Below are 55818 nucleotides of genomic sequence, written 5' to 3'. Positions count from 1 at the left end.
CGTGCGGATGAGGGAGTCGCCCGTCTGACGGTCGATTCTAGCGGTTGCTGTCGTTGCAGGCACGACCTGAGCGACAAACAGGTGCAGCTTGCGGGTACCGAAACATGTCCGACTGAACGTGTTCGGCCATGCTTCCTGCGGCCTGTCTTGGTAAACCAGGCGTGTCGCGTTAGGCTCGCGACTCCATTGCTGTTGCGAGTGCGATCCATGCCGGTGTCTGTGAACTTCAAGAACAAGATTTCCCGCCAGCGGCCCTATGGTCGAGTGGAAGGGGGGCTCAAGGCATCGGAATGCGATCTGTCGTTGATCGTCGATCAGCTTGAAAGCGATCGGGGACGCATCATCAATTCTGCTGGCGTACGCCGTCTGCAGCAGAAGACCCAGGTCTTCCCGCTGGAGCGCAATGCTGCGGTGCGCAGCCGTCTGACGCATTCGCTGGAAGTACAGCAGACGGGGCGCTTTATCGTCCGCACGCTGTTCCGGCAGCTGGGTGACAAGGCCGGGCTGTACGGTCTCGACGGGCTTGAAGGGACGCTGGAAAGCCTGGTGGAAATGACCTGCCTGATGCACGACATCGGCAACCCGCCCTTCGGTCATTTTGGTGAATTCGCCATTGGTGAGTGGTTCGCGCGCCACCTGGAGACACTATTTGATGCTGCTGTGCCGGTCGGGGTGGGCGATGAGACCTTGCGTGCGCAGATGTTGGCCGACCTGCGAGCGTTCGAGGGTAATGCCCAGGCGCTTCGCCTGGTGGTCAGCCTGCAGCGACTGAACCTGACGTATACCCAGACCGCCGGGCTGCTCAAATACGTGCGTGTCGCTTATGCGCCAAAACCCGAGAAGGGCTCGTTGGGCGCGTATCTGCACAAAAAACCGGGCTTTTACCTGTCCGAGGAGCCTTTCGTCTGCGCGTTGCAGGCTGCGCTTGGGCTTGCCCCCGGCACCCGTCATCCGGTCGCCTACATCATGGAAGCGGCGGACGATATCGCCTATTGCCTGGCCGATATCGAGGACTCGGTGGAGAAGGGCATCTTCAGTATCGAGCAGCTGGCCCGGTTGCTGGTGGAGAAGTTCGCCGAGCATGGCTCGCCGGACGAGCCGGTTGCGGCAACCGGACGCAGCTTTCGCAGCATGGTCGCCTATGCCGAATCACGGGCGCAGAAGGAGACGATCAACAAGGTCGGCGAGTTTTTCATCTGGCTGCGGGTGAATATGGTGCATCCGCTGGTGCAGCACGCAGCCCGGCAGTTCATCGAGCATATCGAGCCGGTGTACCACGGTACCCTGGACCGCGCCCTGCTGGAGGATGCCAGCCTGGAGAACGCCATCGTACAGACCTTCAAGGACGTTGCGATGGAGCACGTCTTCTGCCACCGCGAAGTGGAGACGCTGCAATTGCAGGGCTACCGGATTCTGCAGGGGTTGCTGGATGCCTACGCGCCACTGCTGAGCGTGCCTGTGCCGGTGTTCCATGCGCTGACCGATGGTGTCTGCCGCAGCGAGCCACACCTGCAGATGCTGGCCAGGCGCTTGCCCAGCCAGTTGGTCAAGGCCTATCACGAGGCGCTGAAGAGTCATCCTGACGGCTCGCCCAATCAACCGTTGTGGGCGTTCTACTATCGCTGCCGGATGCTGCAGGATTTCGTCAGCGGCATGACCGATCAGCTTGCCCAGGACGAGTTTCGCACCCTCTCGGCGCTGTAAGCGCGGTTAGTTTTCAGCGGCGTAAGCGCGCAGGAACAGCGTGACGACATCCTCCACATGCCGCTCCGCTTCGACCGTATCCGGTGCGTTGTCATAGCCAATCAGCAGACGGAAATGCGTGCCTCCCTTGAGCATCGAGCAGAAATGCTCCGCGCCGCGCATGGGCTCAGGTACACCCAGTAGGCCGCATGCGTGGGCCTGGCCAAGCAGCTGTTCGAGATCCTGTAGCAGTCGCTGCGGTCCGGCGTCGTAGAACATCCGTGACAGCCCCGGATTCTGCGTCGCCATCGCCACCATCACGCGGTGCAGGCCGATGGACTCGGGGCTGTTGGCCAGCTCCTGCAGCGCATGGCCGAGATCCAGCAAAACCTGGCGAATCGAGCAATCCTCTTCCAGGACGAACAGTTTGCGCGGCAGGCGCGTCTCGCAGGTGGTCTTCACCGCAGTAGCGAACAGCGCTTCCTTGTCCTTGAAATGACTATAGAGCGTGAGCTTGGAAACACCGGCTTCGGCGGCGATGGCATCCATGCTGCTGCCTTCGTAGCCGTTGCCGAGAAAAAGCGTCTGCGCGGCGGCAAGTATCGCCTCGCGCTTTGCGGGGTCCTTCGGACGACCGGGGCCTGATGATGCGGGCAAGTCTTCAATCATGGGATACGTTTAATACTGGACTGGCTGGTTTGGTTATTTTTACTATACCCGGCAGTATAAGTATTCACGTTCGTTTTGTGAGAGAGAATCCGCGTGCTCAAACCTGCCCTGCCTCTTATCGGTGCCCTTGGTTTTGCCTTGCTGGCTGGCTGCGGCAATGGCGAGTCCGAACCCGTCACGGTACGACCCGTGATGGTGGTTCAGCCGCAACCGGCGAGCGAAGCCTTCGAGAGCTATCCGGGCGAGATTCATGCCCGTTACGAACCCGAGTTGGCGTTTCGTATCGGCGGCAAGGTGGTCGAACGTTTGGTCGAAGCCGGTGAGCGCGTGCGCAAGGATCAGCCACTGGCCAGCCTCGATCCGCAGGACGTTCGCCTGCAACTCGAAGGCATCCGCGCTCAGGTGACGGCTGCCGAGGCAAATTTGCGGGTCGCGCGTGCCGAACATGAGCGCTACAAAACCCTGATGCAGCGGCAGCTGGTCAGCCGTTCGCAGTTCGATGCCTCGGAAAATACCTACCGCGCAGCCCAGGCGCGCTTGCAGCAGACGCGTGCCGAGTTTGACGTGGCCAGCAACCAGGTCGACTACGCGGTATTGCGTGCCAGCCGTGACGGGGTAATCGCCCAGCGCCGCGTCGAAGTTGGTCAGGTGATTGCTGCTGGCCAGACAGCCTTTGTCCTGGCTGCAGATGGCGAGCGCGAGGTGGCGATCAACCTGCCCGAGCAGGCGCTGGAGCGTTATTCGGTGGGGCAGGAGGTGGTAGTGGAGCTCTGGTCTCAGCCGGACAAGCGCTATCCGGGGCAAATCCGCGAGCTGTCGCCAGCCGCCGATGAGCAGTCGCGGACCTATTCGGCGCGTGTGGCCTTTACCCAGGCCGATGTGCAGGTTGAGCTGGGCCAGAGCGCACTGGTGTCGATTCGCAGCGCCGACGAAGTATCGCTTGCCGTGCCGCTGTCGGCCGTCACCGCCGAGCAGGGCCAAGCCTATGTCTGGCGAGTAAAGGAAGACGCCACTCTGGAGCGTGTCACTGTGCGGATCGGTGCCTTCGGTGAAACCCAGGTGCCGGTGCTGGACGGTCTGCAGGCCGAGGACTGGGTTGTCATGGCCGGGGTCCAGCTGCTGCATGAAGGCCAGGCGGTCAGACCCATCGACCGCGACAATCGTCCGGTTGCGCTGGCTGGCCAGGAGTAATCCCGATGCGCTTCAACCTTTCTGCCTGGGCGCTGGGCAATCGACAGATTGTGGTCTTTCTCATGCTGCTGATAGCCGCCGTGGGCGTGCTCTCCTATGGCAAGCTTGGCCAGAGCGAAGACCCGCCGTTCACCTTCAAGGCCATGGTGATCCAGACCAACTGGCCCGGCGCCACCGCCGAGGAAGTCTCCCGTCAGGTCACCGAGCGCATCGAAAAGAAGCTGATGGAGACTGGTGCGTACGAACGTATCGTCTCCTTCTCGCGGCCGGGTGAGTCCAATGTGACCTTCATCGCCCTCGATTCGCTGCGTTCCCGGCAGATCCCGGATCTCTGGTACGAGATACGGAAGAAAATCGGCGATATCCGGCATACCTTGCCGTCTGGCGTTCAGGGGCCGTTCTTCAATGATGAATTCGGCACCACCTTCGGCAATATCTATGCGCTGACCGGCAAGGGTTTCGATTACGCCGTGCTCAAGGATTACGCCGACCGCATCCAGCTGCAGCTGCAGCGGGTCAGGAGTGTCGGCAAGGTCGAACTGATCGGCCTGCAGGACGAGAAGATCTGGATCGAGCTGTCCAACGTCAAGCTGGCCACCCTTGGCGTGCCGCTCGAAGCAGTGAAGCAGGCACTGGAAGCACAGAATACGGTGATGTCGGCGGGCTTCGTCGAGACGCCAAGCGAGCGCGTCCAGCTGCGTGTGACGGGCAGCTTCAAGACGGTCGAGCAGATTCGTGATTTCCCCATTCGGGTGGCGGGCCGGACTTTTCGCATAGGTGACGTGGCCCAGGTCTATCGTGGCTTCAACGATCCGCCGGCACCGCGCATGCGCTTCATGGGGGAGCCGGCAATCGGCCTGGCGGTATCCATGAAGGACGGGGGCGATATCCTCCTGCTCGGTGAAGCGCTGCAGAGCGAGTTCGCCCGCCTGCAGCAGGAGCTGCCGGCCGGCATGGAGCTGCGCAAGGTGTCCGACCAGCCGGCTGCGGTTAAAACCGGGGTCGGCGAGTTCGTCAAGGTGCTGATCGAGGCGCTGGTCATCGTGCTGCTGGTGAGCTTCTTTTCCCTCGGCGTGCGCACCGGTCTGGTGGTTGCGTTGTCGATCCCGCTGGTGCTGGCGATGACCTTCGCCTCCATGCACTACTTCGATATCGGCCTGCACAAGATTTCCCTCGGCGCCCTGGTGCTGGCGCTGGGGCTGATGGTGGACGACGCCATCATCGCTGTAGAGATGATGGCGATCAAAATGGAGCAGGGCTTCGATCGGCTCAAGGCTGCCAGCTTTGCCTGGACCAGCACAGCCTTTCCGATGCTCACCGGCACCCTGATCACTGCGGCCGGATTCCTGCCGATTGCCACCGCGCAGTCCAGTACGGGTGAATACACGCGCTCGATCTTTCAGGTGGTAACCATTGCGCTGGTCGCCTCCTGGATCGCGGCGGTGATGTTCGTGCCGCTGCTGGGCGAGAAGCTGCTGCCGGATCTGGCCCGGCGTCACGCGCAGAAGCATGGCGGCAGCGCTCAGGGTCACGATCCGTACTCCACGCCGTTCTACCAGCGGGTAAGGCGGCTGATCCATTTCTGCGTGCGCTGGCGCAAGACAGTGATCGTGCTGACGCTACTGCTCTTCGTCGCCTCGATTGGCCTGTTCCGCATCGTCCCGCAACAGTTCTTCCCGGCCTCGGGGCGTCTGGAGTTGATGGTCGATCTGAAGCTGGCCGAAGGCGCCTCGCTCAAGGCCACCGAAGCCGAGGTGCGGCGTCTGGAGGAGATGCTCAAGGCGCGTGCCGGGATCGACAATTACGTTGCCTATGTCGGCAACGGCTCGCCGCGTTTCTATTTGCCCCTCGACCAGCAACTGCCGGCGACCAGCTTTGCCCAGTTCGTGGTGCTGGCGGACAGCATCGAGCAGCGCGAAGCCCTGCGCAGCTGGCTGATCGAGCGACTGGAGCATGACTTTCCCAGCCTGCGGGGGCGTGTCAGTCGCTTGGAAAATGGGCCGCCGGTGGGTTACCCGGTGCAGTTCCGGGTGACCGGCGAGCATATCGATGTGGTGCGCGATCTGGCGCGTCAGGTGGCCGCAAAAGTGCGGGAGAACCCTCATGTGGTCAACGTCCACCTTGACTGGCAGGAGCCGAGCAAGGTGGTCTGGCTGAATATCGACCAGGACCGTGCCCGCGCCCTCGGTGTGAGTACGCTGGAACTGTCTGGCTTTCTCCAACGCACCTTCACTGGCGCCACGGCGAGCCGCTTTCGCGAAGACAACGAGCTGATCGAAATCCTCCTGCGCGGTACCGCGCGCGAGCGTGAAACCCTGTCGATGCTGCCCAGTCTGGCGATTCCGACGGCCAGCGGACGCAGTGTGCCGCTGGCGCAGGTTGCAACACTGGAGTACGGCTTCGAGGAAGGGGTGATCTGGCACCGCAACCGCCTGCCAACGGTCACAGTGCGTGCCGATATCTATGGCGAGCAGCAGCCGGCCACGCTGGTCAAACAGATCGAGCCGACGTTGCGCGAGGTGCGTGAGGCGTTGCCTGGCGGCTACCTGCTGGAAGTCGGCGGTTCGGTTGAAGACTCCAGCCGTGGCCAGGCTTCGGTGAATGCCGGCATACCGCTGTTTATCATCGTCGTGCTGAGCCTGTTGATGATTCAGCTCAGGAGCTTCTCGCGCACGGCCATGGTCTTTCTCACCGCGCCCCTGGGGCTCATCGGCGTGACGCTGTTCCTGCTGCTGTTCGGCCAGCCATTTGGTTTCGTCGCCATGCTCGGCACCATTGCACTGTCGGGGATGATCATGCGCAACTCGGTGATTCTGGTCGATCAGATCGAGCAGGACATCAGTGCCGGCCATGATCGTTTCAGCGCCATCATCGATGCCACCGTGCGCCGTTTTCGCCCCATCGTGCTGACTGCTCTGGCAGCAGTGCTGGCCATGATCCCGTTGTCGCGCAGCGTATTCTTCGGTCCCATGGCGGTGGCCATCATGGGCGGGTTGATCGTCGCTACCGTGCTGACGCTGCTGTTTCTGCCGGCGCTCTACGCCGCATGGTTCAGGGTGCGGGAAGAGGCTGACTGAGGAAGGGGAATGATCTAAGCTCAGGCCATGAATCCCCCAGGAAGCCAGGCCGAAAACAATGGGCGCAGTATGGCGGTCCGATAGATCCCGTGCGGGTAATGGCAAGCGTGCGCCAGTACCAGGCAAGGCGGGAAAGAAAACCAGCAGCGGTCGCCGACTGGCGCGCCGTATGGGCTGGTTGCTGGTTGTTTCCCTACTGGCTGGTGGCGGCTATGCAGCCTGGCATGAAATGCACAGTTCCAAGCTGCAGGCACTATGGCTGAGCCGTTACGCCGACAATCTCGATTACCAGCTCAAGCCCGGCGCCAGTCCCAGCATTCTTTTCCCCGATGCCGGCCCTTTTGATCGCCGTCTGGGCTATGCGCAACTGCCGGGATTTTTGGAACGGCTTACGGCCAGCGGCTTTGCCATCGAACAACAGGTGCGATTTTCGCCGGCATTGCAGCGATACGTCAGCCGGGGCTTCTTCGTGCCCTATCCGGAGAAGTTCCAGGCCGGACTGAGCATTGACGACTGCCGTGGGGAGCCGCTGTACGCCAACCGTTACCCGCATCAGTACTACGAAACCTTCGACGATGTGCCGCCTGTGGTGGCCATGAGCTTGTTGTTTATCGAGGATCGCGGGTTACTTGATGCCGGACGCCCGCGTGCCAATCCGGCCGTGGACTGGCCGCGCTTCACCCGGGCGGCCATCACCCAGGTGGAACGGCAGCTTGGTCTGCCGGTGCAAGCGGCTGGCGGCAGTACGCTGGCGACTCAGGTGGAGAAATACCGGCACTCGCCTGAAGGCCGTACGGGCAGTGCTGAAGAAAAGCTCCGGCAGATGGTTTCCGCCAGTGTGCGGGCTTATAGCCGGGGCCAGCTGACGATGGATGCACGTCAGCACATCGTGCGCGATTACCTCAACAGCGTGCCATTGTCTGCCGCCTTCGGTCACGGCGAAGTGCATGGTATCGCCGATGGGCTGCGGCTCTGGTTCGGCGCCGACTTCGCCGAGATCAACCGGCTACTCGATTCACGCCGCAATGCCGGGACATCTCTCGACGCCCAGGGCCTGGCGCTGCGCCAGGTGCTCTCCCTGCTGATCGCCCAGCGCCGTCCGTCCTACTATCTCCTCTCGGGGCGCGACGCGCTGGCCGAACTCACCGACAGCCATCTTCGTGTGCTGGCCAGCGGTGGTGTGATCGATACCCGGCTGCGTGATGCGGCTCTGCAACAGCAGGTCGTGTTCCGTGATCTGCGACGTGAACCGGGTATCCGCGAGGTGGCCGCGAACAAGGGCATCAGCGCCGCACGAATGCGCCTGAGCAATCTGCTGGGCGTATCGCTGTATGAGCTCGATCGCCTCGATCTGACGGCAACCACGCCGTTGCATGGTGAGCTGCAAAGTCAGGTCAGCACCTATCTTGAGCGCCTGGCCGAGCCCGAATTCGCCGGTGAGGCCGGGCTGTTCGGGGAGCGGATGCTGTCGCCGGAGCGCACCGCCTATGTCCGCTACAGTTTCACCCTGTTCGAGCGTGGCGGGCAGGGTTTTCGCGTACGGGTGCAAACCGATAACACCAACCAGCCCTTTGATATCAACGAGGGCAGCAAGCTGGAGCTGGGTTCTACGGCCAAGCTGCGCGTGCTGACTACCTACCTGGAAGTCATCGCCGAGCTGTATGAGCGTCATGCCCAGCTGAGCCGCGACGAGTTGCTCAAGGTACGAGCCCATGACCCGCTGACGCGCTGGGCTCTGGGTTATCTGAGCCGGACGCGCGAACCCAGTCTGCCGTCGATGCTCGAGGCGGCGCTTGAGCGACGCTATTCGGCCAGCCCCGGCGAGCGCTTCTTTACCGGTGCCGGCATGCACAACTTCAGCAACTTCCGGCGCGAGGACGACAGCCGTCTGCCCACCATGCGCGAAGCCCTGCAGGAGTCGATCAACCTGCCGTTCGTACGCCTGATGCGCGATCTGGTGGGCTACAGCACTTACCAGACGGCCAACGGCGTCGAGTTGTTGAAGAGTGATGACAACCCGCAGCGCAGTGAATATCTGCAGCGTTTCGCCGATCGCGAGGGCTCCGTGTTCCTGCTGCGGTTCTGGAAAAAATACCGGGGCAAGAGTGCCGATGAGCGCATCGAAGTATTCCTCGATGGCATGCGGCCTACCGCATCTCGCCTGGCTGCCGTCCATCGCTATCTAATGCCGGATGCCGACCGGGCTACCTTCGACCGTTTCCTCACGGCGCGCCTGCCGGATGCCGCGCTGGGCGATACGGCGCTCGCACTGCTGTATGACCGCTATGGCCCCGGCGCTTACAGCCTGCCGGATCAGGGCTATATCGCCCGCGTCCATCCGCTGGATCTGTGGCTGCTCGGTTATCTGATCAGGTATCCCGAGGCTGGCATCAGCGAGGCCATCGCGGCCAGTGCCAGCGAGCGGCAGGAGGTTTATGGCTGGTTGTTCCGCAGCCGTCACAAGAGTGCCCGCGACAGCCGCATCCGGATCATGCTTGAAGTGGAAGCCTTCACCGACATCCATCGTCGCTGGCAGCGCCTGGGCTATCCCTTCGAGCATCTGGTACCTTCGCTGGCCACGGCGCTGGGCAGCTCCGGTGATCGCCCGGCTGCACTGGCGGAGCTGATGGGCATCATCGTCAACGACGGGGTGCGGCTGCCGAGTGTACGGATCGACAGCCTGCATTTCGCCGGCGATACCCCCTACGAGACGCGCCTGGGTATCAGCTCGGAAGCTGGCGAGCGGGTGCTGCCGAGCGAAGTGGCGGCGGCCTTGCGTGCGGCGCTGCACAGTGTGGTCGAGGAGGGCACTGGCCGTCGCCTGCGTGGCAGTTTCCTGCAGGCCGATGGCGAGCCTCTGCGCGTGGGCGGCAAGACCGGTACGGGCGACAACCGCATTCAGACCGTCGCCAGTGATGGCCGCCTGATCAGCTCTTTGGCGCTGAATCGCACCGCCACCTTCGTGTTCTTTCTCGGGCCGAACCACTTCGGCACCCTGACGGCCTATGTGCCAGGGCGTCGCGCGGACAGCTTTCGCTTCACCTCGGCCCTGCCGGTGCAAGTGCTCAAGGGCATGGTACCCATCCTGCAGCCTTACCTGCAGAGCGCAACCCGGGTATGTCAGCCGCCGGCGGAGCCCGTTGCCCCCACCCTGACCGCCGGCACTGTGCTGACCAAACCTTGAATGCAGGGCCGAATGCGTTCGGCCCTGTGGTTTCGTTCAGAACGCCTTGAGCATCCGCCCGAGCAGCTCCATGGCCTTTTCGCTGCGCGCGTCCCAGGGATGGCCGTGGTTCAGTCGTGCGCAATTGCGAAAGCGCTGCGTCGCAGAGAAGATCGGACCGGGAGCCAGGCTGATGCCCTGGGCAAGGGCCAGCTGCAGCAGTTGCAGCGAGTCCACCTGCTCAGGGAACTCGAACCAGAGAAAGTAGCCACCGCTGGGTCGTGTGACCCGCGTACTGGCCGGAAAGTGGCGCGCTGCAGAGGCCAGCATGGCGCCCTGCTGCATCTCCAGGGCATGGCGTAGCTTGCGCAAATGGCGGTCGTAGCCGCCATGTTGCAGATAGTCGGCAATGGCCGCCTGCGCCGGGATCGAAGGGGAAATGGTGGTCATCAGCTTGAGTCGACTGATTTGCTCGGCATAGCGCCCACCCGCGACCCAGCCGACCCGATAGCCCGGCGCCAGGCTCTTGGAAAAGGACCCGCAGTGCATCACCAGCCCGTCGCGATCCTGGCTCTTGACGGGTTTTGGCGGTTCGCGGGTGAAATACAGCTCGGCATAGACATCATCCTCGATCAGCGGCACCTGATGGAGGTGCAGCAGATCGTAGAGTTGTCGCTTTTTCTCTTCGCCCATGCTGGCGCCCAGCGGGTTCTGCAGGCTGCTCATGAACCAGCAGGCCTTGATTGGCAAGCTTGAGAGGCTACCGGCGAGCACCTCCAGATCAATGCCTTCCCGTGGATGGACCGGGATCTCCACCGCTTTGAGCTTGAGGCGCTCCAGCACCTGTAGCGTCGCATAGAAGGCCGGCGCCTCGATGGCGACGAGGTCGCCCGGCTCGGTGACTACCTGCAGACAGAGGTTCAGCGCCTCCATGGCGCCAGTGGTAATCACCAGCTCTTCCATCGGCAGCTTCACGCCACCGACCATGTAGCGCAGGGCAATCTGTCGCAGCAGGTCCGGATTGCCGGTGGTCATCTCGCTGATCACTTCACGCGTCGGCATGTCGCGCACGCTTTGCGCCATCGAACGGGCAAGGCGCTGCAGTGGAAACAGGTCGGCGCTGGGAAAGGCTGAACCGAAGGGCACGGTATCGGGGTTACGTAACGAGCCGAGTACCGAGAACACCAGTTCGCTGACGCCAACTTCGGTGGTTTCGGCAGGGCGCAGACTGATATCCGGCTCATGCAACGGACGCTTGGCATGCTCGCGGACAAAATACCCCGAGCGTGCCCGTGCCTGGATCAGTCCGCGGTCTTCCAGCAGGTAATACGCCTGGAAGACGGTGGACGGACTGACGCCGTAGGTGCGGCTGGCGTGGCGGACCGAGGGTACCTTTTCCCCCGGCACCAGCACGCCGGTGCGAATCAGTTCGGCAATTTCATCAGCAAATTTCTCGTAGCGTTTCATCGTGTCCGGACTCGATGCGGCATTGCCGGAGGACGATACTTCAGCAGGCTGGATTGGCCCATGCTTATCAGCGGTTGGTCGGCGCGATAAACGTACTGCCGGCGCGCACCATGCTGACCGGATCGTCCAGATCGCGCACCTCGAACTGCAGGGCGTGACTCAGCCCCCGGGACTTTTCGCTATCGATCAGCGCTACGCTCAGCGGCAGGTTGATGATTTCTCCCGGCGCCAGGCTGACTTCACGTCGGCCATGCAGCATGAACGGGCCTTCGCCAAGCGACACGCCATACTCACGATGCTGCTGGGTCTTGTTGATGATCTTGAGGCTGTACATGTTCTCGATCTGGCCCTGACTGTTCTCGCGGTACAGGGTGCGGTCCTTGGTGACATCCAGCGAGAGCAGGGGCCGTTCGTCCAATGCCCAGCCGAAGGCGCCGAACATCAGCAGCAGCGCCGCCGCGTAACCGATCAGGCGTGGGCGCAGCAGGCGGGTTCTGCCGCCTTGCAGGGCGCGTTCGGAGGTATAGCGCAGCAGACCCCGCGGATAGTTCATCTTGTCCATGACGTCATTGCAGGCATCGATGCAGGCGCCGCAGCTAATGCAGTCGAGCTGCAGGCCGTCACGGATGTCGATGCCGGTGGGGCAGACCTGCACGCACAACGTGCAATCGATGCAGTCACCCAGACCTTGCGCCTGCCGATCGCTGTCCTTGCGGCGTGCGCCGCGCTGTTCGCCCCGGGCTGTGTCGTAGGAAACCACCAGCGTATCGGCATCGAACATCACGCTCTGAAAGCGCGAATAGGGGCACATGTGCAGGCAGACCTGTTCACGTAGCCAGCCGGCGTTGAGGTAGGTGGCGGCGGTGAAGAAAAACAGCCAGAAGCCGGCCGTCAGACCCAACTCCAGCGTGAGCATGTCCTGCACCAGCTCCCGGACGGGTGTGAAGTAGCCGACAAAGGTCAGGGCAGTGGCCAGGCTTACCGCGAGCCAGAGCACGTGCTTGGCTGCGCGGCGTGCAGTCTTTTCGACCGACCAGGATGCGGCGTCCAGCTTGATCCGCTGGCTACGATCACCTTCGGTAACCTTTTCGGCCCACATGAAAATCCAGGTCCAGGTGCTTTGTGGACAGGCATAGCCACACCAGACGCGACCTGCCAGTACGGTGATGAAGAACAGGCCGAAGGCAGCGATGATCAGCAGCGCCGAGAGCAACATGAAATCCTGTGGCCAGAATGTCGCGCCGAAAATATGGAACTGCTGTTTTCCAATGTCCCAGAGCACCGCTTGCCGTCCGTTCCAGTCCAGCCAGACCGTACCGAAATAGAGCAGAAACAAAAGACCTGTGCCAAACAGTCGCAGATTGCGAAACAGCCCGTTGAAGCTGCGGGTATGAATCGGCCCGCCAGCCTGGGCAGGTGTCAGCCGTATGGGCTTGGCCGGATCAACACTGTCGATGATCCTGGCAGTAATTCGTTCGCTCATTGCGTCACCCCATCAGACTTTCAGACGGGGTGAATGATCAATGGAGTGATGCTTGTGTAACAGGCTCAGCTGTTTATGAAAAATGCGGATCAGATGGATTCTGAAAGCGCTTTCAGAAACCTGTGTTATCTATCCTGATCTGCGTCAACGGCTTGTGTGGAAGTTGCAACTGATCCGTATTTTTAGACTGCATCTGCACCTGTTTAACCAGGGCGCGTCGGGCGATAGTCCGGCGTTTCGCTATGCGAAGATGTCGCGCTGTGCGATTCGCAGCCGCCTTTTCGGCAAAGGTTGCCGACTCTTCTCCGTTCTGCCTGACGTCCAAGGAACATCGACATGATTCTCAAAGGCCTGACCTGGCTGATCCTGCTGCAGTTGCTTGGCAGTGTCATAAACCTTCTGCTGTTACCGGCGCTGCCCGGTCCCATCATCGGCATGGTGCTGCTGTTTGTTGCCCTGCTGGTGCGTCGGAGCATTCCCGAGTCGCTGGAGAAGACCACTGCGTTGCTGTTGCAATACCTGCCGCTGCTACTGATTGTTCCTGCGGCGGGCATCATCACCAGCAGTGACGCGCTGCTGGCCGATTTGCCGGCCATTGCTGTTGGCCTGGTGCTGTCGCTGGTCATCACCGTGCCGTTCTGCGGCTGGCTGATGCAGGCGCTGATCCGTCGCATGGAGCGTAAGCAGGAGGATCAGGCATGAGCACCTTCGACCTGGCTACGGTCTGGCGGCTGACGCTGGAGCATCCGCTGTTCTCGGCGGGCCTGACGCTGGTTGCCTTCCAGCTGGCGCTGGCGCTGTACCGGCGCAGTGGCTGGTTGGTGCTGCAACCGGTGATGATCGGGATGCTGCTGGTGGTGTCGGTGCTGTATCTGAGCGGCCTGGACTACCAGACCTATCGCGAGGGCGCTTCGATGATCGCCATCCTGGTCGGCCCTGCCACTGTGGCACTGGCGATTCCCTTGTACCGCCATCTGCGTCGTATCCGGCAACTGTTCTGGCCGATCGTGATCACCCTGTGCGTCGGCGGCGTGCTCTGCGTGGGGCTGACGTTGCTAATTTCCGGTTTCATGGGTGCCGATATGGCGGTGCTGATGAGCCTGGCGCCCAAGGCGGCAACCATGCCGATAGCCATGCTGGCAGCCGAGCAGATTGGCGGTGTTGCCTCGCTGGCGGCGGTTTTCGTGATGCTCACCGGTGTCATTGGAACGGCGCTGGGGCCACTGATGCTGGGCTGGGCGGGCGTCAATCATCCAGCTGCGCGCGGCCTGAGCTACGGCATCAACGCCCATGCCATCGGTACGGCGCGCGCACTGGAGGAGGGCGACGAGTGCGGTGCGTTCGCGGCGCTGGGCATGAGCCTGCTGGGCATTCTGATTGCCTTGTTCCTGCCGCTGACGCTTGGGTGATGCCGGGCGTCGCCTTCAATACATCGGGTTAATCGATATATTGCTGCAATAAAATGCATCCATAGTGCCTCTCGTTCGATAGAAGATGGTTTCCATCACAGGTCAGGCCCCTTTTGAAAAAAGGGCCTGCATCACGCGAACGAGGCTGCAATCGATGATCGACTTACGTCCCCGTGCCGAGCTGGGCCATTCAAATCACGGCTGGCTCGATACCCGTTACCATTTTTCCTTCGCCGACTACCACGATCCGCTGCGCATGCACTGGGGCCGGTTGCGCGTGTGGAATGACGACTGCATCGCACCCCATTCGGGTTTTCCTGCCCACCCGCATCGCGACATGGAAATCATCACCTATGTGCGCAAGGGTGCCATCAGCCATGAGGACAGTCTCGGCAACCGTGGCCGTACTGTGGCAGGCGACGTGCAAGTGATGAGCGCCGGCACCGGCATTGCCCACAGTGAGTTCAATCAGGAAGACGAAACCTGCGAACTCTTCCAGATATGGATCTACCCTGATCGAAGCGGGTTGCCGCCGAGTTGGGGTACCCGGCCCTTCCCGCGTGGCGAGCGCTCCGGCGCCTTTGTCACCCTGGCCAGTGGCATCGAAGGTGACGCCGATGTCTTGCCGATCCGTGCAGATGCGCGTTTGGTGGCTGCGACACTTTCCGCGGGTCAGGTTGCCGAATATGCGATTGCTGCTGGCAGAAAGGTCTATCTGGTAGCTGCCAGTGGGCGGATTGAAGTCGGCGATGTCATTGCTGCCAGAGGTGACGGCGTGGCGGTGCGTGATGAGGCACTGCTGAGCGTCAAAGCGCTGGAAGACAGCGAAGTGGTGCTGGTGGATGCGCGATGAGCGGACCGACAATTGAACCTGAACTGATCAAAGAGGAAGAAAAAATGGCGAAGATTCTCGTGCTCTACCATTCCATGTATGGCCATATCGAAACCATGGCCAACGCCATTGCCGAAGGCGCGCGCAGTGTCCAGGGTGCCGAAGTGACCATCAAGCGGGTGCCGGAAACCATGCCCGACGAGGCCTTCAAGAATGCCGGCGGCAAGACCGATCAGGCCGCGCCGGTTGCCAGGCCGAGTGAACTGCCTGAATACGACGCCATTATCTTCGGTACGCCTACGCGCTTCGGCAACATGTCCGGGCAGATGCGCAACTTCCTTGACCAGACCGGCGGGCTCTGGGCCAAAGGGTCGCTGCACGGTAAGGTTGCCAGCGTGTTCACCTCGACCGGTACCGGTGGCGGCCAGGAGATGACCATTACCTCAACCTGGACCACTTTGGCTCACCACGGGATGATCATCGTGCCGACCGGCTACGGTATTGGGGAGTTCTTCGATATTTCCGAAACCAACGGAGGCACGCCCTATGGCGCCTCGACCATCGCCGGTGGCGATGGTACGCGTCAGCCCTCTGCCAAGGAGCTGACCATCGCGCGCTATCAGGGCGAACTGGTAGCCAAGACTGCGCTCAAGCTCATGGGGTGATCTACACCTTCGGCTAATCCAGGCGGCGGTCTCTGGCTATCCGGTGTGTTAATCGATTTGTCGGCTGATGCGGCGTATGCGTTCCAGCACCGCGTTCATGCCGTTGCTGCGTGAAGGCGACAGGTGTCTGGACAGGCCGAGTTGCTCGAACCAGTGTGCGACTTCGAGCTGCTGCAACTGGTTACTGTCGATCCCGTTGACGCGCGCGAGCAGAACGGCAAGCAGCCCGCGCAGCAGGCGTGCTTCGCTGGTGGCGCGGAAATGCCAATGGTTATTCTGCCTGTCACCGATCAGCCATACCCGGCTTTCGCAGCCGCTTACCAGAGTGGTTTCGTTGCGCTCGCTTATATCGACCGGCTCCAGCCGGTCGCCCCATTGCATCAGCAGGCGTGCGCGTTGCTCCCAGCTGTCGGCCTGCTGGAATTCCTCCAGGGCGTCGTGCGCGGCAGCCGGCAGGTTGTTCACAGCAGCAGCTCCAGAGCACGATCCAGTGCGGTAAAGAAGCGCTGCAAGTCGTCACCGTCGTTGTACAGGCCGAGCGATACGCGAATGGCCCCCTCGATACCCAGGGTCTTCATCAGCGGCTGTGCACAGTGGCTTCCGCTACGCACGGCGATGCCCTGTTCGGTCAGCAGATGCGCCAGATCGCCATGATGAATGCCGTTGACGGTAAAGCTGGCCAGCGCCGTCTGGGGTTGGCCCAGAAGCTGTACGCCGGGACGGGCAACCAAGCCGGTCAGCAGCTGTTCGTGAAGTTTATGCTCATGAGCGGCTACGCTTGTGGCGTCCAGCCTCGACAGGTAATCCAGGGTCGCGCCAAGGCCGATCACGGCGCCGATGGGTGGGGTCCCGGCCTCGAAACCCAGTGGCGCGGCGTGGAATTCGGCGCTCTGGAAGTCCGCTACCCGGACCATTTCGCCGCCGTACTGCCAGTGGTCGAGCTTGAGCAGGGATTCGCCGCGGCCATACAGTGCGCCGACCCCCTCGGGTCCATAAAGCTTGTGGCTGGAGAATACATAGAAGTCACAGGCCAGTGCCTGCATGTCATGGCGACCGTGCACCACGCCCTGGGCGCCGTCGACGATAGTCAGTGCGCCCTGGGTCTTGGCCAGCGGCAACAGCTGCGCCAGGGGTTGCCAGGCGCCCAGGACGTTGGACAGCTGGCTGACGGCGAGCAGGCGTGTGCGCGGGCCGATCAATTCTGTAGCGCTGTGCAGATCGATCAGGCCATCCGCGTCCAGTGGCAATACCACCAGTCTGGCGCCACGCCGCCTGGCCAGCTGTTGCCAGGGCAGCAGGTTGGCGTGGTGTTCGAGTGCGCTGACGACTATTTCATCATCCGGCTGCAGCAGGTGTTCCAGTCCGTAGGCCAGCAGGTTCAGCGCCTCGGTCGCGCCGTGCGTAAAGACGATTTCGGTGGGGCTGCGGGCGTTCAGCCAGTGCGCCACCTTGACCCGCGCCTTCTCGAAGGCCCGCGTCGTCCGCTCGGCGGCCTGGTGCTGGGCGCGATGCACGTTGGCGGTGCCGCTGGTGTAGTAGCCGGTCAGCGCGTCAATCAGTGCTTGGGGTTTCTGCGAGGTGGCAGCGCTATCAAGATAAGTTTGTCCCTGGGCTTCGAGAATGGCCAGGGCGGGGAAGTCGGAACGCCAGGGGGAAATCAGAGCCATAAGCTGCAAGCTTCCAGCTGCAAGTGAACTGCAGGCCGTCCTTTCCAGGCCGCCTGCAGCATGGCGCTCGCAGCTTGGCTACTCCTCTGTCAGTTGTGCGCGTGCAGCGCTTCGTTCAACTCGATGGCGGATTTGTGGGTTTTGCATTCCACGGCGCCGCTCAGGGAGTTGCGACGGAACAGCAGGTCGTTCTGGCCGGCCAGTTCGCGTGCCTTGATCACCTTGACCAGCTCGCCCTGTTCATCGAGCAGGTTCACCTTGGTGCCGGCGGTGATGTACAGGCCCGACTCCACAGTATTGCGGTCACCGAGGGGAATACCGATCCCGGCATTGGCGCCGATCAGGCAGCCTTCGCCCACGGAGATGACGATGTTGCCGCCACCGGACAGGGTGCCCATGGTGGAACAGCCGCCACCGAGGTCCGAGCCCTTGCCGACGAAGACGCCTGCCGAAACGCGTCCTTCGATCATGCCGGGACCTTCGGTGCCGGCATTGAAATTGACGAAACCTTCATGCATGACCGTGGTGCCTTCACCGATGTAGGCGCCCAGACGGATGCGTGCGCTATCGGCGATGCGAACCCCGGTTGGAACCACGTAATCGGTCATCTTGGGGAATTTGTCGACGGAGGTCACTTCCAGCAGGTAGCCCTTGAGGCGTGCTTCGAGCTGGCGCTCGGCCAGTTCACCTAGGTCCACGGCTCCCTGGTTGGTCCAGGCGACATTGGGCAGCAGGGCAAAGATGCCAGACAGATTCAGCTGATGCGGTCTGGCCAGGCGGTGAGACAGCAGCTGAAGCTTAAGGTAGGCCTCGGGTGTGGTTGTCGGCGCGGCATCGCTTTCCAGCAGCGTGACCACCAGCGGGCGCTGGCTCTCGGCAAGGCGAGTCAGCAGCGCATGCTGGGCGGCATCCTGCGGCTTGATTGCATCGGCCAGTTCGGCAGCCTGAGAGATGCTGATGGCAATGGCCTGGTTGCCGCCCTCGTAACCCAGTACAGGCGCGATGGCCGCGATCAGTTCCGGGGCGGGTTGCAGCAGCGGCTGCGCATAGAAAACTTCGAGCCAACTGCCCTGGCGGTTTTGAGTGCCGACGCCGAAGGCGAGGCTGAAAAGCGTGTTGTTCATGAGAAATCCTTTTTTGTCGGGTCGCTTGCGTCGCGCGCTCAGTTGTTTCCGGCCAGCGCGGCAGCGTAGAGATCGGGCTTGAAGCCAACCAGCGTTCTGTCGCCGATATCGAGCACCGGACGCTTGATCATCGAAGGCTGCGCGAGCATCAGTTCAATGGCCTTGGCCTGGTCGAGGCCGTTCTTCTGCTCATCGTCAAGCTTGCGAAACGTGGTGCCGGCACGATTGAGAAGGGTTTGCCAGCCGTGCTCCTCGCACCACGCCTGCAGATGCGCGAGATCGATGCCGGCGCTCTTGTAATCATGGAAGTGGTAATCCAGACCCTGCTGGTCGAGCCAGGTGCGGGCCTTCTTCATCGTGTCGCACGCCTTGATGCCGTACAGGCGTAGGCCTTGGTTTTCGTGAGGCATAAATGGATTTCGGTTGGTCATACAGGGGGCTGATTATGCCATGTCATCGCTGTCGCTGCTGGATGCAAGACGGAGTGCTTCGCGGATGGCCTGCGCATTTGTCGGGCGAACCAGCCGTGCCAGCTCTTCGCCCTGGTGCAGCAAAATCAGTGTCGGCCAGAGTTTGACCCGGAACGAGCGACCCAGTGGGCGGCCTGGACCATCCTCAATCTTCAGGTGGCGGATCTCCTGTTCGTTCATCGCAGCGGCAAGGTGGGGTTGCACTGCCTGGCAATGACCGCACCAGGCTGTTCCGAATTCCACTAGCGTGAAACCCGCCAGTGCATCCACTTCGGTGCGTGTGGGGGTATCGATGGCGTAGGTCGCGTTGAAGGGCATGGCAGGACCCTCTCAGGGTATTTGTGGCGGAGTGGGGAAGGGTTGCGCTGAGGGTGCTGCAAGCTGTAACTGGCCGGGTTTGCTGTGTAGCGCCGACCCTCAGTTGCCTATTTGGCAGGATGCGCTTGTCGCCAGTCAAAAATTGAAAGTACTTGGGTGGCCAGTTAAGGCTGGCGACCCTTATAATCGGGCGGATTTCTACATTCCGCGACATAGCGTCGCGCCAGTGATCCTATTGGCGCGTGTTCAGCAATTGGACTTTTCGCTAGTCGTCGGGGTTCCCAAGTTCTGAAAATCAGTGGTTAGGCGGGCCGATGATCAATATAAAACGTGGGCTTGATTTGCCCATTACAGGTGCGCCGGCGCAGCGTATCGAGGCCGCAAGGCCCGTGCGAAGCGTCGCCGTAATAGGGTTTGATTACCCAGGCATGAAACCGACCATGGAGGTTCAGGTCGGTGATCGCGTGAAGCTGGGGCAGATCCTCTTTTCCGACAAGAAATCTCCGGGGGTTCATTTCACGGCACCGGGTGCGGGTGTGGTCAGCGCCATCCACCGCGGTGAAAAGCGTGTGTTGCAGTCGGTGGTCATCGACCTTGACGGCGCGGATGAGTTGACGTTCAGCCAGTATGCCGATGCGGAGCTGGAGACACTGAGCGACGCCCAGGTGCGTGAAAACCTGCAGCAGTCCGGTCTCTGGACAGCCCTGCGCACCCGCCCGTACAGCAAGGTGCCGGCGGTAGACGCAACACCCAACTCGATTTTCGTTACCGCTATCGATACCCATCCACTGGCAGCCGATCCGGCTGTGATCATCGGTGAGCAGGCGAGTGATTTCGAGGCGGGACTCAAGGTGCTCGGCAATCTGGCCAGGGTATTCCTGTGCAAGGCGCCGGAAAGCACGCTGCCTGGAGAGAGCCTGGCCAAGGTACAGGCTGAAGCCTTCGCCGGTCCGCACCCTGCAGGCCTGACTGGTACCCACATCCATTTCCTCGATCCGGTGAGTGCCAGCAAGAGTGTCTGGAGCATCGGTTATCAGGACGTGATCGCCATCGGCAAGCTGTTCACGACCGGGCGTATCTCGGTTGAACGCGTCGTATCGCTGGCCGGTCCGGTGGTTGAGAGTCCGCGTCTGTTGCGCACTCGACTGGGAGCCAACCTGGACGAGCTGAGTGCCGGTGAGCTGCAGCCTGGCGCCAATCGCGTGATCTCCGGCTCGGTGCTGGGAGGCCGTACCGCGCATGGTGCTTTTGCCTATCTCGGTCGTTACCACGTTCAGGTGTCCTGCCTGCGCGAGGGCAAGGAGCGCGAAATGCTCCATTACATGCGCCCGGGCGTCGAGAAGCATTCGATCCTCAATATCTATATCTCCAAGCTGATGGCGGGCAAGAAGTTCGCGTTTTCCACCTCTACCAATGGCAGCCCGCGCGCCATGGTTCCGGTGGGCAACTACGAAGAGATCATGCCGCTGGACGTTTTGCCGACCCAGTTGCTGCGTGCGCTGATTGTTGGCGACACCGAAGTGGCGCAGAAGCTCGGTTGCCTGGAGCTCGATGAGGAAGATCTGGCACTGTGCAGCTATGTCTGTGCCGGCAAATATGAATACGGCCCGATCCTGCGGGACAATTTGACTCGCATCGAGAAGGAGGGGTAAGGCATGGGCATTCGCGCATTCCTCGACAAGATCGAGCATCATTTTGAAAAGGGCGGCAAGTACGAGAAGTGGTATGCACTGTACGAAGCCGCAGACACGTTCCTCTATCGTCCCGGTAGCGTCACCAAGACCACCGCTCACGTGCGCGACGGCATCGACCTCAAGCGCATGATGATCACCGTCTGGCTGTGTACCTTTCCGGCGATGTTCTTCGGTATGTGGAACACCGGCTACCAGGCCAACCTGATCTTCGCGCAGAGCCCCGAGCTACTGGCGGCGCAGGATGGCTGGCGCTTCGGTCTGATCGGCATGCTGGCCGGATTCGATCCGAACAGCCTCTGGGACAACTTCATCCAGGGTGCAGCCTACTTCCTGCCGATCTACGCGGTGGCCTTCATTGCCGGCGGTTTCTGGGAAGTATTGTTCGCTTCGATCCGCAAGCATGAGGTCAACGAGGGCTTCTTCGTCACCTCCGTGCTGTTTGCACTGATCCTGCCGCCCACCATCCCGCTGTGGCAGGTTGCGTTGGGTATCAGCTTCGGTGTGGTAATCGGCAAGGAAATCTTCGGTGGTACCGGCAAGAACTTCCTCAACCCGGCGCTCACCGCGCGTGCCTTCCTGTTCTTCGCCTATCCGGCGCAGATGTCCGGCGATGCAGTGTGGACAGCCGTGGATGGTTTCTCCGGTGCGACCGCGCTGAGCCTTGGTTTCGTGGGCGGCATCGAAAACGTGATCGGCAACGGCATCACCTGGATGGACGCTTTCATCGGCACCGTGCACGGCTCCATTGGTGAAACCAGCACGCTGGCAATCTTCATCGGCGGCGCAATCCTGATCGGTAGCAAGATCGCATCCTGGCGCATCGTTTCCGGTGTGATGCTCGGCATGATCGGTCTGAGCTTCCTGTTCAACCTGATCGGCTCCGACACCAATCCTCTGTTTGCCATGCCCTGGTACTGGCATCTGGTGGTGGGCGGATTTGCCTTCGGTCTGATCTTCATGGCGACCGACCCGGTGTCCGCCTCCATGACCAATACCGGCAAGTGGGTGTTCGGCATCCTGATCGGTGTAATGGTTGTGCTGATTCGTGTGGTCAACCCGGCCTTTCCGGAAGGCATGATGCTGGCGATCCTGTTCGCCAACCTGTGTGCGCCGCTGATCGATCACTTCGTCATTCAGGCCAATATCAAGCGGAGGCTGGCACGTAATGTCTAGTCAGAAAGAATCCACCGTTCGCACGCTGACGGTAGCCCTGTTGGTCTGCCTGGTGTGCTCAATCTTCGTAGCCGGCGCCGCCGTGGCGCTGCGTCCTGTGCAGGATGAGAATCGCCTGCTGGACAAGCAGCGCAACATCCTGGCCATCGCCGGGCTGGGCCAGCCGGGCATGTCCGGCAATCAGGTCAAGGCGCTGTTCGATGAGCGTATTGTGGCCCGCCTGGTCGATCTGGAAACCGGCAAGTTCAGCGACAAGTTCGATGCCAAGACCTTCGATCCGCTGGCAGCGGCGAAGGACCCGGCCTTGTCTCAGGCGTTGCCTGGCGAGCAGGACATTGCCTCGATCAAGCGCCGTGAGCGTTACAGCACCGTTTATATCGTTGAAGGTCAGAGCGAGGGTGAAATCGACAGGCTGATCCTGCCGGTTCGCGGCTACGGTTTGTGGTCCACGCTTCATGGCTTCATGGCGGTGCAGGGTGATCTGGATACCGTTGCCGGCTTCGGCTTCTACCAGCACGCAGAGACTCCCGGTCTCGGTGGTGAAGTCGACAATCCGAAGTGGCGCGGTCTGTGGCCAGGCAAGGAGCTGTTCGATGACAGCAACAAGCTGGCGATACAGATCGTCAAGGGTAACGTCGACCCGCAAAGCCCGAGGGCTCAACATCAGGTCGACGGTCTGGCTGGTGCAACCCTCACGACCAACGGTGTAAGCAACCTGCTGCAATTCTGGTTGGGTGAAAACGGCTTCGGCACCTTTATCGCCAATCTGCGCACAGGGGAGGCATGAGCATGTCGCAACCCACTATCAAGCAAGTTCTGTTCGATCCGATCTTCAACAACAACCCCATCGGCCTGCAAATTCTCGGAATCTGCTCGGCCCTGGCGGTTACCTCCAACCTGAACACGGCATTGGTGATGTCGGTGGCGCTGACGCTGGTCTGCGCCTTCTCCAACCTGTTCATTTCGATGATCCGCAGCCAGATACCCAGTTCGATCCGCATGATCGTGCAGATGGTGATCATCGCCTCGCTGGTGATTCTCGTTGACCAGGTGCTCAAGGCGTTCGCCTACTCGCTGTCCAAGCAGCTGTCGGTATTCGTCGGGCTGATCATTACCAACTGTATCGTCATGGGTCGCGCCGAAGCCTTCGCCATGCAGAACCCGCCCGTTCTGTCGTTCTTTGACGGGATCGGCAACGGGCTGGGTTACAGCGCCATGCTGGTTGCGCTTGGCTTCATTCGCGAGCTGTTCGGTGCCGGCAAGCTGATGGGCTATACCATCTTCCCGGCAGTCAATGATGGTGGCTGGTACCTGCCTAACGGCATGATGCTGCTGCCGCCTTCGGCGTTCTTCCTCATCGGTCTGTTCATCTGGGGCATTCGCGCCTGGAAGAAGGATCAGGTTGAGAAGCCGTCCTTCAAGATGGCGCCTCAGGTCTCGAACAAGGAGGCTTATTAATGGAGCATTACATCAGCCTGTTCGTCCGCGCCGTGTTCATCGAGAACATGGCCCTGGCGTTCTTTCTCGGCATGTGTACCTTCATCGCAATCTCGAAGAAGGTGGAGACGGCGATCGGCCTGGGTATCGCGGTTATCGTGGTGCAGACCATTACCGTCCCCGCCAACAATCTGATCTACACCTATCTGCTCAAAGCCGGTGCGCTGTCCTGGGCTGGTCTGCCTGAAGTGGATCTGAGCTTCCTCGGGTTGCTCAGCTACATCGGCGTGATTGCGGCCATCGTGCAGATTCTCGAGATGACGCTCGATAAGTATGTACCGAGCCTCTATAACGCTCTGGGTGTGTTCCTGCCGCTGATCACTGTTAACTGCGCCATCATGGGCGGCACGTTGTTCATGGTGGAGCGTGATTACAACCTGGCGGAAAGTACTGTCTATGGCGTCGGTTCGGGCTTGTCCTGGGCGCTGGCCATTGCGTTGCTGGCGGGTATTCGCGAGAAGCTGAAGTACAGCGATGTACCAGACGGACTGCAGGGGCTGGGCATCACCTTCATCACCATCGGCCTGATGTCGCTGGGCTTCATGTCATTCTCCGGCGTACAGCTATAAGGACGGGATGAACAGATGAGTTACGAAATCTTTCTTGCCATCGGCATGTTCACCGCCATCGTGCTTGCACTGGTCGTGATCATCCTGGCAGCACGCGCCAAGCTGGTATCCAGTGGTGATGTCAGCATCGAGATCAACGGCGAACGCACCATCACCGTACCCGCTGGCGGTAAGCTGCTGCAGACACTTGCTTCCAGCAATATCTTCCTTTCATCCGCCTGCGGTGGCGGCGGCACCTGCGCGCAGTGCAAGTGCATCGTCGAATCGGGCGGCGGCGAGATGCTGCCTACCGAAGAGGCATCGTTCACCCGCCGCGAGGCGGCTGAAGGCTGGCGCCTGTCCTGCCAGACACCGGTCAAGGCGGACATGAAGATCGAGGTTCCGGAAGAAGTTTTCGGCGTGAAGAAGTGGGAGTGCACCGTGCTCTCCAACCCCAACGTCGCGACCTTCATCAAGGAGCTCACGCTTAAGTTGCCGGAAGGCGAGAACGTCGACTTCCGCGCGGGCGGCTATGTGCAGCTGGAATGCCCACCCCACGAGGTGCGCTACAAGGACTTCGACATCCAGGAGGAGTACCGCGGTGACTGGGACAAGTTCGACCAGTGGAAGTACGTGTCGAAGGTCGACGAGACCGTGATTCGTGCCTACTCCATGGCTAACTACCCGGAAGAGCGCGGTCTGGTGAAGTTCAACATCCGTATCGCCTCGCCGCCGCCGGGTCGCGACGATCTGCCCCCAGGTCAGATGTCATCCTACGTGTTCAGCCTCAAGCCGGGCGACAAGATCGCCGTTTACGGACCCTTCGGCGAGTTCTTCGCCAAGGATACCGACAACGAGATGGTCTTCATCGGCGGTGGTGCCGGCATGGCACCGATGCGCTCGCACATCTTCGACCAGCTCAAGCGCCTGAAGTCCACACGCAAGATGAGCTTCTGGTACGGCGCGCGCTCCATGCGCGAGGCGTTCTACGTCGAGGAGTACGATCAACTGCAGGCCGAGAATCCGAACTTCAAGTGGCACCTTGCACTGTCCGATCCGCTGCCTGAAGACAATTGGGACGGCCCGACCGGGTTCATCCATAACGTGCTGTACGAGAACTATCTGAAGGACCATCCGGCCCCGGAAGATTGCGAGTTCTACATGTGCGGCCCGCCGATGATGAACGCCTCGGTGATCAAGCTGCTTACCGACCTGGGCGTCGAGCCGGAGAACATCCTGCTCGACGACTTCGGCGGCTAGCATGGCCCAGGCGTTACTTCAGCCCGTCATCGTTGTCGCCTTGCTGAAGCCTGTCATGGCTGTCGCTCTGGCGGCAGCCCTGACGGGCTGTCTGTTTCAGGATCGGGTGGAGGAGTTTGGCGGTCCGACCATGGGCAGCACCTATTCGGTGAAGTACGTGGCCAGCAGTGGCGTGGCTGCAAAAGAGCAGCTGCGAGGCGAAACCGAATCGATTCTTGCACAGCTCGATCAGCAGCTGTCGACCTACCGCGCCGATTCGGATATCGCAACCTTCAATGCTTTGCCTGCCGGGCAATGCATGGATATGCCACTGTCCGCACGAGAGCTTGTTCTTGCCGGGCAGCAATTGTCGTCGGAAAGCGATGGCGCACTGGACCTGACCATCCAGCCACTGCTCAATCTCTGGGGCTTTGGCCCGCAAGGGCGCCAGGAACAGGTACCCAGCCAGGAGGACATCGCCAGGGTTCGGCAGGATGTCGGTCATCAGCATTTACGAGTCGAGAACGAGCAGCTGTGCAAGGATGCAGCCGTTCAGCTCGATTTCAACAGCATTGCTGCCGGTTATGCGGTGGATCTGGTCGCGCAGCGACTTGAGGCATTGGGTGTCGAAAGCTATCTGGTGGAGATCACCGGTGAACTCAAGGCACGGGGTCGCAAGCCGGGTGACGCGCCCTGGCGCATAGCCATCGAGGCACCGCAGACCAATGAGCGCATAGCGCAGCAGGTGCTAGAGCTGGATGGTTACGGTGTTTCCACTTCAGGCGACTATCGCAACTATTTCGAGCGCGACGGCAAGCGCTACTCGCATACACTGGACCCGCAAACAGGCGCACCCATTGAACATCCTCTGGCAGCCGTGACGGTGGTCGATCCATCGACATTGCGCGCAGATGGGTTGTCTACCGTTTTGATGGTGCTGGGCCCGGAGCGTGGCTTGGCGTTTGCCGCCGAGCACAGGATCGCAGCGCTCTTTGTGGTTCATAAAGAGCGGGAATTCGTCAGTACAAGCACTGCAGCCTTCGATGAGCTGTTCGGTGCGGGAGTAGAGCAATGATCTGGTTGACTGTTTTTCTTGTCATGTTGCTGGTTGTTTTCGGCATGTCCATCGGTGTCATCATGGGTCGCAAGCCCATTGCCGGTTCCTGCGGCGGTATCGCCAACCTCGGCATCGAGAAGGAGTGCTCGATTTGCGGCGGCAGTCGCGAGAAGTGTGAAGAGGTCAATGCCGAAACGGATGAGCGGAGCGATCTCGCATACGATGCGAGCAAAGGCTGAGGCTGTCGCGTGATTGGGGCCAGCCGGCCATAGACCGGTATACGCCTTTTAGCCCGTGACGGCTCTGAGTTGCCGTTGGCGCCAGGAAGCAGGCGATGAGGCGCCAGTCTGTGGCCCCGTCATTTCATCAAGCGAATCTCGTTTAAAGCGGCAGGGCTGCCTGCTGCGTGTCCAGGGGGGAATATGGCTGTCTACAATTACGATGTGGTGGTTCTGGGTTCAGGTCCCGCCGGTGAAGGCGCCGCAATGAATGCGGTCAAGGCCGGGCGCAAGGTGGCCGTGGTGGATTGCCGACCGAAAGTAGGCGGAAATTCGACACACCTGGGAACCATCCCGTCCAAGGCGCTGCGCCACTCGGTACGGCAGATCATGCAGTACAACAACAACCCGCTGTTCCGCCAGATTGGCGAACCGCGCTGGTTCTCCTTCCCGGATGTGCTGAAAAGCGCCGAAGATGTCATCGAAAAGCAGGTCACCTCACGTACCGGTTATTACGCACGCAACCGCATCGATATCTTTTTTGGTGTTGCCAGTTTTTCCGATGAACAATCGGTCGAAGTGGTCAGCGCCAACGGCATGGTCGAGCGGTTGGTTGCATCACAGTTCATCATCGCCACGGGCTCGCGCCCCTATCGTCCGGCCGATATCGATTTCTCGCACTCCAGAGTGTATGACAGCGACACCATCCTGACCCTGAGCCACACGCCACGTCGCCTGATCATTTACGGCGCAGGGGTGATCGGTTGCGAATACGCATCCATCTTCAGTGGCTTGGGTGTATTGGTCGACCTGATTGATAACCGCGACCAGTTGCTCAGCTTCCTGGATGACGAGATTTCCGACGCCCTCAGCTATCACTTGCGCAACAACAATGTGCTGGTGCGCCACAACGAGGAATACGAGCGCGTAGAGGGGCTGGAAAACGGCGTGATCCTGCACCTGAAGTCGGGCAAGAAGATCAAGGCCGACGCGTTCCTCTGGTGCAACGGGCGTACGGGCAACACCGACAGGTTGGGCCTGGAGAATATTGGCCTGAAGGTCAACAGCCGTGGTCAGATTCATGTTGATGAGTATTACCGCACCGATATCGGCAACATCTACGCTGCCGGTGACGTGATCGGCTGGCCCTCGCTGGCCAGTGCTGCCTACGACCAGGGTCGCTCTGCTGCCGGCAGTATCGTCAACAATGACAGCTGGCGTTTCGTCGATGATGTGCCGACCGGCATCTACACGATTCCCGAGATCAGTTCCATCGGCAAGACCGAGCGCGAACTGACCCAGGCCAAGGTGCCCTACGAAGTGGGCAAGGCGTTCTTCAAGGGTATGGCGCGCGCTCAGATCTCATCTGAAAAGACCGGCATGCTGAAGATACTGTTCCATCGCGAGACGATGCAGGTACTGGGTGTTCACTGCTTCGGCTATCAGGCTTCGGAAATCGTGCACATCGGTCAGGCGATCATGAACCAGCCGGGCGAAGCCAACACCATCAAGTACTTCATCAACACTACCTTCAATTATCCGACCATGGCCGAGGCCTATCGCGTCGCTGCATTCGACGGGCTCAACCGGCTTTTTTGAGCGGCTCCGACCGGTGGCCTGAGACGGTCGGAGAAGATACCCGGAACTGGCGCTGGCCAAATCGGGAGGGATTTTGATCAGGTAAAACTGCTGCAGGTCGGGTCAGGCTTCATTGACCCGACGAAGGGGCAGGGCGGATGTACAAGCGACAGCTGCCTGTTGCCCGCCTTATCTTTTCGTCAGTGTTTCAACCGCCAAGCCGGGAAAGTCGGTTATCAGGCTGTCGACCCCGCAGTCAGCAAGGCGGCGCATCAGTGCCGGGTCGTTCACCGTCCAGACCGATACGTGCAGGCCCTGCGCCCGCGCTTTGGCGATGCGCTCGGGGGTACACAATGTCCATTTAAGTGCCAGCAACTGGCAATCGTATTGCCTGGCCACTTTCAACGGATCAAGCCAGGCGTATTCGGCGACCAGACCGCAGGCGATTTCCGGTGTCAGGCGTTTAAGCGCGCGCAGCACTTCCCGTGAACCGGAGGTGATGGTGATGCGCTCAAGCAGGTCGTAACGCTCGGCCAATGCCCTGATCGCCAGTACCGTGCGCGCGGCACGCACCCGCGAAGCACTTTTAACTTCCAGCTGCCAGTGCTCGAAATCGCATTTCTCGAATAGCTCCGACAGCCGTGGAATGGGGCTGGGTTGCTTCCAGCCCGGCCCGCCGTGGCGGGCGTCATAGCGCACCAGATCGGCGGCATCGTGTTCCACCACCTTGCCGCGCCGCCCGGTGGTGCGTTTGAGGGTGGGGTCGTGGATGACCATCAGTTCACCGTCTTTCGACAAATGCAGGTCAAGTTCGCAGCGGCGCACGCCATGAGCGAGGCATTGCTGGAAGCTGACCAGCGTATTTTCCGGGGCTTCACCCTTTGCGCCGCGATGGCCGTAGATCAGGGTCACGGTTGCACTTCTCTTTCCAGGGGGCTGACACGCTGATGGTGCGGAACACTATTGATCACGCGGTTGCCTTCGAAATAGACGGAAAACGTCCGGTAATCCCAGCGCGTGATCGGCGGCTTGCCGACGGCGGGGTGCTCTTCGTCGGCAAGGCCGAAGCGGTCGAGCACCTGCACCTTCGATTCCCCGCGGTCAGGCATGGCGATATCGCTCGCGCCTTGCTGGCCAACAGGGATGCGGATGATTTCCGCATGGACCGGGAGGCTGAGGGCGAACAGCAGAAAAGGGAAAAGCAGAGGATGCATGTCAGGTTCCTTGCAGGCTTTCACGGGCCAGGCGTCGTTCCGTCGCCTGTTTCTGCAGGATATGCCGGGCGAGCAGTTGCCGTTGTGCATCAGTCAACGCTTCGAAGGAGGTGCCGATTGCAAACTGCCCGTCATCGCGCGCCTGGCAGCTCACCACGCATGCCGTCAGCAGCATGCCGAGTCCCTGGGGCATCAGCACCATCTTGAGCCTCCAGCTGGAGCCTTCTGCAAGCGGCTGATCATGAAGGAAGTTGATTCCGCCTTCGGAAAGGCCCACTTCCCGTACCGGACCGAGATCCTTCAGCAAGCCCTGGGCCAGCGCCTGGCCCAGCAGGTCGATGCGCCGGTTCTGCACCTTCAGGTAGTTGGCCAGCGTGCGATTCTGCTCGCTGATCTGGCGCAGCAGATATTGTGCTTCGAAGTCCATTTGATGCAGTTCGCCAAGCAGGTCGAACAGGCGGGCCGCATCCTCACCGGCGATTGTGGCGGGCCCTTCGGGCGGGAGGATTTCAAGTGCGATCATGTCCTCGATACGATAGTATTCGCGGCGATCTTCAGTATCTTCTATGGACATGTCGGTCCCTGAGCTGCAGTAATGGTTTGAGTGTATCAGGCCGCCTGAGAACGTCATTCAGCTTGTTATTTTCCCGCCAGCGAAAGCGAACCCATCGATTTATGTTCAGACCGCTGCCCGTTTATATCGGAGCGCGCTATACCAGCGCCAGGCGTCGTGGCCTCTTTGTCTCCTTCATTTCCTTCACCTCGATGATCGGGCTTGCACTCGGTGTGCTGGTGATGATCGTTGTGCTGTCAGTGATGAACGGTTTTGATCACGAAATGCGCACCCGCGTGCTGGGCATGGTGCCGCACGCGACAGTCGAAAGCCCGCTGCCCATCGACGATTGGCAAACGCTGGGGCAGCAGCTGAGTGAGCATCCGCAGGTCGTGGCTGCCGCCCCGTTTATCCAGATGCAGGGGTTGCTGACGCATCGTGGTCAGGTCACCAAGATCCTGATCAACGCCGTGGAGCCACGGGTTGAACCGCAGGTATCAATCATCGACCAGTTTTTCCGTGAAGGATCGCTGGCGAGCCTTGCGCCTGGCGAGTTCGGCATCGTCATCGGTGACCGGGCGGCGACCAAGCTTGGCGTCGGTATCGGTGACAAGATCACCTTTGTCGCGCCTGAAGTGACGGTGACGCCGGCCGGTGTGTTTCCGCGCATGAAGCGCTTTACGGTGCAGGGCATATTCCACGTCGGCGCCGGTGAGATTGATGGCTATGTGGCGATGGCCCACATCACCGACATGGCACGCCTGCATCGCTGGAGGCCCGATCAGGTGCAGGGCGTGCGGCTGCGCTTCGATGATCTGTTCCAAGCACCGGCCATCGCAGCTTCGCTGGCCAGGCAACTGGGCGATGATTTCTATTCCCGAGACTGGACGCGAACCCACGGCAACCTCTACCAGGCGATCCGGATGGAGAAGGCCATGATCGGGCTGTTGCTACTGCTGATCGTTGCAGTGGCGGCCTTCAATATCATCTCGACGCTGGTCATGGTGGTGACCGACAAACGAGGGGATATCGCGATTCTGCGTACCCTCGGCGCAACTCCGCGGCAGATCATGGCGATCTTCATGGTTCAGGGTACGGTCATCGGTGTGGTCGGTACTCTGGTGGGCGCCTTGCTCGGGATGTTCGCCGCGCTCAACGTGAGCGGCTGGATTGCCGGACTGGAGCAGCTGCTCGGGCACAAATTTCTCAGCGCAGATGTGTATTTCATCGATTATCTGCCGTCGCGGCTGATGGCCGCTGATGTGATTCAGGTCTGTGGCGCGGCGCTAGTCCTTAGCTTTCTCGCCACCCTTTATCCGGCGTGGCGCGCGGCGCGTACCCAACCGGCTGAGGCGCTACGTTATGAGTGAACAGGTTATGAAAGAGAGGTCGTCGCTGGATGCTGCAGTACTGAGCTGCCGTGATCTGGGCAAATGTTACGAGCAGGGGCCTGAGTCGGTAAGCGTTTTGTCTGGCCTGCAACTGGAGCTGTATCCCGGGCAGCGCGTGGCCATTGTCGGTAGCTCCGGTTCGGGCAAGAGTACCTTACTGAATCTGTTGGGTGGACTCGATACGCCCAGCGAGGGCAGTGTCTGGCTGGCGGGTGAGGAGCTTTCGGCACTGAGCGAAAAAGACCGTGGCCTGCTGCGTAATCGCGCGCTCGGTTTCGTTTATCAATTTCACCATCTGCTGGCCGAGTTCACCGCGCTGGAAAATGTGTGCATGCCGCTGTTGATCAGCAAGACGCCGATTCCCGAAGCCCGCGCGCGCGCCACTGAGCTGCTGCAGCGGGTCGGTCTTGGTCATCGGCTGGCGCACAAGCCTTCCGAGCTGTCCGGCGGCGAGCGTCAGCGTGTGGCGATAGCCCGCGCCCTGGCCAATCGCCCGGCGCTGGTGCTGCTCGATGAGCCTACGGGTAATCTTGATCACCACACGGCGCAGGGCATTCAGGACCTGATGCTGGAGCTGAGCACCTCGTTGCGCACGGCCTTTCTCGTGGTGACGCACGATCCGCAGCTGGCCGGACAGATGGATCACATCCTGCGCCTGGAAGATGGCCGGCTGGTGGCTGGCTGATGTTCAGACCCTTAAGCATTTTCATCGGGAGCCGCTACACACGGGCCAAGCGGCGCAACCATTTCATCTCGTTCATATCGCTGACGTCGATGATCGGCCTGTCGCTGGGCGTGCTGGCAATGATCATGGTGCTGTCGGTGATGAATGGCTTCCAGCGCGAAATGAGCGAGCGGATTCTGGGCATGGTGCCCCATGCGGTGGTCAAGGGTGACGGGCAGCCGCTCGATGACTGGGCTTCGGTTGCAGACGGCATTGTGGCGCATCCGGCTGTGCTGGGTGCGGCGCCCATTACCCAACTCGAAGGCATGCTTTCCTTCAGGGGCAGCATGCAGCCGGTGGAAATCAACGGCATCGATCCCCAGGCCGAAGCCGGGGTTTCGACGCTGGCCGAGAAAATGGTTGCGGGCCGCCTCGAAGACCTGAAGCCGGGTGAGGCTGGAGTGATCATCGGATTGATGACAGCGCGTCGCTTCGGTCTGAAACTGGGTGACAAACTGACGGTTATTGTGCCCGAGATCAGCGACACGCCAGGTGGTATCACGCCGCGTATGCAGCGCCTGAACGTGGTTGGTGTGTTCAAGGTGGGTGCGGAGCTCGATGGCAGTCTGGCGATTATCCATCGCGTCGATGCGGCAGGTATTCTGCGCTGGCAGCCGGAGCAGGTGGAGGGCGTACGGGTGCGTCTGGCCGATCTTTACCGGGCGCCGGAAATCGCCGCCGAACTTGCTCTGCAATTGGGCGAGGGTTACCGGAGCGAGGACTGGTCACTGACCCAGGGCAGCCTGTTCAGTGCGATGAAGATGGAGAAGACCATGATCGGTCTGCTGCTGTTGCTGATCGTGGCTGTGGCAGCATTCAACATCATTGCGACTCTTATCATGGTGGTGGCTGACAAGCGCGCCGATATCGCGATCCTGCGCACGCTGGGCGCCACGCCGCGGCAGATCATGGCGATCTTCATGGTGCAGGGCAGCATCATCGGCCTGACCGGCACCCTGATCGGGACTGTGCTGGGCGTGCTGGGTGCATTGAATGTCAGCGCGCTGGTGGGCTGGCTGGAAAAGGCATCGGGGCAGCATATTTTCAGCTCCGACGTGTATTTCATCAGTACCCTGCCGTCCGAGTTGCGCCTGGAGGATGTTCTTCTGGTAACGCTTGCAGCGCTCGCTCTGAGCTTTCTCGCCACGCTCTATCCTGCCTGGCGTGCCGCGCAGACACAGCCCGCTGAAGCACTGCGCTACGAGTAAGGGCGTCCCTTCAGCGGCGGTCTTGCTGGCGCTTGCGCCAGCTGCGCCCAACCCACCATCGCCAGTAGGCCTGGGTTGCGGCGTAGCCCAGCACGGCCAGCACCACGGCAACCACGAAAGAGCCGAGATACAGGGGTTGCCAGTGACTGTCGAGCATCTGGCGAACCCAGGCGAGGCTCAACTCCATGGGCATTGGCGAGGCAGGTGTATCCATGAGCCAGGTCCCTACCTTGTAGTTGCAGTAGAACACCGCTGGCATCGTCAGCGGGTTGGTCAGCCAGACCAGTCCTACAGCAATCGGCAGGTTGGCACGGGCGGGCAAGGCGCAGGCCGCTGCCGTGAGCATCTGCATGGGCATCGGGATCATCGCCCAGAACAGGCCGATGGCCATGGCGCGGGATACAGAATGACGGTTGAGGTGCCAGAGGTTGGGGTCATGGATCAGCACGCCCAGAAACCGCAGGGACTTGTTCTCCTTTATACGATCCGGGTGCGGCATGTAGCGTTTGAAAAAACGACGCGGCATGGCGTTTCTCTGGCGGGCTTAAGCTTCGCGATTATGCCTGAAACGAGACCCGGTCCTGACAGGAGTTTGTGACATTAGGTATAAACTTTGGCGTATTCGACAGGATGTCGAAACCGTCGTAGCGGGCCGCCGAGAGACATCGAGACGTGCTCACCCCTCTGGAACGGATTCCGGGAGATACCATGCGTACAGCGATGCTGGCGCTGGCGGCAGGCCTGCTACTGCTGCGCTTTCCACCTCAGCTGCCACCGATGTGGGCGCTGCCTTTCTTGTTACTGGCTGGGCTGGCATTGCTGCCGACGCGCTGCCGGGCGTTATCGTTTTTCTTCTTCGGGCTTGGCTGGGCCTGCTTGAGTGCCCAGTGGGCGCTGGATGACCGCCTTCCGACAAAACTCGACGGTCGCACCTTCTGGCTGGAAGGGCAGGTGGTCGGCTTGCCGGACATGCGTAATGGTGTGGTGCGCTTCGAGCTGGTGGATATCACTTCACGGCATGCCGGCCTGCCTTCGCGAGTACGCCTGGCCTGGTACGGCGGGCCGGTGCTGCAGGCCGGGGAACGCTGGCGACTGGCAGCCAAGCTGAAACGACCACGAGGCCTGGTCAATCCCCATTCATTCGATTATGAAGCCTGGCTGCTGGCGGGCCGGGTCGGCGCCAACGGTACGATCAAGGCCGGCCAGCGAGTTGCAGGCGCGACGGGAAGCCAGGCCTGGAGAGACCGGCTGCGTCAGCGTCTCATGGCTGTTGAGGCGCAGGGGCGAGCAGGGGGTATTGCAGCGTTGGTGGTAGGGGATGCCAGCGGTTTGAGCGCTGCCGACTGGCGAACGCTGCAGGACACCGGAACCATTCATTTGATGGTGATCTCGGGACAGCATGTAGGCCTGCTCGCCGGTCTGCTCTATGGCCTGGTGGCGCTGTTAGCACGCTGCGGTTTGTGGCCGGAGCGCCTGCCCTGGCTGCCCTGCGCATGTGGTCTCGCGCTATTCGGTGCGCTTGGCTACGGCTGGCTGGCAGGCTTCGAGGTACCTGTTCAGCGAGCCTGCATGATGGTTGCACTGGTGTTGCTCTGGCGCTTGCGTTTTCGGCATCTGGGTGTCTGGTTGCCGTTGTTGGTGGCCTTTAACGCCGTGCTGCTGATTGAGCCGCTGGTGAGTCTGCAGTCCGGCTTCTGGCTGTCGTTTGCAGCGGTGGCGCTGCTGATTCTGATCTTTCGTGGCCGGCTCGGTAACTGGAGTTGGTGGTGGGCACTGGGGCGCGCTCAGTGGGGCATGGCTCTGGGTCTGCTGCCGGTTCTGCTTGCGCTGGGTTTGCCGGTGAGTATCAGCGGGCCGTTGGCCAATCTGTTCGCGGTGCCGCTGGTGAGCGCGCTGATCGTGCCCTTGTCTCTGCTTGGGACCCTGTTGCTGTGGCTGCCTCCGGTCGGTGAGTCGTTGTTGTGGCTGGCAGGTGGTGCGCTGGCCGCTCTGTTTGCAGCATTGGAGCTGCTGGCCGGCTGGCAGCCGGCCTGGTTGTCGACTGCATTGCCGCTGTGGTGCTGGCTGCTGGTGGCGCTGGGTATGCTGTTGCTTCTGCTGCCTGCCGGAGTGCCCTTGCGGCCCCTCGGGTTGGCGTTGCTGGCGCCGCTGTTGTTTGCTCCGGAAGAGAAGCTGCCGGTTGGGCAGGCGGAGGTATGGGTGCTGGACGTGGGGCAGGGGTTGGCGGTGTTGGTGCGTACCCGCGAGCATGCGCTGCTCTACGATGCGGGGCCGCGTTACGGCGATTTCGATATTGGTGAGCGCGTGGTGTTTCCCTCGTTGCGGGCGCTTGGCCTGCAGGGGCTGGATCTGCTGATCCTCAGTCACGCCGACAGCGATCATGCCGGTGGCGCCGAGGCGATCCAGCGACACATGCCGGCACCACGGGTTATCAGTGGTGAGCCACAAAGACTGCCGGCCTCGCTGGAGGCCGAAAACTGTCGCTCCGGTGAGCGCTGGGAGTGGGATGGCGTACGCTTTGTGCTCTGGCAGTGGTCCGGGGCGCGTAATGGCAATCAGGCGTCCTGTGTGCTGCTGGTCGAGGCCGGTGGCGAACGCCTGTTGCTCACCGGGGATATCGATATGCCCGCCGAGCGAGCGTTGCAAGAAAGCGACGTGGAGATCGCAGCGCACTGGTTGTTACTGCCGCATCACGGCAGTCGCAGCTCATCTTCGGCTGCTTTTATCGAGGCTGTAGGTGCTGATGACGCGTTGGTTTCACGCAGTTTGCACAATGCCTTTGGGCATCCGCACCCGGACGTAGTCCGGCGTTTGCAGGCATCGGGCGCGGCGCTTCACGATACCGCCGAGTTGGGTGCCGTCAGAATTCGTCTTGGCAGCTTCGGACCGGTTCTGGGCTTGCGTGGCGAGCGACGATTCTGGCGGGAAAAATGAGAACCGTGGCCGTCGGCGGGCTGCCGCTCCTATGCTAGAGTTGCGCCACTTTTCCGAGGGGGATTCATCTCGTGTGGGAGCTTGTCAAAGCGGGCGGCTGGATCATGCTGCCCATCATTCTGTGTTCCATCGCGGCGGCAGGCATCGTTGCCGAGCGGTTGTGGACCCTGCGGCCGAGCCGCGTGACGCCACCACACCTGCTGGGACAGGTATGGAAATGGATCAAGGACAAGAAACTCAGCAGCCAGAAGCTCAAGGAACTGCGCGCCGATTCGCCGCTGGGTGAAATTCTGGCGGCGGGGCTGGCCAACTCGAAACATGGTCGCGAAATCATGAAGGAGTGCATCGAGGAAGCCGCAGCGCGGGTGGTTCATGATCTCGAACGCTACCTCAATGCGCTCGGCACCATCGCCGGCATTGCTCCACTGCTCGGTCTGCTCGGCACGGTGCTCGGCATGATCGAAATCTTCAGTGCCTTCATGGGCTCGGGCATGGCCAATGCCTCGTTGCTTGCCTCCGGCATCTCCAAGGCGCTGATCACCACGGCGGCAGGATTGATGGTCGGTATTCCGGCACTGTTCTTCCATCGCTTCCTGACGCGTCGCGTCGAGGAATTGGTGGTCGGCATGGAGCAGGAAGCCATCAAGCTGGTTGAGGTGGTGCAGGGCGACCGCGATGTCGATCTCGGTGAGGGCAAGGCGTGAAGTTCAGACGCAAGGCGCGGGAGAACGTCGATATCGGCCTGGCGCCGCTGATCGACGTGGTATTCATTCTGCTGCTGTTCTTTGTGGTCACCACCACTTTTACCCGTGAAACCCAGCTCCAGGTCGATCTGCCGGAAGCCGCCAGCGGCACGCCGCCGCAGGCAACCGAAAGCAAGCAACTGGAAGTGCTGATCGACGTCGAGGGCCATTTCAGCCTCAATGGCAACCCGCTGATCAGACATGACCTGGGCACTTTGATGGCTGCGCTCAGCAAGGAATCGGGGGGCGACACCAGTCTGCCGATGGTCATCAGTGCCGACGGTAAGGCGCCGCATCAGGCGGTGGTCACGGCCATGGATGCCGCTGGCAAACTAGGCTTTTCGCACCTGCGCATCACCACGGTCGAGGTCCAGCCGGAGCCCTGATGTCATTTGTTGAACGCCTGCAGCGCGCTTGGTATGAGGGGCATCCGGCCCTGTCTCTGCTCGCTCCGCTGGAAGTGCTGTATCGGCGGGTAGTTACTGCCAAGCGCAGGAAATTCCTTGCAGGCAGCGCCGGCAGCTATCGAGCGCCGGTGCCGGTCATCGTGGTGGGCAACATCACGGTTGGCGGCACCGGCAAGACGCCGCTGATTCTCTGGTTGATCGAACACTGCCGCCGGCGAGGGCTGAAGGTCGGCGTGGTCAGCCGGGGCTACGGCGCCCGGCCTCCTTCATACCCCTGGCGCGTGCTGCCCGAACATTCGGCGGCGGAGGTGGGCGACGAGCCGTTGCTGATCGTGCAGCGCACCGGGGTCCCGCTGATGATCGACCCGGACCGTTCGCGCGCCGTTCGCACCCTGCTCGAAAGCGAGCCGCTGGATCTGGTGCTGTCCGATGACGGCCTGCAGCATTACCGGCTCGCCCGTGATCTGGAACTGGTGCTGATCGACGCCGTGCGCGGGCTTGGCAACCGGCGCTGCCTGCCTGCCGGTCCGTTGCGTGAGCCTGCTGACAGATTGCGGTCCGTCGATGCGGTGCTGTTCAACGGTGCCGAGGCCGACAGCGCTGAAGGTTATGGCTTCACCCTGCGCCCATCGCGGCTGATAGAGCTGGTCAGTGACGACGCCTGGCCACTGGATCACTTTCCGCCGGAGCAGCAGCTGCACGCGGTCGCGGGCATCGGCAATCCGCAGCGTTTCTTCACCACGCTTGAGGCGCTACACTGGCGACCGATTCCGCACCCCTTCGTCGATCATGCCTGCTATAGCCTGGAGCAGCTGACTTTCAGCCCCGCGCTACCGCTGATCATGACCGAGAAGGATGCGGTCAAATGCCGGGCATTCGCGTTGCCGGGCTGGAGTTATCTGCAGGTCCAGGCCGAGCCGTCAGCGGCCTTCGTGACCTGGTTTGATACCCGGCTGGATCGCTTGCTGCCCCAATCACCCTGAGCCGCTCGCGCTGTCCGGTGCGCTCGGCTGCATCCAAGGACTGCCATGGATACCAAACTGCTCGATATTCTCGCCTGCCCGCTGTGCAAAGGTCCGTTGAAGCTGGCCGACGACAAGTCCGAATTGATCTGCAAGGTCGATGCAATGGCCTTCCCGGTGCGCGATGGCATTCCGGTGATGCTCGAAGGCGAGGCCCGCACCCTGGACGTGGACGAGCGACTCGATAAATGAAACCAGCGTTTACCGTGGTCATTCCGGCGCGCTATGCCTCCAGTCGCCTGCCGGGCAAACCCCTGCAGGATATCGCCGGTAAGCCAATGATTCGTCACGTCTGGGAACAGGCGTGCAAAAGTGCGGCGCAGCGAGTGGTTGTGGCGACCGATGATGCGCGGATTGTCGCCGCCTGCGCCGAGTTTGGCGCTGAAGTGCTGCTGACCCGGCCCGATCACGAGTCCGGAACCGACCGCCTGGCCGAGGTTGCCGCAGCGCTGGGGTTGGCTGCGGATGCCATTGTGGTCAATGTCCAAGGTGATGAACCCATGATTCCACCGGCGCTCATCGACCAGGTGGCGGCCAATCTGGCGACGCATCCGGAAGCGGCCATCGCCACCCTGGCTGAACCGCTGAGCGATGCACAGGCACTGTTCAACCCCAATGTGGTGAAGGTGCTTAGCGATATCAACGGGTTGGCGCTGACCTTCAGTCGCGCACCGCTACCCTGGGCCCGCGACGAATTCGCCCAGAATCGTGCAGTACTACCATCCGGCGTTCCCTATCGCCGGCATATCGGCATCTATGCCTATCGGGCCGGGTTTCTGGCCGACTTTGTTGCATGGGGCCCCTGTTGGCTGGAAGGCACCGAGTGTCTGGAGCAGTTGCGTGCGCTCTGGCACGGCCAGCGGATTCATGTCGCTGACGCCATCGAGGCGCCCCCGACCGGAGTGGACACTGCTGAAGATCTGCAGCGCGTTCGCCGCCTGCTGGGAGCCTGAGTGTGAAGGTGCTGTTCGTTTGCCTGGGCAATATCTGTCGTTCACCCACCGCCGAAGCTGTGTTCCGCCATCAGGTGCAGGCCGCTGGCCTGACTAAACGCATTCATATTGATTCTGCCGGCACTGCTGACTGGCATCGGGGCAAGGTGCCGGATAAGCGCAGCTGTCAGTTTGCCAGTCGTCGTGGCTACGATCTTGCGTCGCTGCGGGCGCGGCAGGTCTGTTCCGAAGACTTCCAGGACTTTGACCTGATCCTGGCGATGGATCACGACAATCTGGCACACCTGCAGCAGATGCAGCCGGTCAATGGCCGGGCCGAATTGGACCTGTTTCTCAGGCGCTACGGTCTGGGTTGCGATGCCGTACCGGATCCTTATTACGGGGGGGATGATGGCTTCGAGCAGGTACTGGACCTGGTTGAGCAGGCCAGCGCAGCGTTGCTGAACGAAATCAGGACGCGTCTGTGAGCCTGATCATCGAAAAAGATTTTTCCCTCAAGCCATTCAACACCTTTGCCGTGGAAGCGCGGGCGCGCTACTTCGCCCAGGCGCATGACGATCAGGAGGTGCGCGAGGCGCTGGCTGCGGCGCAGCGCCTGGGGTTGCCCCTGCGCGTGCTTGGCGGCGGCAGCAATCTGCTCTTTACCTCAGATGTAGAGGCACTGGTGGTGCGGCTGGTCAGTCGCGGTATTCGCGTACTTTCCGAAGAGGGTGATCACGTAGTACTGGAAGCGGAGGCGGGCGAGCCTTGGCATTCATTTGTGCTGCATAGCCTTGAGCTGGGTCTTGCCGGTCTGGAGAATCTGAGCCTGATCCCTGGCACCGTAGGTGCGGCACCGATTCAGAACGTTGGCGCCTATGGTGTGGAAATAAGCGATGTATTCGCCGGGCTGACCGCGCTCGATCACACTACGGGCGAGTTGTGCGAATTCGATGCAGCGGCTTGTGCCTTCGGTTACCGCGACAGCCTGTTCAAGCAGAAAGCGGGGCGCTTCATCATTCTGCGGGTGCGTTTCGCATTGCGACGGGCTCCGCGTTTACAACTGGAATACGGCCCCCTGCGGCAAAGGTTGCTACAGGCAGGCGTAGAACACCCGACCCCGCGCGATGTCAGCGATGCAGTCTGTGCCATTCGCCGTGAAAAGCTGCCTGATCCACAGGTGCTGGGCAATGCCGGCAGTTTTTTCAAGAATCCACTGGTGCCACAGTCGCTGGCCGATGAGTTGCGCAGGTGCCATCCAAATCTGGTGGCTTTTCCCCAAGCCAATGGGCAAGTCAAGCTTGCCGCCGGTTGGTTGATTGAGCAGGCCGGCTGGAAAGGCTTTCGCGAAGGTGATGCCGGCGTGCATGGCCTGCAGGCTCTGGTGCTGGTCAACCATGGCCAGGCCAGTGGTAAGCAGATCCTGGCATTGGCGCGGCGTATCCAGACGGATATCAACTTACGCTTCGGGGTGGTTCTGGAAATCGAGCCGAACGTCATCGAAGGCTGATCGAGCGGCGCAAGCCTGTAAAGCCCGAGCGGAACCTTCGAGCTGTCTTGCTATTTGAACATCGCAGCCTGCCTGGCGCTCAAAAACAAAACCCCGCACTAAGGCGGGGTTTGTTTTGTTCGGGATGCCGGGGCATCCCTGTCAGCGCGATGTATCAGCGTTGGCGATTTTCATCGCTTTCAGACTCGCTGTCTTTTCTCTCTTCGCCTGTAGGGGCCGGCACCACGGCGTCGACAGCTGGTTGCTCAGTCGCTTCCTCGGCGGCGTCTTCCATGCGGTTGCTCGAAGCTTCCAGAGGCTTTTCGGTGGGTGCTTGCTCAGCGACAGGCTCGGCGGCAACGACTTCCGGGCTGGCCAGAGGTTGTTCAGCGGCGGTCTGTGCTTCGGCGGCAGCTCTCTCGGCGGCTTCCTTGGCCAGGCGCTCTTCCTCGCGACGGCGACGACGCACTTCACGCGGGTCGTTGGGCGCGCGGCCCGAAGGCGTAAGGACCGGTGCCGGAGCAGCAGGCTGAGCTTCAACGATCGGAGCCGGTTCGGCGACAACTGCTACGGGCTCTTCGGCAGCGGGGACGGGCGTGCTTTCGATCGGCTCTGGTGCAGAAGGTTCAGCTTCGACCTGTTCTGCTTCTGCAACTACGTTGGCCGGCGCTTCGGTCGCCACTTCCGGTTTGGCCTGTTCAACTTCTACAGGCGTAACGGGTGCTTCCTGTGCTGCTGTTTCAGCTTCGATCGCAGTTACTGACGGTGCAGGCTCGGTCTCGGCGGAGTTGGCCACGAGGGCTGCGGCGGTTGCAGCGATGGCTACCTGCTCGGATTTTACCGGGGCATTGCTTTCGCTGACTTCGCCTGTTTCGACCTCGCTTTCGCTGTCGATTTCGTTGCCATTGGCATCGCGCTGGCGATCGCGGCGGTTGCTACGGCGACGCTGACCACGAGAGCGACGGCGAGGACGATCACTGCTCTCGGTCGAGTCCTGCTCGTCCGTAGCGCCTTCCTGGGTTTCTTCGTCCTGCAGCACGGCTTCCTCAAGAGGAGCCTGTTCCGTGCGCGGTTTGCGCTCCTCACGAGGTGCGCGCGGCTTGCGCTCGGTGATGTCTTCGCTCACGGTCGTGGCGGACTGATCGTTTTCGTCAATCGGTGCGCGCAGCTCGCGCTTGCGCTCTTCACGCGGCTGGCGGTCCTCGCGTGGTGTGCGTTCGCGACGTGGTTGCGCTTGCGGCTGCGAAGTGCTTTCGCTGGTTTCTACCGATTCGCGCGGCTCACGTGGTTTGCGCTCTTCGCGTGGTGGTCGCGGCTGGCGCTCTTCACGGGGTTGGCGATCTTCACGTGGTGCGCGCTCTTCCCGAGGCTTGCGCTCTTCGTCACGGCTGCTGCGAGAGTCACGGCGACGATTCTGCTGGCGACCGGTGCGACGCTCATCATTGCGCTGTGGGCGATTGCCGGATGCCGGCTTTTTCTCGACCTCGACAACGGGTTCTTCCTGCTTGCCGGCAAAAAGGCCGACCAGGGATTTGACCAGTCCCTTGAACAGGCTTGGTTCCTGTGCAGCGGGAGCGGCAGGTGCCGGGGCGGCGGCAGGCGAAGGGGTGGCGGCTGCGGGGGCTGGAGCCGTGCGCTGTGGCGCGGTCTTGACCGCTGCTTCCTGGCGCACCAGGGTGCGGGTCGAGCTGACTGGCTGTGCTTCTTCGACTTCTGTCGGGCTCATCTCGTAGCTGGCCTGACCGACCATGATTTCCGGGCTGTCGTCGCGTAGGCGCTGCACTTCGAAGTGCGGCGTTTCCAGGTGGTCGTCCGGCAGAATGAAGATGCGCGCGCGGGTGCGCAGTTCGATCTTGGTGATGGCATTGCGTTTTTCATTGAGCAGGAAAGCCGCCACCTGGAAGGGTACGCGTGCGCGAATCTCTGCGGTGCGGTCCTTCAGTGCTTCTTCCTCGATCAGGCGCAGGATGGCCAGCGACAGCGACTCGACGTCACGAATGATGCCTTGTCCCTTGCAGCGCGGGCAGACGATGCCACTGGTTTCGCCCAGCGACGGACGCAGGCGCTGGCGAGACATTTCCAGCAGACCAAAGCGCGAAATGCGACCAACCTGGATGCGGGCACGGTCGGCTTCCAGGGCTTCGCGGACCTTTTCTTCCACGGCGCGCTGGTTCTTCGCCGGGGTCATGTCGATGAAGTCGATGACGATCAGCCCGCCGATATCGCGCAGGCGCAGCTGGCGGGCGATTTCTTCAGCCGCTTCCAGGTTGGTCTGTAGCGCGGTTTCCTCGATATCGCCGCCCTTGGTGGCGCGCGCCGAGTTGATGTCGATGGACACCAGTGCTTCGGTCGGATCGATAACGATGGAGCCGCCGGACGGCAGTTTCACTTCACGCTGGAAGGCGGTTTCGATCTGGCTTTCGATCTGGAAGCGATTGAACAGCGGCACGCTGTCTTCATACAGCTTGATCTTGCTGGCGTACTGCGGCATCACCTGCTGGATGAAGCTCAGGGCTTCTTCCTGGGCATCGATGCTGTCGATCAGTACTTCGCCGATGTCCTGGCGCAGGTAGTCGCGGATGGCGCGGATGATGACGTTGGATTCCTGATAGATCAGGAATGGAGCAGGGCGGTCCTGGGAGGCTTCCTTGACGGCGCTCCAGAGTTGCACCAGGTAATCGAGGTCCCACTGCAGCTCTTCGCTGGAGCGACCGAGGCCGGCAGTGCGCACGATCAGACCCATGTCGGCCGGGACGTCGATGCCGTTCAGGGCTTCGCGCAGCTCGTTGCGTTCCTCGCCTTCGATGCGGCGCGAAATGCCGCCCGCCCTCGGATTGTTAGGCATCAGTACAAGGTAGCGGCCAGCCAGGCTGATGAAGGTGGTCAGGGCGGCGCCCTTGTTGCCGCGCTCTTCCTTTTCGACCTGAACGATGACTTCCTGGCCTTCCTTCAGGACGTCCTTGATGTTGACGCGGCCTTCGGGAGCCTTGGAGAAATATTCGCGGGAGATTTCCTTGAGAGGCAGGAAGCCGTGGCGGTCAGCGCCAAAGTCGACAAAAGCGGCTTCGAGGCTGGCTTCGACGCGGGTGATCTTGCCTTTGTAGATGTTGGCTTTCTTCTGCTCGCGAGCGCCGGATTCGATATCCAGGTCGAACAGTCTCTGGCCATCGACCAGTGCAACGCGCAACTCTTCAGGCTGGGTTGCGTTAATCAGCATTCTTTTCATGTAGTACCGTCGGTTTCCGTGGCATCCGGAAACGGCGTTCGGCACACACGACTCTCGCGGTCGGTGTCAGGTGCGTCAGGAATGGTTGTAAGGCACTCCAGTGTCCAGCGATGTGAGGCCAGTTGGGCCGGCGTCGCGACGACGTCTCCTGCTTGCTGTCGAAACAGCAGCAATGGTTCGGGAGGAGGAATCAGGCATCGGTAGCGGACGGAATGAAACGTCTGTGTAAGCCTTTGCTACGCAATCCGATGCTGTGCATCTCGACCCAACACGCATACGTTGAAAATCGGGTGCCGCTCGCAGAATCCAGAGAGCGGGTTTTCGATTATCGCGATTGCCCAAAAGAGGGGGCACGCATCATGTCTTCAAGGCTTGTTTCGCAACCTCGTCGCTACTTGAGAGAGGGTACGTCGGACGGCCTCACGTCCTCGAACACGTTTCCGGTCAGGGATGGCTATTTCATGCTTCCTCAGACCTGGCCGCTTTTGGCGGCCACGGGACTATAACAGCAATGTTTAAGTGCTTCAATTGCATGAAAATTGATACCATTTGCCAATGACCAATACACCTCTCCAGACCACAGGCGTGCAAATGCTTGAGGTCTCGCCGGAACTTGCCGGCCAGCGCATCGATAACTTTCTTCGAACCCAGCTCAAGGGCGTGCCCAAGACGTTGATCTACCGCATCCTGCGCAAGGGTGAGGTGCGGGTCAATAAAGGTCGGATAAAGCCCGAATACAAACTTCAGGCTGGCGACATGGTGCGTGTGCCGCCTTTGCGGCTGGCTGAGCGCGACGAGATCGTGCCGCTTGCTCAAGGGCTGCTCGATCGCCTGGAGGCTGCCATTGTTTATGAAGACAAGGCGCTGATCGTGCTCAACAAGCCGGCCGGCATTGCCGTGCATGGCGGTAGCGGACTCAGTTTTGGGGTCATTGAGGCGCTGCGCCAGCTGCGCCCGGATGCCAAGGAGTTGGAGCTGGTGCATCGCCTGGATCGCGATACGTCGGGTCTGCTGATGATTGCTAAGAAGCGCAGCATGCTCCGTCACCTGCATCAGGCACTGCGTGGCGACGGTGTTGACAAGCGTTATATGGCGCTGGTGCGCGGTCGCTGGGAGACGGGCACGAAACAGGTCAATGCGCCCTTGCTGAAAAACACCTTGCGTTCCGGTGAGCGCATGGTTGAGGTGACGGATGAGGGCAAGGAGGCGCTGACGCTGTTCCGTGTGCTGCGTCGTTTCGGCGATTTTGCCACGTTGGTTGAGGCCAAGCCCATTACCGGGCGTACCCATCAGATCCGCGTGCATGCACGCCATGCCGGGCATGCCATTGCCGGTGACAGTAAATATGGCGATGAGGAGTTTTCCGGGTTGATTCGTGAGTTGGGCGGCAAACGTCTGTTCCTGCATGCCTATGCATTGCGGGTGCCTTTGCCCGAAGGGGGTGAGCTGAGCCTGGAAGCGCCGGTCGACGAACTCTGGTCGCGCACGCTGGAGCGTCTGGGTGAGTGATTACAGTCTGCTGATTTTCGATTGGGACGGAACCCTGATGGACTCTATCGGGCGCATCGTCGAATCGGTCTGTGCGGCGGCCAAAGTATGTGATCTGCCTGTGCTCGATGAGCTCGCCATCAAGGGCATCATTGGCCTTGCCTTGCCTGAGGCCATTGCCACGCTGTATCCGGACCTGGGCGATGAACTCAGGGTGGCGGCTTTCAGGGATGCTTATATCGAGCACTATCTGGCGCTCGAAGCCGAGCCTGCGGCGCTGTATCCCGGTGTTGTCGAAGGTCTGCAGCAGTTTCGCGAGCAGGGGTATCGGCTCGCCGTGGCGACTGGCAAGGGGCGGCAGGGGTTGGATCGGGTGCTTGCGGGTCAGGGGCTGACGGATTTCTTCGACGTCACGCGCTGCGCGGATGAAACAGCCAGCAAGCCTCATCCTTTGATGATTCAGGAGATTCTGGCGCACTGCGGGGCAAGACCCGAGCAGGCGTTGATGATTGGTGATTCGGTGTTCGATCTGAAAATGGCCAGGCGCGCCGGGGTGGATAGTGTCGCGGTCGGCTACGGTGCGCAGCCTTTCGAGGTTTTGCAGGCCTGTTCACCACGTTTTGCGATCAATGGCTTTTCGGAGCTCGGCCAGTGGCTGCGCGCTGCAGGCAAGACTGAGGCAGGTATATATGTCGGATGAATGGAAAGCCCCGGTCGAGGGGAGTAAGGAAGAGCGTAATAGCTGGAAATTGCTGGAGAAGACGCTGCTGGCAGGCGTGCAGGAGCAGCGCAGGGCCAGGCGCTGGGGGATATTCTTCAAGTCCTTGACCTTTTTGTACCTGTTCGTGGCGCTGGCGCTTTTTTCGCCGCTGCTGCAGTTGGGTGACGGCAAGAAGGACGGCGGCCGCCATACCGCCGTAATCAATGTGCGGGGGATGATCGCCGATGAAGAGCAGGCCAGTGCCGACAATATAGTCGGTGCGTTGCGCGCGGCATTTGATGATTCGGGGACCCGAGCCGTGGTGTTGCGCATCAACAGTCCTGGTGGGAGTCCAGTGCAGTCAGGCTATATATACGATGAAATTCGTCGACTGCGAGGCGAGTATCCGGCGATCAAGGTCTATGCGGTGATTACCGACCTAGGCGCTTCGGGCGCTTATTACATCGCCAGTGCTGCGGATGAAATCTATGCCGACAAGTCGAGCCTGGTGGGCTCCATCGGTGTGACGGCTGCAACCTTCGGTTTTGTCGGGGCACTGGACAAGTTGGGTGTCGAGCGGCGGGTGTACACCTCCGGCGAGCACAAGGCGTTTCTCGATCCCTTCCAGCCGCAGAAGCAGGAAGAAACCGAATTCTGGGGGAGTGTGCTGGCGACCACCCATCGTCAGTTCATTGATAGCGTCAAGCAGGGGCGTGGTGACCGGCTGCAGGTAGAGGCATATCCCGAGCTGTTCTCCGGCCTGATCTGGTCGGGTGAGCAGGCACTGGAGCTGGGGCTGATCGATGGTCTTGGCAGTACCGGATACGTGGCAAGGGAGGTGGTCGGTGAAGAGGTGATAGTGGATTTCACCGTCAAGGATTCTCCACTTGACCGCTTCACCAAAAAACTCGGCGCCGGCGTGGGTGCGCAGCTGGCGCTGTGGATGGGGTTGCAGGGGCCGGCGCTGCGCTGAGTTGCGGTTTTTATCAGGGGACCTCGATTCCTGCATGGTTGAGCATGTCCACCAGTCGGATCAGCGGCAATCCGATCAGGCTGGTGGCATCTTCTCCTTCGGTGGTGCGGAACAGGCTGATACCCAGGCCTTCTGCCTTGAAACTGCCTGCGCAATCGAAGGGTTGCTCGGTCCTGAGATAGCGCTCGATCTGCCCCTCGTCGAGTTCGCGGAAATGTACGCTGAAGCGCAGGCAATCTACCTGCTCGGTTCCATTGCGACTATCCAGCAGCGTCAGGCCGGTCAGAAAGTCCAGACGCTTGCCGCTGCATGACAGCAGCTGCTCTTTCGCGCGCTCGAAGGTGTACGGTTTGCCGATAATCCTGCCGCCAAGCACGGCCACCTGATCGGAGCCAATGATCAGATGATCAGGATGGCTGTCGGACAGCGCCTGGGCTTTTTCGCGCGAAAGCCGGCGTACTAGCTGTTCCGGGGCTTCATCGGGATGAGCGGTTTCGTCGATATGCGGGGCGCAGCAGTCGAACGGCAGGCGCAGGCGTGAAAGCAGTTCGCGTCGATAGGGGGAGCTTGAAGCGAGTAGCAGGCGGCGCATGTTTGTTCCTTATATATAGATGCTGGATTGTCGTCGGGTGGGCTGCTCTCAGAAGCTGAATTCCTTTGACAGCCGTAGGGCGCATCCCTAGAATGCCGCGCTTATGTTGAAAGGACCAATACCCCCGCACGTTGACCCGCGCAAGCTCGCTGACCGAGCGGCCTCCCTCAAGGGCGAGCTGCAGTTGTCTGAGCTCAAGCGGCTTGTCGATCCTCTAGAGGACGACAAGGGTGTGGTGCGCGCCAGTTTCGACTTTGGGCGCGACGAGCAGCGAACCGTGGTCATCCACAGTGAACTGAGCGTTGAGGTCACAATGATTTGCCAGCGTTGTCTGGAGACGGTTGTTCTGCCAATTCACAGCGAATGCGATTATGCCGTTGTGAGTGAAGGTTCGAGCGGCCAGAACCTGCCCAAGGGCTATGACGTGCTGGAAGTGGGAGAGGATCCTCTGGATCTGCTGGCGCTGGTTGAAGAGGAGCTTTTGCTCGCTCTTCCGATTGTTCCACTCCATGACCTTGAAATTTGCCAGCCGCCGGCAGGGCCTGATGAGTCCGAGCCGAGTGAGGACGAGGTAACGCGGTCCAACCCGTTCAGCGTACTGGCGCAGTTAAAGCGTGACCCAAACGTTTAGGAGTTGATCCCAATGGCTGTTCAGCAGAACAAAAAATCCCGTTCCGCCCGCGATATGCGTCGTTCCCATGACGCCCTGGTGCCGAACGCCCTGTCCGTGGAAAAGAGCACCGGTGAAATTCACCTGCGTCACCACGTTTCCCCGGAAGGTTTCTACCGTGGTCGCAAGGTGATCGACAAGGGCGCTGACGAGTAAACCTTGTCCGCTCCGATCATCGCGATCGATGCAATGGGTGGGGACTTCGGTCCTCACTGCATTGTTCCGGCCAGTCTCGACTGTCTGGCTGAAGCGCCCTCGCTGCACCTGGTCCTTGTCGGCCAAACCTCCATCCTTGAAGAAATCGTCTCCCGATATGGGCGGGTGGATGCTGCACGTCTGAAAATTGTCGAGGCTGATGAGGTCATCGGGATGGACGAGCGACCGACCCAGGCGTTGCGTGGCAAGCCTCGATCGTCCATGCGTGTTGCGCTTGAGCTGGTGCGTGACGGCCAGGCCCAGGCCTGCGTCAGTGCCGGCAATACCGGTGCTCTGATGGCGCTTGCTCGGCATGTCCTGAAAACGCTGCCGGGCATCGATCGCCCGGCCATGGCGACCGCCATACCGACTCGTGACGGCTCCTGCCTGTTGCTTGATCTGGGCGCCAACGTGGATTGCAGTGCCGAGCAGCTCTATCAGTTTGGCGTGATGGGGTCGGTTGCGGCGCAGAGTCTGGGGGTTGAGCGGCCGCGGGTGGCACTGCTGAACGTGGGAACCGAGGCGATCAAGGGCAATCAGCAGGTCAAGGCGGCCGCGCTTTTGTTGCAGCAGGCGGTTGACCTCGACTACAGCGGTTTTATCGAGGGTGATGGACTCTTTCGGGGAGAGGCTGACGTCATCGTCTGTGATGGTTTTGTCGGCAATATTCTTCTCAAGTCCACGGAGGGACTTGCGCAGCTGGTTTCCTCGCGTGTCGAGGCATTGTGTCAGCGCTCGCTGTTTTCGCGCCTGCTGGGCGCGCTTGCGCTGCCGCTGTTGCGTCAGCTGCGCGCCGACATGAGTCCGGCGCAATACAACGGTGCGAGCTTTCTGGGCTTGCAGGGCATCGTCGTGAAAAGTCATGGCAGTGCTGGCAGGGAAGGTTTTCAGTCGGCCATCCGGCGTGCGGCGGAAGATGTTCGGCATAATCTGCCGGAGCAGTTACACAGTCGACTGGAGCGTCTGTTTGCGACCGATCAGTCGCTTGTCAGCGGCATTGATGTGACCACAGGCGATGGCTTGCCATCCAACTGAGAATTTGAGGCGCCGGCATGGCGCATTCTTTTGACGAACCACAACAAGAGAGCTGTTTCATGTCCGCATCACTTGCATTCGTCTTTCCGGGTCAGGGCTCCCAGTCCGTGGGTATGCTCGCCGAGTACGGCACCCAGGCACTGGTGCTGGAAACCTTCGCTGAAGCGTCTTCCGCTCTGGGCTATGACCTTTGGGCGCTTGCCCAGCAAGGGCCGCAAGAACAACTGAACCAGACCGACAAGACTCAGCCGGCCATTCTTGCAGCCTCCATCGCGTTATGGCGTCTTTGGCTGGCCGAGGGTGGCGCACGTCCGGCATTCGTTGCCGGCCACAGCCTTGGCGAGTACAGCGCACTGGTTGCGTCCGGCAGCCTGCCGTTTGCCGATGCGGTGAAGCTGGTCGAACTGCGCGGCCAGTTGATGCAGCAGGCGGTGCCTGCGGGTACTGGCGGCATGGCGGCGATTCTGGGGCTGGAAGATTCCGACGTGCTGGCTGCCTGTGCCGAAGCGGCGCAGGGCGAGGTGGTCAGTGCGGTCAATTTCAATGCTCCCGGGCAGGTCGTGATCGCCGGTTCTGCTGCTGCGGTCGAGCGTGCCATCGACGCCTGCAAGGCCAGGGGCGCCAAGCGCGCCATGCCGCTGCCGGTCAGTGTGCCGTCGCATTGCGACCTGATGCGTCCAGCTGCGGAGCGGTTTGCCGACGCGCTGATCGCAGCCGCCTGGCGAGCTCCCGAGATTGCCCTGGTGCAGAATGTCAGCGCAGCGATTGTCGAGGATCTCGATACACTCAAACGCGATCTGCTGGCTCAGCTCTACAGCCCGGTACGCTGGGTCGAAACCATTATGGCTCTCGGTGAGCGTGGCGTGACCGATCTGGTCGAATGTGGTCCGGGCAAGGTTCTGTCGGGGCTCAACAAACGTTGCGTCAAGGGCATCAACACCTACAATCTCGACACCCCTGATGCCTTTGCTGCTACACATGGCGCGCTGGCATGAACAAGGAGAACACTATGAATCTGCAAGGCAAGGTTGCGTTGGTGACAGGCGCCAGTCGTGGTATCGGCCAGGCTGTGGCGCTGGAACTCGGGCGCCAGGGTGCCATAGTAATTGGCACTGCGACCTCTCCTTCCGGGGCTGAGCGCATTGCTGAAACCCTTCGTGAAAACGGTATCGAAGGTGCTGGCCTGGTGCTGGACGTGACTAACGACGAGTCTGTCGCCACTACTCTTGAGCACATCCAGCAGCATCTGGGTCAACCCGCCATTCTGGTCAACAACGCCGGCATCACGCGCGACAACCTGATGCTGCGCATGAAAGACGACGAATGGAATGATGTGATCAATACCAATCTCAACAGTCTTTATCGCCTGACCAAGGGCGTTCTGCGCGGCATGACCAAGGCGCGCTGGGGGCGGATCATCAGCATTGGTTCCGTAGTGGGTGCCATGGGCAACGCGGGACAGGTAAACTACGCCGCAGCCAAGGCCGGCCTCGAAGGTTTCAGTCGTGCGCTGGCTCGTGAAGTGGGTTCGCGTGGTATCACGGTCAATGCCGTGGCGCCGGGTTTCATTGATACCGACATGACGCGCGAGCTGCCTGAAGCTCAGCGTGATGCACTGCTGGGACAGATTCCTCTGGGTCGTCTCGGGCAGGCGGAAGAAATTGCCAAGGTCGTCGCCTTTCTGGCTTCTGATGGTGCTGCCTATGTTACCGGGGCTACGGTTCCGGTGAATGGCGGCATGTACATGAGCTGATGCGCCGCCCAACGCATGTATGCAGCCATAACGGCTGATTGATTCGTTATAAAACTGCGGTGTGTTTATAGACAGAAGGTTGAAAGCAGGTTCATGCTTGCCCGCTTTCAGCTTGAAATGCGGAAAACGCTTTCTATACACTACCGCGCAGACCAGCTGCCTGGATTTTTCCATAGGAGTGAAAACAAGGTATGAGCACCATCGAAGAACGCGTCAAGAAAATCGTTGCCGAGCAACTTGGCGTCAAGGAAGAGGAAGTCACCAACAGCGCTTCCTTCGTCGAAGACCTGGGTGCCGACTCCCTTGATACCGTTGAGCTGGTGATGGCTCTGGAAGAGGAATTCGAGACCGAGATCCCGGACGAGCAAGCCGAGAAGATCACCACTGTTCAAGAAGCCATCGATTACATCAACGCGCACGCGCAGTAAGTTGTAATCCTGCTTCGAGTCAGTAAAGCCGCACTGCCTTTGAACGGGTAGTGCGGCTTTTGTTTGAAAATCAGATTAAATGCAGTGGATCGCGTCCATGCGAACGACCTCTGTGAAGGATGCTCTCTCATCCGTTGCGATTGTCAGCGGAGCAGGTCGGGCTACAAGTAAACGTAAGGAGAATTGCTGTGTCGCGTAGACGCGTCGTCATCACCGGGATGGGCATGCTATCGCCACTGGGTAACGATGTGCCAAGCAGCTGGCAGGGGATTCTCGCCGGTCGCAGTGGCATCGGCCTGATAGACCACATGGATCTTTCTGCTTATGCCACCCGCTTTGGTGGATCGATCAAGAATTTCGACGTCGAGCAATACCTGCCGGCCAAAGAGGCGCGCAAGCTCGATCTCTTTATCCAGTACGGCCTGGCTGCCAGTTTCCAGGCAGTGCGTGATTCCGGGTTGGAGATCACCGACGCCAATCGCGAACGCATCGGGGTTGCCATGGGGTCCGGTATTGGCGGCCTGACTAATATCGAGAACAGCTGCAAGTCCCTGATCGAACAGGGGCCACGGCGCATTTCACCCTTTTTCGTACCGGGTTCGATCATCAATATGGTGTCGGGCTTTCTCTCGATCCATCTGGGATTGCAAGGTCCCAACTACGCCATTGCCACGGCCTGCACCACCGGTACGCACTGCATCGGCATGGCCGCGCGGAACATTGCCTATGGTGAAGCGGATGTGATGGTTGCCGGTGGCTCGGAAATGGCTGCCTGCGGGCTGGGGATTGGTGGCTTTGCCGCTGCTCGGGCCTTGTCCACGCGCAATGACGATCCGACAACGGCAAGCCGTCCCTGGGACAAGGGCCGGGATGGTTTCGTTCTCTCCGATGGCGCCGGCTCGCTGGTGTTGGAAGAGCTGGAACATGCGCGGGCTCGTGGTGCGAAGATCTATGCCGAGCTGATTGGTTTCGGCATGAGCGCCGATGCCTTCCACATGACCTCGCCGCCGGAAGATGGCGCCGGGGCTGCACGCTGTATTCGCAATGCCATTCAGGACGCGAAGATCGATGCCGAGCAGGTGCACTACATCAATGCCCACGGCACTTCGACACCGGCGGGTGATAAGGCTGAAGTTGCGGCGATCAAGTCGGTATTCGGCAGCCATGCCTATGACCTGTCGGTAAGTTCGACCAAATCCATGGTGGGGCATCTGCTGGGTGCTGCCGGTGCGGTTGAGGCGATCTTCAGTGTCCTGGCCATTCGTGATCAGGTGGCACCGCCGACCATCAATCTCCATGAGCCGGATGAAGGCTGCGATCTGGACTTCGTGCCGCACGAGGCCAAGCCGAGGCTGATCGATGTCGCGGTGTCAAACTCGTTCGGTTTTGGCGGCACCAACGGCTCACTGGTGTTCCGTCGGTTCACCGAGTGACACTGACCTGGGTGGATGGGCATCCCGCTACCGGGGTGCCTGTTCATGATCGTGGTTTCGCCTACGGCGATGGTCTGTTCGAAACCATCAGGGTGGTTGCCCGGCAACCGCAACTGCTGGATCGGCACCTGCAACGACTCGAGAACGGTTGCCAGCGTCTGGGCATTCCCTGCGACCCGGCGAAGCTGCGTACACAGATTCTTGCATTCAGCACCGCGCTGGGTGACGGCGTCGCCAAGCTTGTCCTCAGCCGGGGCGATGGCCGGCGTGGTTATGCGCCACCACAACCGTGCCAGCCACGCTCAGTGCTGCTGGGTTCGCCTGCACCCGACTATCCTCGCAAACATGCCGAGCATGGTGTGCGTCTGTATCCCTGCGCCACGCGCCTGGCCGAGCAGCCTGCGCTGGCCGGATTGAAGCATCTCAATCGTCTGGAGCAGGTGTTGGCCCGTGGCGAATGGCAGGATTCGGCCTTTGCCGAAGGGCTGATGCGCGATATGTCCGGGCGCGTCGTCGAGGCGGTGTTCAGCAATATTTTCCTGTATTCGGACGGCGTACTTCAGACGCCATCGCTTGAGCGTTGCGGCGTGGCGGGCGTGATGCGCGCTGAAATTCTCGAGCGCGCACAGCGTGCGGAAATCCGGACCCAGGTTGGCGATGTCAGCCTTGAACAACTGCTCATGGCTGACGAAGTCTTCGTTTGCAACAGTCTTTATGGCATCTGGCCCGTGAGCCAACTGCACACCCATGTCTGGCCGGTAGGTGCACTCACACGTAAACTGCAGAGCCTGATTGCCGACCTGTCGAGTGGTACGTGATTCGAAAACTGTCTTTTGCGCTGTTGGGCGTGGTGCTGCTCGCTGTGCTGGCCTACGGCCTGGTTGCCTGGAAACTTCACGCCGCCTTGGAGCAGCCGCTTCAGCTCGACGAAGTGCGCATGCTGGAAGTCGTATCCGGCGATACGCCCAGTGGTCTGTTTCAGCGGCTGGAGCGTGAAGGGGTTCTGCGTGACTCTTTCTGGCTGCGATTGCATTGGCGGCTGAATCTGTCCGGTCAAACCCTGCACAGCGGTGAATATCGGCTGCTTGCGGGCATGACGGCGGGTGAGCTGATCGGGCTGTGGCAGCGTGGCGAGGTCGTTCAACACACCCTGACCATTGTCGAGGGCTGGAATTTCCGGCAGGTACGTACCGCGCTGCAGGCTTCGCCCCTGGTCGAGCAGACCATCGCGGATCTGTCCGACCGCGAGGTCATGGCGCTACTCGGGCATGCGGATCTGCATCCGGAAGGGCGTTTCTTTCCCGATACCTACAGCTTCACCCGTGGTGTAACCGATATCGAATTGCTGCAACGGGCCTTTGTCCGGCTCGAAAGCGTGCTGGCCGATGAGTGGCAGCGTCGTAGCGAAGGCTTGCCCTACAAGGAACCCTATCAGGCGCTGATCATGGCCTCGATCATTGAGAAGGAAACCGGCGTGCCCTCCGAGCGCGGTGAGATTGCGGGCGTGTTTGTGCGCCGCCTCGCACGTGGCATGCTGCTGCAGACCGACCCGACGGTGATCTACGGCATGGGCGAAAACTATCGCGGACGGATTACCCGTGCCGATTTGCGCAAGCCAACGCCTTACAACACCTATACCAATGCCGGCCTGCCGCCGACGCCCATCGCCATGGTCGGTCGCGAGGCGATTCACGCTGCCCTGCACCCCATGGAAGGCACCAGCCTGTACTTCGTGGCGCGAGGCGACGGCAGTCATGTCTTCAGCAATACGCTGGCCGAGCATAATCGGGCGGTGCGCGAATATCAGCTCAAGCGCCGCGCCGACTACCGTTCCAGTCCACCGCCCCGGTCAGCGCCGGCAGCAAGCGAGAATAGCCAGTGACGGGATGCTTTATCACCCTGGAGGGGCCTGAGGGCGCGGGAAAGAGTACCAATCGTGAATTCATTGCCGAGTATCTGCGTGAGCGCGGCGTCGATGTGGTGCTGACCCGCGAACCGGGCGGCACCCCACTGGCCGAACGCATCCGCGAAATTCTGCTGGCGCCAGCCGATGAACCCATGGCCAGCGACACGGAGTTGCTGCTGGTATTCGCCGCGCGCGCGCAGCATATCGATCAGGTCATCCGGCCGGCGCTGGCGCGGGGTGCGGTGGTGTTGTGTGATCGTTTTACCGATGCGACCTATGCCTATCAGGGCGGTGGTCGTGGCCTGGCCCTGCAACGCATTGAGCAGCTTGAAAACTTCGTGCAGGGCGATTTGCGTCCCGACCTGACGCTGATTTTCGATCTGAAGGTCGAGATCGGCCTGAGTCGGGCGGCGGCACGCGGGCGTCTCGACCGTTTCGAGCAGGAAGGCCTGGGTTTCTTCGAGGCCGTGCGCAATGCCTATCTTGATCGCGCCCGTCAGACGCCGGCGCGCTATCGGGTGATCGACGCCGGACAGCCGCTGGCGGCGGTACAGCGTGATCTGCGCGCACTGCTACCGCA

General features: G+C 60.9%; 55 protein-coding genes (1 of these 55 cut by a window edge). 41 read left to right on the top strand and 14 right to left on the bottom strand.

Annotated elements, in window-relative coordinates; all coding sequences use genetic code 11:
- Positions 1–207 precede the first annotated feature (207 nt).
- Positions 208–1704 (top strand): dGTPase, encoded by a 1497-nt coding sequence (gene dgt, locus NAV32_RS03780; protein ID WP_256051450.1) that lies wholly within the window; start codon positions 208–210, stop codon positions 1702–1704.
- Positions 1705–1710: 6 nt separating this feature from the next.
- Here the strand turns inward: dgt and NAV32_RS03775 are convergent, their stop codons facing one another.
- The gene (locus tag NAV32_RS03775) at positions 1711–2352 is read right to left on the bottom strand and encodes a TetR/AcrR family transcriptional regulator (RefSeq protein WP_272890119.1); all 642 of its coding nucleotides are present in this window, start codon (positions 2350–2352) and stop codon (positions 1711–1713) included.
- Positions 2353–2445: 93 nt separating this feature from the next.
- Here NAV32_RS03775 and NAV32_RS03770 point away from each other — a divergent pair, with 93 nt between their 5' ends.
- The 3 genes from NAV32_RS03770 to NAV32_RS03760 are packed head-to-tail and all read left to right on the top strand — an operon-like array spanning position 2446 to position 9804.
- The gene (locus NAV32_RS03770) at positions 2446–3543 is read left to right on the top strand and encodes an efflux RND transporter periplasmic adaptor subunit (RefSeq protein ID WP_256051449.1); all 1098 of its coding nucleotides are present in this window, start codon (positions 2446–2448) and stop codon (positions 3541–3543) included.
- A gap of 5 nt (positions 3544–3548) precedes the next feature.
- Entirely contained in the window at positions 3549–6620 is a 3072-nt protein-coding gene (locus NAV32_RS03765; RefSeq protein ID WP_256051448.1) for an efflux RND transporter permease subunit, read from the top strand.
- A gap of 58 nt (positions 6621–6678) precedes the next feature.
- Positions 6679–9804, top strand: coding sequence for a transglycosylase domain-containing protein (locus NAV32_RS03760; protein WP_256051447.1), 3126 nt, complete (start codon positions 6679–6681; stop codon positions 9802–9804).
- Between the two features lie 36 nt (positions 9805–9840).
- Here the strand turns inward: NAV32_RS03760 and mapR are convergent, their stop codons facing one another.
- Together mapR and ccoG are read right to left on the bottom strand one after the other, a co-directional pair.
- Positions 9841–11250, bottom strand: a complete 1410-nt coding sequence (mapR, locus tag NAV32_RS03755) for a GntR family transcriptional regulator MpaR (protein ID WP_256051446.1) — start codon at positions 11248–11250, stop codon at positions 9841–9843.
- A 67-nt stretch (positions 11251–11317) separates the two neighbouring features.
- The gene (ccoG, locus tag NAV32_RS03750; protein ID WP_256051445.1) at positions 11318–12733 is read right to left on the bottom strand and encodes a cytochrome c oxidase accessory protein CcoG; all 1416 of its coding nucleotides are present in this window, start codon (positions 12731–12733) and stop codon (positions 11318–11320) included.
- 336 nt (positions 12734–13069) lie between these two features.
- Between ccoG and NAV32_RS03745 the strand changes: the two genes are divergently transcribed.
- The 4 genes from NAV32_RS03745 (at position 13070) to wrbA (ending at position 15639) form a co-directional block, all read left to right on the top strand.
- Positions 13070–13435, top strand: a complete 366-nt coding sequence (locus tag NAV32_RS03745) for a CidA/LrgA family protein (protein WP_256051444.1) — start codon at positions 13070–13072, stop codon at positions 13433–13435.
- Positions 13432–14142, top strand: a complete 711-nt coding sequence (locus NAV32_RS03740; RefSeq protein ID WP_256051443.1) for an LrgB family protein — start codon at positions 13432–13434, stop codon at positions 14140–14142. Before NAV32_RS03745 ends, NAV32_RS03740 begins: the two co-directional genes overlap by 4 nt.
- A 154-nt stretch (positions 14143–14296) precedes the next feature.
- Complete coding sequence (locus NAV32_RS03735; protein WP_256051442.1) at positions 14297–14995, top strand: pirin family protein; 699 nt, start codon at positions 14297–14299, stop codon at positions 14993–14995.
- 44 nt (positions 14996–15039) lie between these two features.
- A complete protein-coding gene (wrbA, locus tag NAV32_RS03730) occupies positions 15040–15639 on the top strand; it encodes an NAD(P)H:quinone oxidoreductase (protein WP_256051441.1) in 600 nt (199 codons plus the stop codon).
- A gap of 48 nt (positions 15640–15687) precedes the next feature.
- On the opposite strand, the gene NAV32_RS03725 is transcribed toward wrbA, so the two are convergent.
- The 5 genes from NAV32_RS03725 to NAV32_RS03705 form a co-directional block, all read right to left on the bottom strand.
- The gene (locus NAV32_RS03725; protein WP_256051440.1) at positions 15688–16104 is read right to left on the bottom strand and encodes a SufE family protein; all 417 of its coding nucleotides are present in this window, start codon (positions 16102–16104) and stop codon (positions 15688–15690) included.
- Positions 16101–17306 (bottom strand): aminotransferase class V-fold PLP-dependent enzyme, encoded by a 1206-nt coding sequence (locus NAV32_RS03720; RefSeq protein WP_256051439.1) that lies wholly within the window; start codon positions 17304–17306, stop codon positions 16101–16103. The genes NAV32_RS03725 and NAV32_RS03720 overlap by 4 nt, the downstream gene beginning before the upstream one ends.
- Before the next feature lie 89 nt (positions 17307–17395).
- Positions 17396–18430 carry a 2,3,4,5-tetrahydropyridine-2,6-dicarboxylate N-succinyltransferase gene (dapD, locus tag NAV32_RS03715; RefSeq protein ID WP_256051438.1) on the bottom strand — a complete coding sequence of 345 codons (1035 nt, stop codon included), beginning with the start codon at positions 18428–18430 and terminating at the stop codon, positions 17396–17398.
- A gap of 38 nt (positions 18431–18468) precedes the next feature.
- Positions 18469–18840 (bottom strand): ArsC family reductase, encoded by a 372-nt coding sequence (locus tag NAV32_RS03710; protein WP_256051437.1) that lies wholly within the window; start codon positions 18838–18840, stop codon positions 18469–18471.
- Between the two features lie 33 nt (positions 18841–18873).
- The gene (locus tag NAV32_RS03705) at positions 18874–19218 is read right to left on the bottom strand and encodes a thioredoxin family protein (RefSeq protein ID WP_256051436.1); all 345 of its coding nucleotides are present in this window, start codon (positions 19216–19218) and stop codon (positions 18874–18876) included.
- Between the two features lie 314 nt (positions 19219–19532).
- Between NAV32_RS03705 and NAV32_RS03700 the strand changes: the two genes are divergently transcribed.
- The 9 genes from NAV32_RS03700 to sthA all read left to right on the top strand — a co-directional run bounded on the left by NAV32_RS03700 (position 19533) and on the right by sthA (position 28243).
- A complete protein-coding gene (locus tag NAV32_RS03700; RefSeq protein ID WP_256051435.1) occupies positions 19533–20870 on the top strand; it encodes a Na(+)-translocating NADH-quinone reductase subunit A in 1338 nt (445 codons plus the stop codon).
- Positions 20871–20873: 3 nt separating this feature from the next.
- Complete coding sequence (locus NAV32_RS03695; protein ID WP_256051434.1) at positions 20874–22085, top strand: NADH:ubiquinone reductase (Na(+)-transporting) subunit B; 1212 nt, start codon at positions 20874–20876, stop codon at positions 22083–22085.
- A complete protein-coding gene (locus tag NAV32_RS03690; RefSeq protein WP_256051433.1) occupies positions 22078–22872 on the top strand; it encodes a Na(+)-translocating NADH-quinone reductase subunit C in 795 nt (264 codons plus the stop codon). Before NAV32_RS03695 ends, NAV32_RS03690 begins: the two co-directional genes overlap by 8 nt.
- On the top strand, positions 22869–23543 hold the full coding sequence (locus NAV32_RS03685; RefSeq protein ID WP_256051432.1) for an NADH:ubiquinone reductase (Na(+)-transporting) subunit D: 675 nt from the start codon (positions 22869–22871) through the stop codon (positions 23541–23543). Before NAV32_RS03690 ends, NAV32_RS03685 begins: the two co-directional genes overlap by 4 nt.
- Positions 23543–24151: an NADH:ubiquinone reductase (Na(+)-transporting) subunit E gene (gene nqrE / locus NAV32_RS03680; RefSeq protein WP_122165194.1), complete on the top strand. Its 609-nt coding sequence runs from the start codon at positions 23543–23545 to the stop codon at positions 24149–24151. The genes NAV32_RS03685 and nqrE overlap by 1 nt, the downstream gene beginning before the upstream one ends.
- A gap of 15 nt (positions 24152–24166) precedes the next feature.
- On the top strand, positions 24167–25390 hold the full coding sequence (gene nqrF, locus NAV32_RS03675; protein WP_256051431.1) for an NADH:ubiquinone reductase (Na(+)-transporting) subunit F: 1224 nt from the start codon (positions 24167–24169) through the stop codon (positions 25388–25390).
- A 55-nt stretch (positions 25391–25445) separates the two neighbouring features.
- On the top strand, positions 25446–26444 hold the full coding sequence (locus tag NAV32_RS03670) for an FAD:protein FMN transferase (protein ID WP_256051430.1): 999 nt from the start codon (positions 25446–25448) through the stop codon (positions 26442–26444).
- The gene (gene nqrM, locus NAV32_RS03665; RefSeq protein ID WP_256051429.1) at positions 26441–26665 is read left to right on the top strand and encodes a (Na+)-NQR maturation NqrM; all 225 of its coding nucleotides are present in this window, start codon (positions 26441–26443) and stop codon (positions 26663–26665) included. The genes NAV32_RS03670 and nqrM overlap by 4 nt, the downstream gene beginning before the upstream one ends.
- Positions 26666–26848: 183 nt before the next feature.
- Positions 26849–28243, top strand: a complete 1395-nt coding sequence (gene sthA / locus NAV32_RS03660) for a Si-specific NAD(P)(+) transhydrogenase (RefSeq protein ID WP_256051428.1) — start codon at positions 26849–26851, stop codon at positions 28241–28243.
- 168 nt (positions 28244–28411) lie between these two features.
- Here sthA and NAV32_RS03655 read toward each other — a convergent pair whose 3' ends face one another.
- From NAV32_RS03655 to NAV32_RS03645, 3 genes are read right to left on the bottom strand one after another with little or no spacing between them, the layout of a single operon-like run.
- Positions 28412–29134 carry a glycerophosphodiester phosphodiesterase gene (locus NAV32_RS03655; protein ID WP_256051427.1) on the bottom strand — a complete coding sequence of 241 codons (723 nt, stop codon included), beginning with the start codon at positions 29132–29134 and terminating at the stop codon, positions 28412–28414.
- Entirely contained in the window at positions 29131–29436 is a 306-nt protein-coding gene (locus NAV32_RS03650) for a phosphodiesterase (protein WP_256051426.1), read from the bottom strand. Before NAV32_RS03650 ends, NAV32_RS03655 begins: the two co-directional genes overlap by 4 nt.
- Position 29437: 1 nt before the next feature.
- Positions 29438–30010: a PilZ domain-containing protein gene (locus NAV32_RS03645; protein WP_256051425.1), complete on the bottom strand. Its 573-nt coding sequence runs from the start codon at positions 30008–30010 to the stop codon at positions 29438–29440.
- A 101-nt stretch (positions 30011–30111) separates the two neighbouring features.
- Between NAV32_RS03645 and NAV32_RS03640 the strand changes: the two genes are divergently transcribed.
- From NAV32_RS03640 to NAV32_RS03630, 3 genes are read left to right on the top strand one after another with little or no spacing between them, the layout of a single operon-like run.
- Positions 30112–31359: a lipoprotein-releasing ABC transporter permease subunit gene (locus tag NAV32_RS03640; RefSeq protein ID WP_256051424.1), complete on the top strand. Its 1248-nt coding sequence runs from the start codon at positions 30112–30114 to the stop codon at positions 31357–31359.
- Between the two features lie 7 nt (positions 31360–31366).
- Positions 31367–32065, top strand: coding sequence for a lipoprotein-releasing ABC transporter ATP-binding protein LolD (gene lolD / locus NAV32_RS03635; RefSeq protein ID WP_256051495.1), 699 nt, complete (start codon positions 31367–31369; stop codon positions 32063–32065).
- On the top strand, positions 32065–33312 hold the full coding sequence (locus NAV32_RS03630; protein ID WP_256051423.1) for a lipoprotein-releasing ABC transporter permease subunit: 1248 nt from the start codon (positions 32065–32067) through the stop codon (positions 33310–33312). The genes lolD and NAV32_RS03630 overlap by 1 nt, the downstream gene beginning before the upstream one ends.
- A 10-nt stretch (positions 33313–33322) precedes the next feature.
- Here NAV32_RS03630 and NAV32_RS03625 read toward each other — a convergent pair whose 3' ends face one another.
- Entirely contained in the window at positions 33323–33838 is a 516-nt protein-coding gene (locus NAV32_RS03625) for a DUF2062 domain-containing protein (RefSeq protein WP_256051422.1), read from the bottom strand.
- Positions 33839–34020: 182 nt separating this feature from the next.
- On the opposite strand from NAV32_RS03625, the gene NAV32_RS03620 reads away from it, so the two are divergent.
- The 8 genes from NAV32_RS03620 (at position 34021) to murB (ending at position 40860) form a co-directional block, all read left to right on the top strand.
- Positions 34021–36246 (top strand): DNA internalization-related competence protein ComEC/Rec2, encoded by a 2226-nt coding sequence (locus NAV32_RS03620; RefSeq protein ID WP_256051421.1) that lies wholly within the window; start codon positions 34021–34023, stop codon positions 36244–36246.
- Positions 36247–36317: 71 nt separating this feature from the next.
- On the top strand, positions 36318–36950 hold the full coding sequence (locus NAV32_RS03615; protein ID WP_256051420.1) for a MotA/TolQ/ExbB proton channel family protein: 633 nt from the start codon (positions 36318–36320) through the stop codon (positions 36948–36950).
- Entirely contained in the window at positions 36947–37375 is a 429-nt protein-coding gene (locus NAV32_RS03610) for a biopolymer transporter ExbD (protein WP_256051419.1), read from the top strand. Before NAV32_RS03615 ends, NAV32_RS03610 begins: the two co-directional genes overlap by 4 nt.
- The gene (gene lpxK, locus NAV32_RS03605; RefSeq protein ID WP_256051418.1) at positions 37375–38379 is read left to right on the top strand and encodes a tetraacyldisaccharide 4'-kinase; all 1005 of its coding nucleotides are present in this window, start codon (positions 37375–37377) and stop codon (positions 38377–38379) included. The genes NAV32_RS03610 and lpxK overlap by 1 nt, the downstream gene beginning before the upstream one ends.
- A 45-nt stretch (positions 38380–38424) precedes the next feature.
- A complete protein-coding gene (locus tag NAV32_RS03600) occupies positions 38425–38610 on the top strand; it encodes a Trm112 family protein (RefSeq protein WP_037021556.1) in 186 nt (61 codons plus the stop codon).
- Entirely contained in the window at positions 38607–39371 is a 765-nt protein-coding gene (gene kdsB, locus NAV32_RS03595) for a 3-deoxy-manno-octulosonate cytidylyltransferase (RefSeq protein WP_256051417.1), read from the top strand. Before NAV32_RS03600 ends, kdsB begins: the two co-directional genes overlap by 4 nt.
- A 2-nt stretch (positions 39372–39373) precedes the next feature.
- On the top strand, positions 39374–39838 hold the full coding sequence (locus NAV32_RS03590) for a low molecular weight protein-tyrosine-phosphatase (RefSeq protein ID WP_256051416.1): 465 nt from the start codon (positions 39374–39376) through the stop codon (positions 39836–39838).
- Positions 39835–40860, top strand: a complete 1026-nt coding sequence (gene murB / locus NAV32_RS03585; RefSeq protein WP_256051415.1) for a UDP-N-acetylmuramate dehydrogenase — start codon at positions 39835–39837, stop codon at positions 40858–40860. Before NAV32_RS03590 ends, murB begins: the two co-directional genes overlap by 4 nt.
- A gap of 154 nt (positions 40861–41014) precedes the next feature.
- On the opposite strand, the gene rne is transcribed toward murB, so the two are convergent.
- The gene (gene rne, locus NAV32_RS03580; RefSeq protein ID WP_256051414.1) at positions 41015–44065 is read right to left on the bottom strand and encodes a ribonuclease E; all 3051 of its coding nucleotides are present in this window, start codon (positions 44063–44065) and stop codon (positions 41015–41017) included.
- Between the two features lie 555 nt (positions 44066–44620).
- On the opposite strand from rne, the gene rluC reads away from it, so the two are divergent.
- Genes rluC through NAV32_RS03565 form a run of 3 tightly spaced genes read left to right on the top strand, consistent with a single transcriptional unit; the run spans position 44621 to position 47226 of the window.
- Positions 44621–45574: a 23S rRNA pseudouridine(955/2504/2580) synthase RluC gene (gene rluC / locus NAV32_RS03575; protein WP_256051413.1), complete on the top strand. Its 954-nt coding sequence runs from the start codon at positions 44621–44623 to the stop codon at positions 45572–45574.
- The gene (locus tag NAV32_RS03570) at positions 45567–46253 is read left to right on the top strand and encodes an HAD-IA family hydrolase (RefSeq protein ID WP_256051412.1); all 687 of its coding nucleotides are present in this window, start codon (positions 45567–45569) and stop codon (positions 46251–46253) included. Before rluC ends, NAV32_RS03570 begins: the two co-directional genes overlap by 8 nt.
- Positions 46243–47226, top strand: a complete 984-nt coding sequence (locus NAV32_RS03565; protein ID WP_256051411.1) for a S49 family peptidase — start codon at positions 46243–46245, stop codon at positions 47224–47226. The genes NAV32_RS03570 and NAV32_RS03565 overlap by 11 nt, the downstream gene beginning before the upstream one ends.
- Positions 47227–47239: 13 nt before the next feature.
- Here the strand turns inward: NAV32_RS03565 and NAV32_RS03560 are convergent, their stop codons facing one another.
- Entirely contained in the window at positions 47240–47818 is a 579-nt protein-coding gene (locus NAV32_RS03560; RefSeq protein WP_256051410.1) for a Maf family protein, read from the bottom strand.
- A 103-nt stretch (positions 47819–47921) separates the two neighbouring features.
- Between NAV32_RS03560 and NAV32_RS03555 the strand changes: the two genes are divergently transcribed.
- From NAV32_RS03555 to tmk, 10 genes are all read left to right on the top strand, one after another.
- Positions 47922–48449, top strand: coding sequence for a YceD family protein (locus tag NAV32_RS03555; RefSeq protein ID WP_256051409.1), 528 nt, complete (start codon positions 47922–47924; stop codon positions 48447–48449).
- Between the two features lie 12 nt (positions 48450–48461).
- Positions 48462–48644 (top strand): 50S ribosomal protein L32, encoded by a 183-nt coding sequence (gene rpmF, locus NAV32_RS03550; RefSeq protein ID WP_256051408.1) that lies wholly within the window; start codon positions 48462–48464, stop codon positions 48642–48644.
- Positions 48645–48647: 3 nt separating this feature from the next.
- Complete coding sequence (plsX, locus tag NAV32_RS03545) at positions 48648–49718, top strand: phosphate acyltransferase PlsX (protein WP_256051407.1); 1071 nt, start codon at positions 48648–48650, stop codon at positions 49716–49718.
- A 59-nt stretch (positions 49719–49777) separates the two neighbouring features.
- Entirely contained in the window at positions 49778–50713 is a 936-nt protein-coding gene (gene fabD / locus NAV32_RS03540; protein ID WP_256051406.1) for an ACP S-malonyltransferase, read from the top strand.
- Positions 50714–50727: 14 nt separating this feature from the next.
- Positions 50728–51471 carry a 3-oxoacyl-ACP reductase FabG gene (fabG, locus tag NAV32_RS03535; protein ID WP_256051405.1) on the top strand — a complete coding sequence of 248 codons (744 nt, stop codon included), beginning with the start codon at positions 50728–50730 and terminating at the stop codon, positions 51469–51471.
- Positions 51472–51662: 191 nt separating this feature from the next.
- The gene (gene acpP, locus NAV32_RS03530) at positions 51663–51899 is read left to right on the top strand and encodes an acyl carrier protein (RefSeq protein ID WP_003283670.1); all 237 of its coding nucleotides are present in this window, start codon (positions 51663–51665) and stop codon (positions 51897–51899) included.
- 188 nt (positions 51900–52087) lie between these two features.
- A complete protein-coding gene (gene fabF / locus NAV32_RS03525) occupies positions 52088–53332 on the top strand; it encodes a beta-ketoacyl-ACP synthase II (RefSeq protein WP_256051404.1) in 1245 nt (414 codons plus the stop codon).
- A gap of 2 nt (positions 53333–53334) precedes the next feature.
- Positions 53335–54150: an aminodeoxychorismate lyase gene (gene pabC / locus NAV32_RS03520; RefSeq protein WP_256051494.1), complete on the top strand. Its 816-nt coding sequence runs from the start codon at positions 53335–53337 to the stop codon at positions 54148–54150.
- Entirely contained in the window at positions 54147–55214 is a 1068-nt protein-coding gene (mltG, locus tag NAV32_RS03515; RefSeq protein ID WP_256051403.1) for an endolytic transglycosylase MltG, read from the top strand. Before pabC ends, mltG begins: the two co-directional genes overlap by 4 nt.
- Positions 55211–55818, top strand: partial view of a dTMP kinase gene (gene tmk / locus NAV32_RS03510; RefSeq protein ID WP_256051402.1) — the 5' portion only. It continues 25 nt past the right edge of the window; the window shows 608 of its 633 coding nt (coding positions 1–608); its start codon is at positions 55211–55213; its stop codon lies beyond the right edge, outside the window. The genes mltG and tmk overlap by 4 nt, the downstream gene beginning before the upstream one ends.

The sequence above is a fragment of the Stutzerimonas stutzeri genome (assembly GCF_024448695.1).
GTDB lineage: Bacteria > Pseudomonadota > Gammaproteobacteria > Pseudomonadales > Pseudomonadaceae > Stutzerimonas > Stutzerimonas stutzeri_T.
This window is presented reverse-complemented; position numbering and strand designations above follow the sequence as displayed.

What these genes read in the sequence shown, in the direction of transcription:
- NAV32_RS03765 (WP_256051448.1), top strand. Translation starts at nt 3,549, where the DNA reads ATGCGCTTCAACCTTTCTGCCTGGGCGCTGGGCAATCGACAGATTGTG.
- NAV32_RS03735 (WP_256051442.1), top strand. Translation starts at nt 14,297, where the DNA reads ATGATCGACTTACGTCCCCGTGCCGAGCTGGGCCATTCAAATCACGGC.
- acpP (WP_003283670.1), top strand. Translation starts at nt 51,663, where the DNA reads ATGAGCACCATCGAAGAACGCGTCAAGAAAATCGTTGCCGAGCAACTT.
- fabG (WP_256051405.1), top strand. Translation starts at nt 50,728, where the DNA reads ATGAATCTGCAAGGCAAGGTTGCGTTGGTGACAGGCGCCAGTCGTGGT.
- NAV32_RS03565 (WP_256051411.1), top strand. Translation starts at nt 46,243, where the DNA reads ATGTCGGATGAATGGAAAGCCCCGGTCGAGGGGAGTAAGGAAGAGCGT.
- fabD (WP_256051406.1), top strand. Translation starts at nt 49,778, where the DNA reads ATGTCCGCATCACTTGCATTCGTCTTTCCGGGTCAGGGCTCCCAGTCC.
- NAV32_RS03775 (WP_272890119.1), bottom strand. Translation starts at nt 2,352, where the DNA reads ATGATTGAAGACTTGCCCGCATCATCAGGCCCCGGTCGTCCGAAGGAC.
- ccoG (WP_256051445.1), bottom strand. Translation starts at nt 12,733, where the DNA reads ATGAGCGAACGAATTACTGCCAGGATCATCGACAGTGTTGATCCGGCC.
- NAV32_RS03690 (WP_256051433.1), top strand. Translation starts at nt 22,078, where the DNA reads ATGTCTAGTCAGAAAGAATCCACCGTTCGCACGCTGACGGTAGCCCTG.
- NAV32_RS03745 (WP_256051444.1), top strand. Translation starts at nt 13,070, where the DNA reads ATGATTCTCAAAGGCCTGACCTGGCTGATCCTGCTGCAGTTGCTTGGC.
- NAV32_RS03640 (WP_256051424.1), top strand. Translation starts at nt 30,112, where the DNA reads ATGTTCAGACCGCTGCCCGTTTATATCGGAGCGCGCTATACCAGCGCC.
- NAV32_RS03630 (WP_256051423.1), top strand. Translation starts at nt 32,065, where the DNA reads ATGTTCAGACCCTTAAGCATTTTCATCGGGAGCCGCTACACACGGGCC.
- lolD (WP_256051495.1), top strand. Translation starts at nt 31,367, where the DNA reads ATGAAAGAGAGGTCGTCGCTGGATGCTGCAGTACTGAGCTGCCGTGAT.
- nqrM (WP_256051429.1), top strand. Translation starts at nt 26,441, where the DNA reads ATGATCTGGTTGACTGTTTTTCTTGTCATGTTGCTGGTTGTTTTCGGC.
- NAV32_RS03685 (WP_256051432.1), top strand. Translation starts at nt 22,869, where the DNA reads ATGAGCATGTCGCAACCCACTATCAAGCAAGTTCTGTTCGATCCGATC.
- kdsB (WP_256051417.1), top strand. Translation starts at nt 38,607, where the DNA reads ATGAAACCAGCGTTTACCGTGGTCATTCCGGCGCGCTATGCCTCCAGT.
- NAV32_RS03670 (WP_256051430.1), top strand. Translation starts at nt 25,446, where the DNA reads ATGGCTGTCGCTCTGGCGGCAGCCCTGACGGGCTGTCTGTTTCAGGAT.
- NAV32_RS03710 (WP_256051437.1), bottom strand. Translation starts at nt 18,840, where the DNA reads ATGCCTCACGAAAACCAAGGCCTACGCCTGTACGGCATCAAGGCGTGC.
- sthA (WP_256051428.1), top strand. Translation starts at nt 26,849, where the DNA reads ATGGCTGTCTACAATTACGATGTGGTGGTTCTGGGTTCAGGTCCCGCC.
- NAV32_RS03705 (WP_256051436.1), bottom strand. Translation starts at nt 19,218, where the DNA reads ATGCCCTTCAACGCGACCTACGCCATCGATACCCCCACACGCACCGAA.
- dgt (WP_256051450.1), top strand. Translation starts at nt 208, where the DNA reads ATGCCGGTGTCTGTGAACTTCAAGAACAAGATTTCCCGCCAGCGGCCC.
- lpxK (WP_256051418.1), top strand. Translation starts at nt 37,375, where the DNA reads ATGTCATTTGTTGAACGCCTGCAGCGCGCTTGGTATGAGGGGCATCCG.
- NAV32_RS03645 (WP_256051425.1), bottom strand. Translation starts at nt 30,010, where the DNA reads ATGTCCATAGAAGATACTGAAGATCGCCGCGAATACTATCGTATCGAG.
- NAV32_RS03555 (WP_256051409.1), top strand. Translation starts at nt 47,922, where the DNA reads ATGTTGAAAGGACCAATACCCCCGCACGTTGACCCGCGCAAGCTCGCT.
- nqrF (WP_256051431.1), top strand. Translation starts at nt 24,167, where the DNA reads ATGAGTTACGAAATCTTTCTTGCCATCGGCATGTTCACCGCCATCGTG.
- NAV32_RS03700 (WP_256051435.1), top strand. Translation starts at nt 19,533, where the DNA reads ATGATCAATATAAAACGTGGGCTTGATTTGCCCATTACAGGTGCGCCG.
- nqrE (WP_122165194.1), top strand. Translation starts at nt 23,543, where the DNA reads ATGGAGCATTACATCAGCCTGTTCGTCCGCGCCGTGTTCATCGAGAAC.
- rluC (WP_256051413.1), top strand. Translation starts at nt 44,621, where the DNA reads ATGACCAATACACCTCTCCAGACCACAGGCGTGCAAATGCTTGAGGTC.
- wrbA (WP_256051441.1), top strand. Translation starts at nt 15,040, where the DNA reads ATGGCGAAGATTCTCGTGCTCTACCATTCCATGTATGGCCATATCGAA.
- dapD (WP_256051438.1), bottom strand. Translation starts at nt 18,430, where the DNA reads ATGAACAACACGCTTTTCAGCCTCGCCTTCGGCGTCGGCACTCAAAAC.
- NAV32_RS03600 (WP_037021556.1), top strand. Translation starts at nt 38,425, where the DNA reads ATGGATACCAAACTGCTCGATATTCTCGCCTGCCCGCTGTGCAAAGGT.
- rpmF (WP_256051408.1), top strand. Translation starts at nt 48,462, where the DNA reads ATGGCTGTTCAGCAGAACAAAAAATCCCGTTCCGCCCGCGATATGCGT.
- mapR (WP_256051446.1), bottom strand. Translation starts at nt 11,250, where the DNA reads ATGAAACGCTACGAGAAATTTGCTGATGAAATTGCCGAACTGATTCGC.
- NAV32_RS03620 (WP_256051421.1), top strand. Translation starts at nt 34,021, where the DNA reads ATGCGTACAGCGATGCTGGCGCTGGCGGCAGGCCTGCTACTGCTGCGC.
- NAV32_RS03720 (WP_256051439.1), bottom strand. Translation starts at nt 17,306, where the DNA reads ATGGCTCTGATTTCCCCCTGGCGTTCCGACTTCCCCGCCCTGGCCATT.
- NAV32_RS03625 (WP_256051422.1), bottom strand. Translation starts at nt 33,838, where the DNA reads ATGCCGCGTCGTTTTTTCAAACGCTACATGCCGCACCCGGATCGTATA.
- NAV32_RS03695 (WP_256051434.1), top strand. Translation starts at nt 20,874, where the DNA reads ATGGGCATTCGCGCATTCCTCGACAAGATCGAGCATCATTTTGAAAAG.
- rne (WP_256051414.1), bottom strand. Translation starts at nt 44,065, where the DNA reads ATGAAAAGAATGCTGATTAACGCAACCCAGCCTGAAGAGTTGCGCGTT.
- NAV32_RS03560 (WP_256051410.1), bottom strand. Translation starts at nt 47,818, where the DNA reads ATGCGCCGCCTGCTACTCGCTTCAAGCTCCCCCTATCGACGCGAACTG.
- NAV32_RS03760 (WP_256051447.1), top strand. Translation starts at nt 6,679, where the DNA reads ATGGGCGCAGTATGGCGGTCCGATAGATCCCGTGCGGGTAATGGCAAG.
- NAV32_RS03740 (WP_256051443.1), top strand. Translation starts at nt 13,432, where the DNA reads ATGAGCACCTTCGACCTGGCTACGGTCTGGCGGCTGACGCTGGAGCAT.
- NAV32_RS03650 (WP_256051426.1), bottom strand. Translation starts at nt 29,436, where the DNA reads ATGCATCCTCTGCTTTTCCCTTTTCTGCTGTTCGCCCTCAGCCTCCCG.